Genomic DNA, 57022 nt, shown 5'->3' with positions numbered 1-57022 from the left:
CTCCTTTTTGATGTGAATGATGAATGGCTTGTTTAACATTATAACATCCAGCTTATCCTTTGGAGACACGTTTCGCAATGAAATGTTGGTAAAAGCCGATCGAAACAGCTAGCCATGTTCCACTTCCTAAATAGGCTCCTACAACATCACTAGGGTAATGGACTCCCAAATAGATTCGGCTAATCCCAATGGCTAAAATCATTACAGAAGTACAACTTACCAGTAAAATACGTGAAAATGTGCTTTCAGCATGCTTCCACAGCAAAAAACAAAGGACGCCATAGAGGGTAAATGCAGCCATGGAGTGACCGCTCGGGAAGCTATATCCACTCACATTCTCCACAATTCGATGCAGGGTTGGCCGTTCACGATGAAATATTAACTTTAAAATAACGTTCAAAAGCGATGAACCGATGATGACACCAATGAAAAAAAGCAATTCCCAGTGAAATTTCAAAACAGCATATAAAACGATCCCAATTGCAATGATAATAATGGATAACGGAATTCCTGAACCTATATAAGAAAAAAACAACATGATTTGCGTTAACGCGTCGGATTGTTGACTTTGGACGATGGAAATTATTTTGTTATCGAATCCTGAAATCGCTTGTTTGGCGATTAAGATTGCGATAGATGCAAAACCCGCTGCGCAAATCACGCTTAATACAAATGTTCGTGTAAATAACCATTTCACGTTTATTCAGTACTCCTCGGCAATTTTATTGTAACAACTGTTCCATGATGCTCTCTGCTCGTAAGTGATATAGTTCCGTTATAAGCTTCAACCAGGCGCTTGGCTATCGATAGTCCTAATCCGCTTCCTCCTACTTTGCGGCTTCTTGCTTTATCCACGCGATAGAAACGATCGAATAGCTGGGGAATGTGCTCCTCAGGAATACCGATGCCGTTATCCGTAATTTGTATTTGAATTTCTTTGTCCTTCGTAATGCTCCCTGAAATAACAATATTTTTTTGATCTCCTGAATACTTAATGGCATTATCCATTACAATCATAATGATTTGTTTGAAATGATGTGCAGAAATGTCTAGCGTAACATTGGATAAAGATTGAGTTTTCATTTCAAATAGGAATGCTGGATGAATGACAGAGAAATCATCTACTACCTTAGTTAAAATCAAACAAGGATCGGTTTGATTCTGTCCAGGAAGAGGCTCTGCATGTGAAGAAGCAAGCAAGTCTTGTGTCAACCCTTTCAGGCGAGCCAGCTCTTCTAATGAAGCGTTTAATGATTCGTTTAATATGGATGGATCATCTTTCCCCCATCGTGAGAGCATTTTTAGATGTCCTTCAATAATGGCAATAGGTGTTCTGAGTTCATGTGAAGCATCTTCAACAAATTGGTTTTGTTTCTTGAAGGAGCCTTCCAGCCGATCCATCATCTCATTGAATATTTGGCTAAGCTTGGATAATTCGTCCCGGTTATCAATAAAGTCGACTCTTTGGGATAAACCATTGTATTTAATGTTTCCCATTGTTTCCGTTAATTGTGCAATCGGTTTTACAAATTGTCTGCCAAGCAGAATGCCGCCGAACGTACTGAAAGCAATTCCGCCTAATCCCCCAATAGCCATAATGAGCAAAAGAAAATGGTTTAGCTTTTCGTAATTTTCTAATTCCCTTATGATTTCAATTGTTCCTGTCAATGAACCAATATGAATCGGGCTTCTAACAATAAGCAGATGATCTTGGCTGTGCCAAATACTTGTTAACTCCCTTGTGCTAACGGCTTTCGGCAGTACCCACTGATCCGGTAAACCTTCATTAATCGTTAATAGAGGCTTTCCACTCTCATCTAGCACACGTATTAATTGATTATTCTGATTCACCTTTTCCAGAAAGCTTCTGCTTGCAGACACATCTCTAGCTTCATTGTCTTCGTAGTAACCGATAATTTCATCCATTCTTTTCTTGATCGCATGCTCTTCTTCTAAGAGCATCCACCTGTCAAGTACTACAAATTGCACTAGATTATATAACAGAAAGAAAAAGCACATCCATAAGGAAGTCCATACGGTAATTCTCCATTTGATAGGAAGAGCATTTATTTTCATAATCATTTTTTTCATAATCGCATCACATATCCAACGCCTCTAATGGTCTGAATATAGTTATCTTCCCCTGAATCATTCAATTTATTTCTCAAATATCGGACATATACATCGACTACATTTGTTTCAACTTCCGTATTATAGCCCCACACTTTATCCAATAAACTGTCCCGAGATAATACTAAATTGATATTTTGCATAAACACAGCAAGCAAATCGAACTCTCGCTTAGTAAGGTTCAACATTTCATCTGATTGTTTGACAATTCTTGTGTTGAGATTAAGTACGAGATCGCGGAAAGAAAGAACGGCCAGCGCCTCTTCACTGTTCTCGAATCTTCGGAAAAGCGCGCGCATCCGGGCAAACAACTCCTCAATCGCAAACGGCTTAGGGATATAATCATCCGCGCCACAATCCAAGCCAAGTACCCGATCTGTTAAATTATTTCTTGCTGTGAGCATAATAATTAGTGTTTTTTTGAATTTTCTAATCTCCTGGCACACGTCTATCCCATTTATTCCGGGAAGCATGACATCCAGCAGAATCATATCCCAATCTTGTTCGAGAGCGAGCTGAAGTCCACTCGTTCCATCATAAGCGATCACGACTTCATATGATTCATGAACAAGCTCAAGCTCAAGAAATCTAGCAAAATTAGGCTCGTCCTCGACGATCAGAATTTTTTTCATAGCTTCTCTTTGGGCTCCTTTCCAATAATACAAATCTTATTCATATATTTTTATACTCTAACAGACTTAAATGAAATCATTATGAGAAAAATAACGGAAGAGCTGCATACCTACTTAAGAAGTTTCTGGCAATATCGTTAACAAAATGCTGGACTTTCTCACTTTAATCCTTTTTGGAAATTGTAGTCAAGCTTCTTATAAACTCTAACTGACACATTCTTCTCATCAAAAACTCAGAATCATTTGATAAATTGTAAAGAAAAAAAGGATGAGTGCATATATGAATTATTCATTGTTTCATTTCATTAATTCTCTTGCAGGACAATACGGCTGGATTGACGGTCTTATGGAGATATTCGCACAAGATATTGTATGGATTATGTTAGCTGTAGTCATTTGGCTTTGGTTCACGGGCAAAGAGGACAATCAGAAGTTAGTTTTCTATACATTTCTCTCGTCTTCTGTAGCATTAATATTAGCAAGTATGCTTATATCACCGATGGTAAATCACGCAAGACCGTTCGTCGAGCATCAGGTTCTGCAATTAATTCCACATGCTCCTGATGCTTCCTTTCCGAGCGATCACGCGACGTTAGCTTTCACCATAGCGTTTAGCGTCTTACTCGTAAAGCGGAAGCTCGGATTATGGCTGCTTGTTCTGGCCGTTGTTACAGGGGTTTCCAGAGTATATGTCGGTGTTCATTATCCAGCCGATATTGCAGGCGCTATTGCCTTATCATTACTCATTAGCTTTATTATGTATAGGCTTAGCGGATTGTTGGATTTCATACCTTTATCACTTATTCGTGTATATCGTACGATAACAGGACGAATTTTCCGCACCTATGAAAAGTAAGAGTCAAAAAATAACGTCTGCGAAACTAAAAAAGAAACTGCTGGAATATGTATTCAGGCAGTTTCTTTTTTTATAATTGCTTAACTTTATGTGCTCGATGCCTTGATTTCTCAGCTTTGTTTACGCCCCGTAAATAGCAGCAAAATAAAGGATATCAAAATGATCGAGCCCGTCCAAGCCCAAGCCATTGCTGCATTGCCGGAATCAACCGCCACATAAATAGCTGTAGGAACCGTTTGTGTTCTGCCTGGAATATTACCGGCTATCATTAATGTCGCCCCGAATTCGCCTAGACCGCGAGCAAATCCGAGAATAAAGGCGGCTAGAATGGATCGAAAGGTTAAAGGCAGTGTAATATACCGAAACACTTGCCATTCATTAGCACCGATAGAGCGGCCAGCATCCTCTAAATCACGATCTATGGATGAGAACCCCATCTTCATCGTCTGATAAACAAGCGGGAAAGACACAACAACTGAAGCGACAACTGCTGCCCACCACGAAAAAATAATCGGTGCAGCAAAGAGCCATTCAATGAAATGTCCGATAAAGCTTCTGCGTCCAAGTATAAGTAATAGCAAAAAACCAACAACAGTTGGCGGCAGCACCAACGGCAGCATAAATACCGTTTCAAGCAGCAGCTTTCCTCTAAACGAACGTCGTGACATCCACCAAGCAATGGCTACTCCAGATAGAAGGACAAGTATGCTGGATAAGGAGGAAATTTGAATGGAAAGCTTGATTGGTGACCAATACTCATGCCAGTTCATAATCGACTCAATTAATTCGGAACGGAAAAGCCGTATTTAATGAAAACATCCAATACTTCTTTCGTTTGCAGATAAGAATAGAAATCTTCCGCTTCACTGCTGTACTTTGTCGCTTTAACAATTCCAATCGGATATTCGATTGGAGAATAGGTTGTTGGATCAACAGAGAAAGCGATCTTTACCTTATCTGAGGTTAAAGCGTCTGTCTTGTAGACAAATCCAGCGTCGGCATTGCCTGTCTCTACATATTGCAGCACTTGTCTTACGTCTTTCCCTTGAACCGTTTTGGATTGCAATGCATCCCATATTTTACTATTCGTAAGGGCTTCCTTGGCATAATTCCCTGCTGGAACACTTTCGGGAATGCCTATTGCTACGTTTTTAACTTCTGTTTTTGTTAAATCAGAAATACTTCCAACGGTAACGCCATCTGTTGGAATAACGACAACCAGCTCGTTGTTCAATAAGCTTTTTTGCTTATTTGTATCAATCAATTGTTTGTCAACGAGCGCTTTCATGTTCTTATTAGCTGCGGAAAGAAATAGGTCTGCAGGCGCTCCCTGCTCGATCTGCTGCTGCAAAGCTCCAGACGCACCGAAATTAAACTGTAATGTTATGTTTTTATGTTCGGATTCGTAAGTGGTTTGGATTTCCTTCAGCGCATCTGTCAAACTTGCTGCTGCGGAAATCGTTAATTCCACTTTACTTGCAGGCTTCTCGACATTGGCAGGCGTGTTCTGTTCAGCACCGCAAGCGGCCAACACGATTGTTAAGGCAAACATAATAAACATAACCATACTGCTTTTAATATTTTTGAACATTTCATGCCTCCCATCGTGATAATTAGATATAACTAGATATAAATGATATTTATTATACCTAGCAACTTATTATGTTGTAAACCCTCTCAAAAAACATTACCGATTAATTATGATACAATAGAGTTCAGAAAATATGCGGGATGACGACGATCAAGGAGGCTTCTAATGCCCAGCGAAATATCTTATACGACCGAAGAAATCGCCAAACTGCTTAAAGTTTCCAAACTAACCGTTTATGATTTGATCAAAAAAGGCGAGCTCCCCTCTTATCGTGTTGGCAAGCAAATGCGAGTGGACGAAACCGATTTGGAAGCTTATAAAAAACGAGCTAAAGGAATGATGGTTTCCGACCAACCCGTAAAAACGGAGCCTGCTACACCATCGGTCTCGCCCTCATCCATAAATGGCCTACGTCCGATAGTGATTACAGGCCAGGATTTCAGTCTGGATATTTTGGCGAAGCATATGGAAAAAAGTATTTCCCATATACGGCCGCTGCGTTCTTATGTAGGCAGCCTCGACAGCTTAATTTCGATGTACCGTGGTGAGTCCGATATTGTAAGCACTCATCTTCTGGATGGCGATACGGGTGAATACAACATCCCTTATATTCGTAAGCTTCTTATCGGTTCATCTTATATAGTCGTTAATCTTCTTTCTAGAAATGCCGGGTTATACGTGAAGGCTGGCAATCCTTTTAATCTTAAAGGTTGGTCCGACTTAGACCGCCAAGGCCTACGCTTCGTGAATCGAGAGAAAGGCTCTGGTGCGCGTGTTCTGCTGGATGAACAGCTACGGCTGCTGGGCATCAAGTCCGATCAGCTCTACGGTTATGATCATGAGGAAAGCAACCATCTCGCAGTCGCCTCCAAGGTAGCATTAGGAGAGGCCGATGTAGGTGTTGGTATAGAGAAAGCGACTTCCATTGTGAGTGAAATTGATTTTATACCTTTGATTCAAGAGCGCTATGATCTGGTCATGCTAAAAAAACCTTCCAATCTGACTTGGATTCAATCGCTGCTGGATATCCTTCAATCTGATGAATTCAAAAAAGAACTTCAGACGATACCAGGCTATGATCTATCTAGAACCGGGGAAATTTTATTCGAGTCATAAAGCGAAGAACGGATAAAGCGGCAATCTAGGATCCAATAAAATCCTAGACTGCCGCTTTTTTGAGATATCCTCAGATTTAACATCAAAATATGAAATAATGCATTACGTTATGATGCTTTTAGTGTATGGGTTGCGAGTCATTTTGTATATCAAGCGCTGCTTGAGTTTATGTTTATTAATACCTGTTCACATCAAATTTTTGTTGCTAAATGAGATGCTATAACTATACTTTCTCTGCTACTCTAAACATATGCCCATTAATATCTCGGAAGGTAAATTCCTTCACTCCCCATGGTTTATGCTCTATTTCGTGAACAATTTCTACTGATTTATTTTGATAGCTTGTATATATTTCATCTGCATTCTGCACAAATAAATATGAGTGTGCTCTATATGTTGAAAAAGATTCTCGGACATCAAGATGAAACTCAATTTCACCGCATTGTATAGCTGCATAGCCATTGTCATTCCAAATCCAAGCTACTTTAAATCCTAGGACGTCCCTATAAAATGCAATTGAATCATTCATATTAAGTACTGGTATAATAGGAATTTGACATTGAATGTATCCCATATTAAATACTCTCCTTATCCTTGACTGGTTTAGACTTTCAATTCTTACAACCCAGTAACCAAAAAGCCATAAGCAATAATTACCATCAGGAAACAGCTAACGTTATACTGAAAAAGTGAATCAAAAGATCATCCCCTTATGATATTCATTACGTTTCCTTTTTCAAGCTCTTTAATTCCTCTATTATTACATTCAGTCTTTCTATCATTCGTTCATCGTTTTCAAGCTTTTTCTTAAGCTTAACCTCGATCATGGCGATTCCTAAAATAATGATGATGAAAAATACAGTAAATAGTATGAAAATTTCCATTGTATTGAAAGTCTCTCCCTTCAAGAAACTTTAGTACTAATTACTGCTTATTGTAATGAGTCGATTGTCTGGGTGCCATTCAATTTTGTTATCAAGGGCCTCTATAACAAAACGCAAAGGCACCATGGTCATTGTATTCACAATCATTGGAGGATAAGCTAATGTTACAGCCCTGCCATCGATAAATGCTTCATTCTGTCTTATCGTAAGATTAAGTATATGATTAGCATTTGATATTGTCATTTCCCCCTGCACATATTCTACTTTTGCACCAAGTTCATTGAATGTGCTGCGCAGCGGCACAAATGTAACTCCTTTATATATATACGGGTTAGTGGTCAGTGAAATCGTCTTCCCATTAAGTTCAACCGTAATGGCTTTCTTAACCTGTCGCAGCTTCGACTCCATTTCCTTGGATGGGACGTTCATTTGATTGTAATAGTCTACCACTGATTCATTGCCTGCTATAGATCCGAATGGAACCTTAGTCCATAGCGTTCCATCTGACTTTACAAACATAAATTGGTCTTGATTAAGAGATTGGACCGCAAGCAGCTTTACGTTCGAGATTCCTGAAAGTGGAGCAGGGTCTTGGTATTCACCATAATAACTAACTAATCCAGAAACCGTTCCATCTGAAGACAGAGCTGCACAAGCAAAAGTACCACAGCTAATATCGGTGACCGCATTCAACCGTTTTGTGAGTTTTAAATCTTTCTTTATTTCCCAGACAGTACCATCCTTACAAAGCACAACCGTTTTTTCCCACGTGCCAGCTACTTTTTTTGCAAGAACTCCATCAAGCTTAACTGGGGCCAATAATTTCGGCATATCAGAACCCCAGCCGTAATAATGACCCCATATCCACGTCTCTCCTTGAGAATTAATGGCTGCCGATAAGAAACTTCCAGCATGGACGGACACGATATTTCTAAGTCCAGGCACTTCTTTCGGAACATAGGCTTCACTTATCCTTTTCCGATAATCTTCAGGCTTGTAAGTGTTTAGGTCAATGCGTCCTAATTCGCCAAAATCGCTGCTGCCCCACGTCCATACTTTTCCATCCGATTTCAATGCCAGATGATGTCCTTGATTGGAAGCGATATCAATTACATTTGAAAGGTTATTGACCTGTGTAGGCGAAATGATAGAAATATCTACTTTTTCATTAAAAGTGTCATTCCCACTAATTCCATTCCCATTACTTCCCCAATACCAAACAGTACCGTCCTTACGGAGCGCCATACTGTATCCACTGCCCGCTTGTATTTTTGCTGCGTCCCGGAAAACAGCTACAGCGGCCGATTTAAAGCCAATTGTCCCATCCCCTAGCTCCCCATTAAAGTTGTTTCCCCATGCCCATACGGTTCCATTCTTGTCTAATGCCAAGGCATGTTGATTTCCCAATTCAATCTGCGTAATATCTTTGAGCTCATTAGAACTGCTATCAGAAGCAGCATTTGCGGGAGCGGTTAAAAGCAATATAACTGCTAAAAAAATAGCAAGACCTGCAGCCCCATTATTTATTTTTTTCACACTCATCATCTCCTTCTCCACCTTTTTTGAAACGATCTTTAGTTAAGCTAAGCTTTACTTAAATAGCTTCCTGCTGGCACTTTATAGAGTACATAATTCCGTGTCCACATCGTTCCTGTAATAATGATCTTTTCTTTGTTCCCGAAAAATATTCCCGAACCTTCATAAGCGATATATTCCAGTCCTTGATCTTCCATCCTTCTTATCATTTTGTTTCTGCCGTCCTCTTGGTTCCCTTCAAAGCCTATCCAATAATATCCATTATTCAGAGCCAATTCCACGAGCTCTTCATTACTCCCTTTCAATTTATCAACGATCTCTTTCTTAGTCCCTCCTTCGAAAGGAAGCGTTGGATAATAACCTTTACTGGAATAAATCCACAAGCTCACTGCTCCAAAAACGACAACCAAAGACAAAGAGACAGCCGTAAATACTACAAGCCTATTTTTTTTATGTTGATACCTCTCGAACGGAATTTGATATAACTTTTTCTTCATCATTGCCACCCACTAAGTAATGTCATTTGTGATTTCCTAATATTTACTTATATATGTAGACGAAAATGGTTGTAAAAGGTTTCGTACAGGAATGTTAATCGTTTCGTTATCTTGCTTTTACATTCATAAAAACATACAAACGACCATTTCAGGGGATATAATGTTTACTGAGGTGATTGATATGTCGAATCAAACAAATCGACAATCTGAAATTGAATGCCGTAGTAATGTAGATGGTGAGGAATCACTTACGGAGGAAAAATGGCAAGCCATACTAAACAATGATGCTTCTTATGAAGGCCGTTTTTTTTATGCGGTCAAGACGACAGGCATTTTTTGCAGACCCTCCTGCAAATCCAGACCACCCAAAAAAGAAAATATCGCTATATTTCAAACCGCGGAACACGCACGCTCCGCCCATTTCCGTCCATGTAAGCGATGCAAACCTACCGGCCAACGATTGCCGGATGACGAATGGATCACATTGGTTACCGATTATATAGATATAAACTATATGGAGTCATTAACATTGAATCAATTGGCAGACATCTGTCATGGCAGCTCCTATCATCTGCATCGGACTTTCAGAAAGGTCAAAGGCATGACTCCCGTTGATTATATTCAGCAGACAAGGATTGATCATGCAAAAGCGCTGCTTATTCAATCAAAGAAAGCCATATCAGAGATTGGCGAGTGCGTAGGCTTGTCAAATACCCCTTATTTTATAACGCTCTTCAAGAAAAGAACAGGCTATACGCCTGCAAGCTTTCGTCAAATGAAAATTCACAACATCCAGGAGGATAACAATAATGAGGAATAAAACGAATAATACGATTTATTGGGCAGCATTCGAGCATGGGGATTGCCGTATTCATATCGCCGCTACGGCAGATGGGATTTGTTTTGTAGGGTCCGAGAATCAATCATTTAATGAACTCGTCACTTGGTCTAATTCTCGTTTTCCGGGCAGTGTGCTCGTTCAAGATGATAATCGGCTCTTGCCATATTCAATTGAGCTTTTGGAGTATTTACAAGGAACGCGCAAAAGCTTTACCATTCCTTTCGATTATTATGGAACGCCTTTTCAAATGGATGTGTGGAACGCATTATGCAGCATTCCATATGGACAAACTTATTGTTATTCCGACATTGCGAATCAGATACAGAAACCAGCAGCCGTTCGTGCAGTCGGTACAGCTATTGGTGCCAATCCCCTCTTGATTGTAGTGCCATGCCATCGCGTTATCGGTAAGAACGGCGCTCTAACCGGCTACCGCGGCGGCATAGCAATGAAAAAGAAGCTGCTGCAGCTGGAGCAAGCTGAATAGCTTATGCTGCTGCAGCTTCCATCATCGAAAGGGAGAACTCACAACTATTAAGTCTGCTTTGATGCTAGAAATGCGAGAATGGAATCATTTACAAATATAGGACTCTCTCTTAACATATGAGGCCTGTGGCTGCCACCTGGGACAATAAGATAATCCGACCCGTTTATAAGAAAGCTCAATCTTTTCAGTTTATCCTCCAAAGCGAATGTGTCGTGTTCACCAGCGATAAGTAAAACTGGACAGCTTATACGGCTTAGCTGCTCTTCCGATAGCTGAGGATACATGCGCCAATCTAACGCACTTTGTCGCATGTATTCCTGCCAGTTACCTCTATGGGCTTCCTCATGTCTTTCAATCATCTGATTAATAAAGTCCTGTTGCCCAGTATGAACAAGCCATTCCGGTTCAAATTCCTCTGCTCCAGTAGGATCGCAAAACCCGCTGGTACCTATTGTAGTCAGGCTAGCCACTCGGTCTTGATGGTGTACCGCGATATACAATCCAACATTTGCTCCCAAACTGTAGCCGATTAGATGTGCCTTTGCAACATTCATTTCATCCATATATTTCACAATATCATCAGCTAATTGGGGACTGCTCCATTCTAAGCTCTCACATCTTGTTCGGCCATGGCCTCTGAAATCCGGGAAATAGCACGTATAATATTTTTGGAAATCTAGTATTTGACTTGCAAAAGCTAATATCCCGCGTGAATAGCCGCTATGCAGAAAGATAACGGCTTCTCCAACACCCATTTTCTCATAAAATATTTCTAGGTCCTTAACTTGTATATACGGCATAAGTACCTCCAGACTATATTCCTTAATTAGTCTTCAACAATACCTAGCAAGTCTTTGCGAAGCGGCGTAAATGTATCCAGCAGGATCGCTGGCTCGAGCGCCTTCACGCCATGCTCTGCGTCTCCGGGAATTGTAATCGTTTCTCCTGTCCGAAGGATGGTCATTTGACCATCGATGTAAAATTCCAAGCTGCCCTTCATACAATAGCTCATCTGCTCATGCGGATGCCGATGCAAATATCCTTCGGCTCCCTTTTCGAAATGAACCTCCATCATCATTAAATGCTGCCCTGGAGGGAAGATTTTACGCTTTACTCCAGGCTCCGCATTTTCCCATTCACCGATATTAGCCATATTAAATCCTCCCTTTACATATTCGATTAAATCATTTGTCCGGCTGGCTCTGCATTTAAGTTTTGGACATTAAATAATCGGGCATAACCGCCCTCTTTCCTCATTAGCTCTTCATGTGTTCCTTTTTCAATAATTTCTCCATGCTCAATTAGTACAATTTGATCCGCATGCGTTATCGTTGACAGGCGGTGCGCTACGATTAATGTCGTTCTGTCTTTGGCCAATCGGTCAAGAGATTCTTGTATCAAGTGTTCCGATTCCAAATCGAGAGCAGATGTAGCTTCATCGAGCACTAATATTCTCGGATTTTTTAGAAACACTCTTGCGATAGCAATTCTCTGTTTTTGCCCGCCAGACAGCTTCACACCCCGTTCTCCTATCTCGGTGTCATATCCATTCGGCAGATTAGAAACAAATTCATGTGCGTTCGCTGCTTGTGCGGCTTCTACCAATTGCTCTTCCTCAGCGTGAGGATTTCCGAAAAGGATGTTTTCACGGACGCTGCCGCTAAATAATATATTATCCTGCAGGACCATGCCGATTTGGCTGCGCAAGCTTTTGATCGTGATATCCTTAATATCGGTATCGTCGATACGAATACTGCCTTGCTGAATATCGTAGAACCGCGGAATTAAACTAATTAATGATGATTTACCGCCACCGCTCATTCCTACGAAAGCGATCGTTTCTCCAGGCTGAATACTAAGGTTAAGCTGGTTTAGAACCCAATTGGTAGAAGTCTCATATCGAAAACATACCGCGTCAAAATCAATTTTACCATGTACAGCAGAAATTGCCTTCGCTTGAGGCGAATCCATAATATCATAAGGCTCATTCATAAGTTCAACTACCCGTTCCAAGGAAGCACTGGCTTGAGTCAATTCAGTCGATGAATTTACGAGACGGCGAAGTGGCCCATATAATCTATCCAAATAAGCGAAGAATGCGATAAACGCCCCTAAACTAATTTGGCCATGGATAACTTGATACCCCCCATAAGATAATACTAATAATGGAGCAATGTCGGTTAGCGTATTAATGATTGCGTTAGTCAATGCATTCCATTTGGTCAGTGCAATGGCTCTTTCCAGGAAATTTCGATTTTTTTTCTCGAAATTTTCTTTTTCTACTTCTTCGAGTGTAAAGCTCTTTATAACGGGCATTCCGTTAACTCGCTCATAGAGATAGCTCTGAATGTTGGCTAAAGCTTGTGATCGTGACTTCGAGCGGGATTTTAATTTTTTGTACAGTTTTTTCACTGCGAAAGCATACAAGGGAAAAACAGCAATGGATACTAAAGTTAATTCAACATCCATCTGGAACATGATCGTCATAGCGATGGTCAGAGTGAACATATCCAACCAAATATTCATCATGCCGGTTTCTACGATGCTTTTTGTTTGTTCTGCATCATTGATCATCCTTGAAATGATTTCACCTGTTTTTTTGTTTTGGTAAAATCGTAAAGACAGCTTTTGAATATGCTCATACAATCGATTACGTAAATCGTATAAAATACGGCTTGTTATTAATTGAGCGAAATATTGTCTTAGATACTCGATGGGTGCTCGAATAACAACAAATAGACCAAACGCTCCCAGCATGACATACATTAATTTCTCCACTTTCACATCTGCGGGAAGCGGGCTCAGAATTAAATCATCTACAACGTATTTCATTAGTATCGGTAGTGTTAGCGGAATCCCGAATTTGATCATCCCAATGATTAAAGTGACAACAACAAGCTTCCAATAGGGTTTAACAAAAGTAAAATACGATTTGAAGATAGACATGATGAACTCCTTTTATAATGATTCTAGTAGGTCTTCATTATCTACTATACAGACTCTGCTATGCTTTCTCTACCTTTCTACTCTTCTTTCAAAAATATATGTTGTACATGAAGTGAATTCGGACAGAAGTTGCTTAAAAGCAGGAATGAGCATAAAGGATGCAGAATAGTGTTGAATAGAAGTAGGAATACACACACATGAGGAGACGATAAAGAAATGGCAACCGATATGTTGGTCAAATTATACGATCTTCCTGAGGAAGCTGAACGGTTCGCTGCAGCGTATTCGGGAACTAATATTACAATACGCAGGGCACTGCCTCCAGAGAAGCATATTGTAACAGCTTGGGTTGGTGAAGTATTTAGCCCGCATTGGGTGAGTGAATGTGAAGTTGCTTTCACCAGGCAGCCTGTCTCATGCTGGATCGCAACGGTTACTGATGAAGTCACCGGGAACGTAAAGCCAGTTGGATTCGCCTGCTATGACACCACTGCTAAAGGCTTCTTTGGTCCAACAGGTGTCGATCCAGATCTGCGTGGACAAGGTATCGGCAAAGCACTACTGTATGCTAGCCTTGTTGCCATGAGGAACGAAGGCTATGGCTACGCTGTGATCGGTTCTGCCGGGCCTACTGACTTTTATGCGAGGACGGTCGGCGCTATTCCGATTGCAGATTCAACACCAGGTGTCTATAAAGGTATGCTTAGATAGTTGGATGATCGGAAATATACCCACTCCAAAACAGCCGAACAGGTGTAGAAACCCTGATCGGCTGTTTTAATTAGGTTGCCCTAAAAGTAGGTTTACGTACTTTGTATGACATCCTCTTCTTTAAGTTCTTCATTTAGAGAGCAGTATCATCCACACTATCAAGCCATCTCTCAATGCTGTCGATAACCGATGTGACGCATCCGTCCTCGAATGGCGAAATAAGACCGGCTACTTTCACCAGCTCAGTGAAAGACAAGCTTCCGCCCTGACGGCAAAGATTCAGATAATCCGACCATGCGGCAGGACGGTCTTCGTGCATCCTCTTCCAGAATTGAAACGCGCAAATCTGCGCAAGGGTATAATCAATATAATAGAATGGCGAGCTGAATATATGGCCTTGCTTTTGCCAGTAGCCGCCTTGCTCAAGATAGGTATTATCCCCATAATTACGATGCGGTAAGTACTTGCGCTCGATCTCGCGCCATGCCTTCTTCCGCTCTGTTGGTGTAGCTTCCGGATTCTCATACACAAAATGCTGGAATTCGTCGACCGTCACACCGTATGGTATGAAGATCAACGCCTCAGCCAAATGAGCAAACCTGTATTTATCGGCATCCTCCTCGAAGAAGAGGTCCATCCACGGCCATGTAAAAAATTCCATGCTCATAGAATGAATTTCACATGCTTCATAAGTAGGGAAGCTGTATTCAGGCACCTGAAAGCTTCTACTTTCGAACACCTGGAATGCATGGCCAGCCTCATGCGTCAAGACGTCAATATCTCCCGAAGTGCCGTTGAAATTGGAAAATATAAAGGGTGCGCCATACTCACTTATATAAGTGCAGTAACCGCCGCTCTGTTTCCCCTTCTTGCTGATGAGATCCATCAGTTCATTATCCTGCATGAAGGAGTAAAATTCATTCGTTTCTGGCGACAGCTCTTCGTACATCTTCGCACCGTTCTTCTCAATCCATGCAGGTTCGCCTTTGGGCTTCGCGTTACCTGATTTGAAGCTGAAACTTTCATCGTAATAAAGCAGCTCGTTCACGCCAATCCGTTTCCTCTGACGCTCCTTCAGCTTCGTCGCAACAGGCACTATTTGCTCTAGAACTTGTTTGCGGAAGTTTGCTACCATTTCCGCATTATAGTCGGTGCGACTCATTCGTGCATAGCCGAGCTCGACAAAATTGCTGTAACCCAGCTTTTTCGCAATCTTAGTCCGCAGCTTAACCATATCGTCATATATGCGGTCAAGCTTCTCCTCATGCTCAGTCATGAAGCCTGTTTTGGCTTCTTCCGCCCGTCTTCGTGTATCACGATCGGTTGATTGCGCGAACGGCGTCATTTGTGAAAGCGTCCGTTCTTCACCGTCAAAAACAATTTTGGCTGAAGCAATGAGCTGCGAATATTCGGTCTGAAGCTTATTTTCCTGCTGCAAATCCTCTATGATATCTGTGCTGAACGTCTTAAGTGAGAGCTCAGCAAGCTGGAACAGCTGACTGCCCCATTTCATCTCGAGTTCTGCTCTAAATTTGGATTGAACCAAAGCACGATAATAATCGGTTATGTATTCCTGAACAATAGGCCCAACCTCGTCGAAATAATCCTGTTCTGCCTTATAGAACTCATCCGTCGTATTAATAGAGTGGCGAATACTTGCAATTTGCTGCATCGTATCAAATTCGCTGCGGAGCTTGTTAATGCTTGTCATGAATAAATCCTGATTGTCACAGCTGCTAGCGGAATTGAATGAAGCCAGAAGCTCCTTGAACTGTTGCTCGAATGCGGTTACATTAGGTCTCTCGTAATGATAGTCGCTGAATTTCATTATGCGCACCTGCCCTTTCTGAAATCCTTATTTTGTTCTATCCACTCATTATATCTTAATAAATAATAGAAATAAAACGGCTCTATTCGCATCATTTGCAATAGGGCCATGTTGAATACTTCTTAAAATAAGGTTACTTTACCCAAATTGACCTTGTCCATGCCAACTGCATTCCGGCTCGTTCCATATTATTTTGACTCGTTGAACCGAAGCTTGCTTGAGCGGCTACCAGCGTGCAATCTGCTTTGTGGGCTTCATGCATTCTATGCTGCAGAAGAGCCGTTTGTAAGCCGCGATTTCTATAGTTAGGATGAGTAGCCGCAAGCGTGCAGGAGGCTATATTCCCGCTTATGTGCATGACCGCAACCCCTGCGGGCGTACCATCCAAATAAGCCAAAAAGATTTTCCAACCTTCTCGGTTCAATATACCTTTGTTGTTATTTACAAAATGGTGCTTATCCGCTAATGACATGCCTGAGCCAAGACAGTGAATCTCAGCATAATGATCAAACTCAGATTCATTCTTAACTTCGATAATATGTATATAAGAAGGATGGATCGGGGTCTTATCTGCAGGAAGCCCATATAGCACAGAATGAAATCCATTTTGGTAAAATCCTCTCTCGGCTAGTCGCTTAAAGAGCTTTGGGCTGCAGTGAATAGGATCAACGTCAAACTGAAAGGCTCTGTTTCTTGTTTGGTAATACAGAATGATATCATCTAAAAGATCTGCATCGTCGTCCGATAAGCCTTTTACTGAGTTAAATAAACCCCAAGGCATTGTTCTAATATAAAAGGCAGTGGTCTTGCCGAATCTATGGATCTCCACTCCCTCGGGATTCCCCAAGCGTTCGCCAATTGAACGAATTCTTGACGTTAAATAATCGATTTCTACCTGCTGTATTCGTTCGGCAAGCTCCATGTTTATAACGGGCAGCTCCATTTCATCACATCCTATGATCATATATTTGTCTATTATGGCTTCACAAAAAGGACATTATATTGTCCATATCCTTGTGTATTCAGTTCTTCTATTGGAATAAACCGCATCGATGTGGAATTTATACGGTAGTGCTGCTTCGTTGGCTTTGGACCGTGAAAGAAAAACTAACCTAAATGAGAATGACTCAGTCTACTGCGCACGGCCGTTCGTACTTGACCGTTTCTTAGGTCCGCTTCTTTGCGAATGAAGCCTTCATGAATAGGTTTGGTGAAGCTTGGCCAACCGGAGTGTGAATCGAATTTATCTTTCGAGCTAAAGAGTGGATCACCATTAATGATATCAACATAGATTCCCACCCTGTTGTTATCACAATAATCATTTTGATAGGCGGGCTCTGTACCTTTGTTCTGGGTTACCTCATATTGCAGCTCTGTCAGCTGCTGGCGCAAACGCTTTTTATCTTGCTTGTTATTCCAATATTGCTCAGCAAAATCGTCACGCCCGGAGCCTTTGCGATATAGCTTGTAGTTCATAATATGTGTCTTATAATAATGCTGATGGTAGTCTTCCGCAGGGTAGAAAGGGCAAGCATCTTCAATTTCCGTAACAATAAGTCCTTTGAATCGGCCGCTTTCCTTCAGAATACGCTTAGAAGCTTCAGCTAAATGACGTTGTTCCTCATTATGAACAAATATCGCGGTACGATAGGAATATCCACGATCATGGAATTGGCCCCCTTTGTCCGTGGGATCGATTTGCTGCCAATAAAGCTCAAGCAGTCTTTCATAAGAGAATAAGTCCGGATCATATATAATTTGTACAGCCTCAGCATGCCCCGTTGACTCCGTACATACCTCCTCATAGGTTGGATTGTCCGTATGACCGCCTGTATAACCGGATACAACCGAAATAATGCCTGGCAGCTCGTCAAACGGCTTTACCATACACCAGAAGCAACCTCCGGCAAACGTTGCACGATGTACACTGCTCTCATTTTCTTTCATCTGATCACCTACAGCATATCGACATAAGCTTATATTATCATTATTTACCAGTTTGAGATAGTTCACTTATCTATGGGATTAGCCAAAAAAAGCTGCCCCAAAGGCAGACTTTGGGTGCAGCTCTTTCTTTATATATTATGTTTAATGTGTTGATTGCGCCAGCTTTACAAGCATATGCGATAACATATGCTGTTCCTCCTTGCTGCCTACTTTCCATAGCTCCTGCAGCAGTTTTTCTTCGGTGTTGCGCGGCTCTTCGTGCTTCGCTAAGTAGCCCGCGACCTTCTGCGCTATTACAGCCAGCTGCTCCTCATTTAATCCAAGATTTTCGCCAAGCTCAATTCGTTTGGCAAGATACGTTTTGAATGCTTCGAAATTTCGCAAAACTTCATCCTTTTTATCGGCATTCATTTTACCAAGCACCTCATCCATTCTCCCGGGCTCTAGCTCTCCGTCTTTATCCACGACATGATTATATTCTGACATATGCTTTCTCCTCCTTGAATCTGGATTATCTTTGTTATATGTATACCCTAACCTTTCACTGACAAACCACAGGTTAAGCCTTTGTTTAGATTGAGGACATTCTTGTTTAATTAGAAAGAAAGGAGGGTGAACGCTCATGACTCGTACAGAACACATGACACAGTTTTTTAAATGCTTATATAGTCGTTTTCGCGATGACGATGTACCTGCCTTAGGCGCGCAACTAACTTATTATTTGATCTTATCCTTCTTTCCATTCTTAATATTTATTGTCAGTTTTCTGGGGTTTGTTCAATTATCTGGGGACAGCGCAATTGCTGAATTAATTAGAGTGCTGCCTGCAGACACAGGGGAAATGATTCGCAGTATCCTTACTGAAGTTTCGAGAAATAATAAAGGTGCATTGCTCTCTATAGGAATGATTGCAACGCTTTGGTCCGCTTCAAACGGAATTAATGCCATTATAAAAGGACTTAATAAAGCTTATGATGTCGAAGAGAATCGTCCTTTCTGGAAGGTGAGAGGGATCTCATTGATTGCCACTATTGTCTTCGCGACCGTCATCTTATTGACGATGATGATGCTTATTTTCGGCAAAGTAATAGGTGAATATCTATTTCAATTGCTGCACTATCCCGATGGCTTTGAATCGATTTGGGGAATACTGAAATATGTCATTTCTTTAGCGGCAATGATTGGAGTGTTTATTCTTCTATATTGGATTGTTCCGAACCGTAAGCATAGCATTAAAGAAGTGATTCCTGGTGTTTTGTTTACAACGATCGGCTGGATTGTTACCTCTCTTCTGTTTCAATTCTACATCAATAATTTCGGGAATTATTCCAAAACATACGGCAGCCTTGGAGGAATCATTGTATTGTTAATTTGGCTTTATATCAGTTCCATCATTATTATGCTTGGCGGCGAAATAAACGCTACACTTGCATCCGCGAAAGGTAAAATCCCACGGGACACAAGCGAGCGCCATAGCTTTCGCATTCCGATGAATAGAGCTGTCGATTAAATTGGGTTACGAAACGATAAATTCAACTAAGATTGGCGTTGCAGGATCGAGTGTATCTCCATCCGGAATTGTAATTGCGGTAGTCGTCACGCTTGAAGTATCCTCTGTCTGAATAACTCCATTAATATAGAGGACATAATAGGCAAATGATGCTGGAAATGCGGTAGCAGGTGTGCCTGTGTCATTAAGAAAGCTTGTTGCAAGAATAGCATATGCTGCTCCTACACCAGTTCCTGCTCCGGCAGTTGCACTGAACTTTCTACTTGCTAAGAATGGTTTTGTAATGGCCATATATAATCACCTCCTCTCGAGCATATCTTATTAGTCTTGAATTACAAATCCGATCGTTTCGATTATGATTGGAGTTCCCGCAAAAATCATATCGTTGCCGGTTGTCAATTGTAATGAATCTTGATTTAATGTGTAACAACTGCCAAGCTGCAATATTCCGTTAATAAAGAGATTACTGTAGCCATTAGGAATGGGTATGTTGAATGCAGCAATTGTTCCGCCAGCATCATCAGTAAATTGATTGGCTGGAATCTTGACCGTTTGCGTCAAATCGAGATCAGAAGCTGTACTAAGGATGTATCGATTAACATTAGGTTTGATTGTAATGTCACCAATTATCCCAGGTGGACCTTGCGGCCCTGTCACGCCTTTGGGGCCTTTTATACCTTTTGGACCTTGTACACCCTTTGGACCCGGTACACCCTTTGGTCCCCTTGGTCCCCTCGGCCCTTTAATTCCAATACAAAATCTATTTAGACAACGGATATTTTTTATTTTCTTTTTTCGTCTTTTTTTTCTTAACGTTATACATTTTGCTCTTGATCTGGATGAAGTTTTTATAAATTTTCTTAGATCATTGCGCGCTAATTTACCACCCCCCACACTTAGCCCTCCTCTATTTCGTTTTCTCTATGTATACTATGAAAACTATTAAATAAAAGTATAGATTCATAACTAGAGAAATAGGATTTAGGCAATCTATTCACATAACCCAAAAAACCTCTAACCTTATTGAATAAAGGCTAGAGGTTTTTTAGGTATATATCCGTTTGTCAACCGTCAAAAATGAAATTTTTTTCATTTCTTTTTAATAATTGTTTAATCTACCTACAGCGGCTTGGCTTTCTTTATTCATTGGTAAATAATTGATAGATTTGCTGTGTTATTGTGTTCCTAGGAGATAGCCCAATACAAATTCCAAGGAGGAACACATCATGAACAACACAAGAAAAAATAAAATCACAAAAACTTTAGCCGGAATCGGTATCAGTTTATCTATTGCATTTGGCGGCGTTGCCGTTGCAGCTCCGCAGCCGGTACAAGCTGCATCAAGCACTTCAGTTGCAAATAAAGTTATATCCAAAGGAAAGAGCTACCTGGGTGTTAAATATAAATTCGGAGCAAAATCAGGTATTACTAGCGCCTTTGATTGCTCTTCATTCACACAATATGTTTACAAAAAAAATGGCATTAGCTTGCCTCGTTCATCTGTTCAACAATCGAAATCAGGTACTTACGTTAAAAGAAGCAATTTGAAAGCAGGAGATCTGATATTCTCAGATACGAATCGTGATGGCAAAATCAATCATGTCAGCATCTACATGGGTAACAACAAACTCCTTCACACTTATAGAGTCGGTGTAGGTGTAACGATATCGAAATTTTCTGGCAGCACATGGGATAAAACCTATGTAACAGCTCGCCGTGTCATAAAATAGTAACATAGAATATAGAAAAGGCCGCGAGCATCGCGGCCTTTTGCATTCATTCATCTATCTCACTAACTAATTGCAATCGTAGTATTCTAGTAGTTTTTTAATGCTCTGCCTTTGTCGTCGATGCTGAACTTCGCTTTTCTAACCGTATCTTCTTTGGTCATCTCCAGCACTCGAGCAGAAGGATCTGATTTATCAATCGTCGTGCTCCAGCCCTCCGAATTTACCAGTTTGAATATCTCATCTAACTCCATTGATTTATATCCATAGAAACCGCTTAGTCCAGCCCATTCTTTTAATAGCACCTTCACCCTATGGTCAAGTTTTTCCGCTGGTGTTTCATGTTTGATCTTCGTTTTTGCCATTCTCAAAAATCTCCTCTACGAGTTAACTCCACTCTCAATTTTACATCTGACTATATACACCGGTCAAGTGATTGGCTATTTGAATTTTATTTATCATTTATGTTTTTTGGTTGGCATGTTGAGGGTTATGAGACTTGTAGCGACTCCGCCAGAAGTAATCGTCATCAATGACAGGAAAAAAGTATCTCCCGGAAGAAGTAAATCACCAATGCTAATAATCAAAAGATCTATAATCAATATAATGATTCCCAAGTTAATTGGCATATATTTCGCAATAAAGTGTGCAAGCAAATCGGTGCCGCCTGTTGAGCTATCGTATCTGAGCATGATGCCCATACCTGTTCCAATTATGAATCCTCCGATAACTGCGCGAGTAAACGGCGTCCATTCCACATAATAGATGAAGTAATATTGATAAGGCTCCAGTAAATCAATTACATAGCTCGAGAATAGCAAGCCGCTAATACTGTTATATACAAGGCTGTGGCTCTGAAACCACGCTAAAATAAAGATAGGTATGCTGCATATGATCATGACTAACCCTATTTTGATATTAAATAAATAATTGATAATAAGTGCAATACCAATGATTCCACCATCCAATACGCCTAAAGGAACGAGAAAGAAATTGATGCCTATCGCTATAAATAAACTTCCGATAATGATGGCAAATATTTTGTTAACTGAAAGCATACCAATCAGTCCCCCAGATCGAGCTTGTCTGATTTATATGCTTAAATCACTTATAGCATGTTGATATTATTTGTTCAGCGCAATATGGACTGCATGATAAAAAAAAGAAGCAGCGGATTCCACTGCTCCTTTGTTATTTAGTATTCCATTATGGAACATACTGCTGTACGATACGAATGATCTCTCCATCTTTAATCGTTACGTGATAAGGAAAACCTTTTGGATCCAGATCATCTTCCGTATTCATAAGCTCCGCGAATTTCGACACCGTAATGGGCTCATTCCATACAATATCTGCCTCGGCTGCATTTCCAGTCCGATTATAAATTTGCATGAGAACTTCTGCATCTTTGGCAATAGGGAACTCACTGATCGTGCTGTCATCATTAATGATGTAGTAACCATCAGGCGGACCATCCAGCTCAGCGTCTCCTTCACGTTCTAGAAACTTTTGAGTGGCTTCATCACCTTCGTACCAGTTAATTTGGTCCATAGAAACGATGAATTTATGATCCTTCTCCACCACCTTCTCAATATATCCCGTTTCAACATTTGGTGCTTTGACAACTGGAACATATTCACGGCCTCCCGCCGGCGCAAAGCTAAAGGCCGTAAGACAAGCTAGGATAACTACTGCTGGCATTGCATATTTTTTCATAGCGCTGACGCTCCTTCTGTGTGGTGTATTGTGGTGTATATTCTTATTCTTCTTACTTATAGAATATAACGTAACCCAGGGTAAATAAGTTACAAAAAAGCTACAACAGTTAAAAATTAATTTTAACGCTTACCTGCATCCTCACTACCTTACTTATTCTATACCCAACGCAAGGAGTATTGACTACCTTATTTGCTATTTTCTTTTGTTTTTTTTGTAAAATATGCAAACTCTATTAGATCACTGCATCTCATAGGATCACGGTCATTACACTTTCACCCAGCGCTCTCTTTCATTGCTCTTTAATATCGCATCCGTAATGCACATCGCTCTATGGCCATCTTCAAAAGTTGCAAATTCAGTTTTATCTGTAAGCGGGTCTTTTCCTTCCTTAATAAACGTATAGAAATGAAGCATCATATTTTTCAAAGAATCCGGCCAGCCCTCCTGATGTCCCCCAGGATGATGGATGGATGACTGAGCCTCCTTGAGAAATAAAGATGGATCTGCCATTAGAACTTCATTTGAGCGATCGCGATGACCAATCCATAATTTAGCTGGCTCTTCCTGCTTCCAATAGGCGGATTGCAGAGATCCGTTCAATTCAAAGCTAAGCGCGTTTTTTCGCCCTGCGCTAACCTGGGATACGGTGAATACGCCTTTACTTCCATCCTCGAAACGAATGAGAACGGAAGCATAATCCTCCGTATCTACCGAAACCTCTTCGTATGGGATATCATCTTCGCCAGCAATCCCGTCGAATGTTTCTTGTGCAGTTATAGGTTTTTTTCGTACGGGAAACACAGTCCACAAATCGGAGAATACTTCTACAATTTTTTTGCCTGTAATATATTGAACAGTATCACACCAATGTGATCCGATATCCGCAATTGCTCTCGACTTGCCGCCCATCTTACTGTCTAAACGCCAGTTGTAATCTGTATCATACATGAGCCAATCCTGCAGATAGCTTCCGTGTACCAGATTGATCTGGCCTAATTCACCTTGCTTGACCATTTCAGACAGCTGTTTCATCATTGGAAATTGGCGATAATTAAAATTAATGCCGTTAACGATTTTTTTCTCTTTCGCAAGCGTTACTAGCTCTGCCGTTTGGTCACATGTCAGGGCTAGCGGCTTTTCCGACAATATATGCTTTCCGGCTTCTATGATTTCTTTGTTGATTGGATAATGCAAATAATTCGGTGTGCAGTTGTGCACCACATCAATTTCTGAGTTGTTTAATAAATCCTTATAATTCCCATAAGCAAGTGGAATTCCTAATTGCTCCGCTTTGTGCTTTGCTTTCTTCTCATCACTTTGAGCAAGCGCAATAACTTCAACAAATTCTAATCGCCTAACTGCTTCAATATGCGCAGAACCGATAAAGCCAGCTCCAATTATTCCTACTTTTATTTTCTTATCCATAGTTCATCCTCCATACGACGATCAGAATGGTGTATTGCTTCCCACGTTAGGAACGCAACTTCCTATGCCAATGCCTATGCTGAGCTATGGCCATAACAAAGCCTTTCGTGAAAGCATGCAGATCGTACGTATCAGCTGCAGATATAATACCGCGGTCTGCCGCCGATGAAGCATCAAGCTTAATTCCTGCAGCAGCAAGAAGCTCATTGCCTTCTCCAACGGCAGCAATTGTTTTATAATGCTGGAATGCTTCCTTCACGAAATCGATGGATTTCGGATCTGCAAGAAGCTGATCAACACTAGTGCGTCCTCTAGCTATATAAACAGCGTCATAAAGCAGTGAGTCGCTCGTTAAGAGAGCATAGTCAGGTTCCAGCACAGCGCCGTTCTCACTTGCTATAGGCCCTAATTTGGTGCTGATTATGTCGGCTGTCACTCCTGCTTTGGCCAGCGCCTGTAGGACTTGCTTGATCTCGTTATCATAAAACCCATTGTCTACCAAAATAGCCACTTTTCTTGTTCTAGCCGTTTTGATGCTGTTCTCCTGGCTCAAAGCTGGCGATGAGGCGGTGACGCCGGTTGCTTTACCCTCTGTGGCCTTTGCTCCAATTCCACTTGCGATTTGCTCAGCAAGATCCTCGGCTACATGGCTGAATACATCCACAACATTTTGCCGAATTTCCTTTGATTTCACTTTTCCCAGCTCGAATCGGAACGCATTAACGATATGTTCTTTCTCAACGGCACTCATACTGTTCCAGAATAAAGTCGCTTGACTAAAGTGATCCTTGAAGCTGTCGCTTCGCGCTTGAATCTTATGTCCCTCTACCTTCTCTGCATAGTGAGCATAACCGCCTTTCTTCTCGGGAGCAGGTTCCGGCGAATTGCCCGCAAGGGAGTTTTTATGATAGCTGACAGGGCCTTGATTAATTGTCATGCGATGCATGCCATCGCGTTGGTTATTGTGCACAGGCGCAATCGGGCGATTAATCGGAATTTCCGCGAAATTCGGTCCGCCTAACCGCGAAATTTGGGTATCCGTATAAGAGAATAACCTTCCTTGTAGCAGAGGATCATTAGAGAAATCAATCCCCGGCACCAGATGTCCAGGATGGAATGCAACCTGCTCGGTTTCGGCAAAGAAATTATCCGTATTACGGTTTAGCGTCATTTTGCCAATGATTTGCACAGGGATCATTTCTTCCGGCCATAGCTTAGTTGCATCGAGAATATCGAAATCGAACTTGAATTCATCCTCTTCCTTCAGCAACTGCACGCCAAATTCGAACTCTGGGTAATTACCGCTTTCAATGGCATCCCATAGATCACGTCTGTTGAAATCAGGGTCCTTGCCCGCGATCTTCTGCGTTTCATCCCAAACGAGCGAATGAGTTCCAAGCACGGGCTTCCAGTGGAATTTAACGAAGTGCGACTTTCCTTCCTCATTCACAAACCGGAAAGTATGTACACCAAAGCCTTCCATCATCCTGAAGCTTCTTGGAAGTGATCGATCGGACATCGCCCACATGATCATATGCGCTGATTCGGTGTTATTCGCAACAAAATCCCAGAATGTATCATGAGCCGAAGCAGCCTGCGGAATTTCATTATGCGGCTCTGGCTTAACAGCGTGAATGAAATCAGGAAATTTCATCGCATCTTGAATGAAAAATACCGGCATATTATTGCCAACAAGATCATAATTTCCTTCATCTGTATAAAATTTTGTCGAGAAGCCGCGTACATCCCTTACAGTATCACTTGAGCCGCGTGAGCCGGCTACTGTCGAGAACCTTACAAATACGGGCGTTTTAAGGGAGGTGTCATTTAGAAATTTAGCTTTCGTTATTCCCGTTAAAGGCTCATAAAGCTCGAAATAGCCATGAGCTCCAAAACCACGCGCATGTACAATTCTTTCTGGAATACGTTCATGGTCGAAATGCGTCATTTTCTCGCGGAAATGAAAATCCTCCATTAATGTCGGTCCGCGAACGCCCGCTTTCAGCGAATGCTCGTCTTCACTTACTCGCAGACCTTGATTAGTCGTCATACTCTGACCGTTATTATTAACACGATACTCATTCAGCTGCATGTTTTTACTGTTTTTGATCACTTCATTCTTCTTATTATTTTGTGTCATGTTGTTCCTCCTTGGAGTAGAAAATAGCAATTCATGTCGTTAATTATTAAATAAACTGAAGCAATAACTGACAAACATCTCAGCTTTTATCTGCTAATATGGTTATCATGTTGTCCCAACATAGAATAGGAGCGCTGATTATGAATACAATATCAAACGAACACTTTTCCAATGAAACAATCGCTTTCGACGGTTTTAGCTTTATTGGCTGTACGTTTACCAATTGTGTTATTATCATTACGACTTTGGATTTTAATTTTGCCGGCTGTACTTTCTATGAATCTGCCCTTCATGTCAATCCGGAACTATCTATTTTTGAAATCTCTCATAAGCTCTCGCAATCTACTTATGATTCGGAAACGAATTGTTTTCGAGATGACTATAAATACCCGCATTCGATCGTAGAATTGCCAACTGTATCGATTAGCTAAACATGGCCTTGTTCAAACATCCCACCTTTTTCGTTATTTTGAAGTTTGAATTTGTCTATTATTATTAACCACATAATGGTGAGTTGAACCCAGTCCAAAATAGTAAAGCAAGCTGTTAATGATCGATAATTAACTATGTTAATAAAAAGGCCCGCCTCTACAAGAGAGACGGGCCTGTTCAATATGTAAGCTTCAACTTAAAATACGACTTGCCAATCTTTCTATACGGAGTACGAGCTCCTGCATATGGAATGGCTTTACAACATAATCGTCTGCACCTATTTGCAAGGCGTGCACAATATCATTCGTATTATTGCGGGCAGTCAGCATGACGATTAATATATTTTGTTCCGGATAATGTTCACGGATTCTGCGAAGCACTTCCAGACCGTCAAGAGTAGGCATGGAGCCGTCAAGCATAATAATATACTTTTCGTCCTCTTTGTACCAATCCGATGAAATGAAGTCCATCCCATCCGAATATTCATAAGCTTGCACTTTCGTGTTATTAAGCGGTTTCCAATGAGAGAAGCGATTAATTACGATTTCTCTAATTAACGGATCATCATCGACAATAATGACATTAAGGAAAGAATCATAACGAATTTCAGATAATTCTTTCGTATATACAATCGTTTGATTTCTGCCAGAACGTTTGCCGCTGTAGAGCGCCTGATCGGCCTCCTCGACAAGCTTCTCTGTATCGCTATTGTTAGTGCTTATTTGAGTTACGCCAGCTGAGAAGGTCACATGGAAGTGTTCTTCCCCCGCTTGAAATCGAATCGCGTTAAACCGTTCTCTAATTTGGTCTAATAATAAAGCAGCTTCTGTTGAATCCTTATTCGGAAGCAGCAAAGCGAATTCTTCTCCGCCATACCTGCATAGAATATCTTCATCTTGATTGATGAGTGAATGGATGGCAGCTACAAAAGCTTGGAGCACCTCATCGCCTTTGAGATGCCCGTAGTTATCATTTACATGCTTGAAATAATCCAGGTCCATCATAACGAGAGAAAATACTTTGTTCGATCGATTATAGTTGGCGATGAACTGCTGCATCATTCCGTTATAATGTTTACGGTTGTATGCACCAGTAAGCTCATCTATAACGATGGATCTTTCCCACTCACGCTTCATAGCAAACCGATTATCAATAAGTGCCAATAACAGATCAACATCAAACGGTTTGGCCAGAAAGTCCATTGCACCAGAACGATAAGCATGTATTTGATTCTCAATCGAAACATTGGCGCTTATCATAATAATCGGAATATGCCCCTGCTTTGCTTTTTCAACCATTTGGTTAAGCACATACATACCGCTCTTGTCCGGTAAAACAATATCTAGAAGGATAAGACCAGGCTTCCAATCATAAAACAGCTTCAAGCCACGTTCTGCATTGAGGGCAATAGTTACTGGATACGATTGCTTTTCAAGAAATTCCTTCACATAAGCAACAAAATCAACATCATCATCAATGACTAATACTCGGTTTCGATTATTGTCCAAATCCTCGATATCATTTGGCACCGCTTCAGGCAAACCGATAGGTTCTATTTCCACGGGAATTAGGGCGATCAAAGGTTTTAAATGCTGCTCCCATTCTTCCTTAACGCATTGCTTATGACTATCGGCAGAGAAAAGCAATTCCTTCTGATCCGAGTATTTCTCAACCTCCGTCAGTCCGATTGTGCCGCAAGTACCCTTAAGATTATGGAAAAACCGATGAATATCTTGCTCTTCTACTGCCGGTTGACTGGACCAGGTATCCATTGTTTGTAAAATTCGTTGTTTAATAAGTCTTTTATATTTATCGGTTTTCATAGCACTCCCTCAATTAACGCACCATGCGTTGAATCGCTTCACTTAATTTACCAGGTAAATAAGGTTTCACAAGAAACTCATGAATCCCCCATTGCGCTGCTTTTTCTTTCTCTTCAAAAGCGCTGGATATAATAATCGGTATGTTTATTAAGGAAGCTGATTTTTTGATTTTACTAATAATATCCCAGCCTGAAATTTCTGCTTCCAGCATAAGATCGATCACAACTATATCTGGATTCAACAGTTCGATTTCTTCTATTGCTTTCTTGCCTTCCGTATAAAGCTGTACGTTAAAGCCTTTTGATTGCAATTCATCTCGCAGCAGGATAGATAAATTATGATCATTCTCAATCAACATGACATTAATTGATGTTTCCGATTTGATCATAATTTGCTGCTCCTCCAACAAGGAACGATTCATTGACTCGTCAATAGGCAAGGACACAATGAACGTACTGCCATGGCCGAACTCGGATTCTACCTCAATACTGCCCTTATGTCTTGTAATGATCTCATGCACAATCGCCAGGCCTAGACCTGTTCCGCCAATTTCTCGCCTGTCCGAATTATCGACTCTATAAAATTTATTAAACAGGTTTGGAATAGCTTCCTTTGGGATACCAAGCCCTTCATCTTCTATACGAATCATAATTTGATTATTGTGGATACTGCTGCTTACTTTAATTTCCCCGCCGTTAGGCGAATATTTGATTGCATTGCTAATTAAATTGATAAACGACTGCTGCATTTTCTCGCGATCCGCAACAACCAGCATCTGCGAAGCTTGGTTATGCCACGTAATTCGATGGGAAGGTGCGGTCATTTGTTGTGTTTCAATTACTTCATTAATTAATGTCGTTAATGATAAGGGATGCATATCATAGGTTTGTTTCCCAGATTCCATCCGCTGCAAATCGAGAAAATCATTAATTAATGTCGTTAACCTTCTTGCTTCCTGATGAATCGTAGTTACATATTTCCGCTGACGCTCTGGTTTAAGCTCGCGATGCAGCAGCAGCTCTGCAAAACCCAATACACTAGCAAGCGGAGTGCGAAGCTCATGGCTGACTGTACTCACAAATTCTGATTTCATTCGATCTACTTCGTATTCCTTCGTAATATCCCGATGAACGAGCAGTAAGCCGAATTTCTCTCCGTTACGATATAGCGGCTCGCAATAGATTTGAATGAAGCGTCGATCTGGTTCTTTAATCTCATAATTCATGCTAAGAAGATGATTAAGTACATCGTTGTTCGCTAAGTTTCTAATAAACTTAATAAGAGGCTCCGGTTCAACAACAGTAGCTTCAATGAGTGCTAGAAAGGAATCCAGCTCCAGCTCGATCTTTTCAATGTCGCTCTGAAAGAAACCAAATATCTCAGACATTTTGCGGTTAATCTGGAGAGTGGTTCCTTTAAGATCCATGAACTGAATGCCTTCTTGTATAGTGTTCAGCATATCTCCCGTCATCTGGCGCTGCTTCTCGGATTGCTCATACAGCTTCAGCTTATCGAAAGCTAACGATACTTGAGTCATCATCCCGACTATTTCAGCTTCTTCTTGCTTTGCAACAGCCTTATTCACCTTGGTGAGAATTAAGCATGCTGCCATCTCATTCTCGGAATTCAATATCGGCAGAATTAGATCCGTTGCCCGCATCGGTTGGGAATGATAACCTTGCTCCGCCGGGTGGCAATCTCGTACGATGGTATAGGATTTCTTAGTCTGAGAAGCTCGAACTACAATTCCTTCATTAATCGTAAGAATGAATTGCTTCGCTGCATCGTTAGAAACGCCAATAGCTGCATAATCATGCTGATCATTCATCATTACAATTAGACCTTTGTCTGATTCCGTAATACTGACCATATTGCTTACGATACTTTGCAATAGTTCATTTTGGTCGAGCGTATTAGTTAAAGATTGTATTAATAAATTGCGTTTCATCAAATATTGTTCATTTTTCTCCATTTGACCAAGCGCTTCTTGCAGCTCCTCCTGCTGAGCTTGCAATTCATCCTGCTGAGCTTGCAGCTCTTCGTTCTGAGAGAGCAATTCTTCTTCCTTGTTTTGAATTTTCCCCATCATTTTCTGCAGCGAACGCGAAAGCTCGCCAATTTCATCTAGTCTCGTTAAATTTTCCAACTGGAATAGCTCACCATCTGCGAAACGTCGTGCCTGCACAGTTAACTGCTTGAGCGGAGCACCAATATCTGTTGCAATCCTTCTGGTAATAAAAGAAGACAAGAAAAGAATTATTAACGTATACAGGATGAAGAATATCGCTTGCATAGATAATTTTTGGATTAGCTTGTCATTTTTTTGCTCGGCGAAATGCTGAACCTTATCTTTGAACTCACGAGAATACTTGATCAAAGCATTCACAGGATTATTTTCGCCCGCTTTAACTAAAGTGCGAAGAGATTCGTAATCCTGCTTCTGAGCTAAGGCAATAGCCTCTGGCAATATATCATCGAAGTAATCGGTAAAAAAGGATTCAATGTTTTGCATAACCTCTTGTTCATCTTCTGTGAGGCTTAATTTCTTAATTTCAATAAGAGAATCCTTTAGCCCCTTCTTCTCCACAAAAATTTGATTGTACTCATAGTCGTTTAAATAAACATAATAGCCGCGTGCTCTGAGAATGATTTCATTGGAATGATCTGCAATTTGAGAAACAAGCTCTTGTTTATGACGTATTTCATCTGTCTCGTTTTTGTATTGCGTCAAAATCGAAATCGTGCTCCAAAGCATAAATACAGCGCCTATTAATATGAGAGTTAAAGCTAAAATCATCATGGACACGAATCGTCGTGTAATTCGACCATTATAGAAAAGTCGGAGCTTACCCACAAAGCATCTCCTCTACCTTAACAATCAACTCAAGCGGACTGAATGGCTTGGACATAAACTCATCTGCTCCTGCGAAAAGAACTTTATCTTGTTCGGCTTGTTGATTCTTCGCCGATAGCATTAAAATTTTGGAATCCTTGCGGGTTTCTAATTGACGGGTTTGCTCTATAACTTCGATACCGGTCAGATGAGGCATCATATAGTCAAGAATAATTAAATCGAAATCATTTGCTTTAATTTTCTCAAGCGCCTCCATGCCATCAGCAGCTTCATCAAGGTCGTACCCCTCATCTTCAAGCGTGTCCATGATCAGCATGCGTAGAACAGGCTCATCCTCTGCAATTAATACTTTCTTCATGAAATGATATTCCTCCAAATAAACATATTTTCCTATTTTATCGACAAGTTTTGTCATCAAACAACATATAACAGTTCGACATTCGACAAAAAACTCCTTCATTAAAAAGATGAAAAGAAGAAATAATTTGCATTTATTCTAAAATCAAAACGAGCAGACTGCCCAATGGCTGCCTGCTCGTTTTTTCCTTCTATGAATCGTCCTCATCCGCTAACGTGCCTTGACGATTATTTTGCGTATGCTTTCACCGGATAGATGGTATTTACGCTCCAAATCAGCAACCGTCCAACCATTTGTATAGTAATTGGATATTTCTTTATTCCGTTCTGCGAGCAGCTTCCGAGTGCCGCTTACCTCACCCCAGTGCGCGCGCTGCTCAGCAGCTTTAGGCACATAAATCAAATCACCTTGAATATACTTTTGAAGCTCCATTAATAAGCTAGGGGGAAGCACGTCTCTCCCATTTTTGTAGTTCATTATAAATATCCTCCTCGAATAAGCTAAGCTTTGTGCGATTAAAAGAAACAGTAGTTGATATTACCATTTTTTTCTTCCTCCCTTCGATTTTTGGCAAAGCATTGGGTAGCAATAAACATGAGAACTTTCTCCTCCATAAGAATGGATTCGTAAAGATACTATTTCAGTATAGTGAAAGCCTTTTCAGTTTACAAGAAAATTTTGAAAAAAAACCCATCTTCATTTTTATTTTAGCGAAAAGAAAGAAGGAGGCCCTGCGGCCTCCCTCATCAATCATAATCTCCGATTAAACGGAGATCACCTCATAATTTTGAATCAAATCGATCAACTCCTTTCCTATTCATTCGTCGGCCCGACTTCATCAGTATACGTCCATTTTCTGGGTGAGTGGTAGTGAAAGAACATTTATAAAAGAACTTTACCAGCCAAGCTGACGGATCATCATGTATGTGAGGAATCTACATGTTACGCAGCGCTGCACATGAACATACTTGGACCGTATTCCTGACACGGTCGAATAGGCTGCTGCTGAGTTCTTGTCTGCATCCACCTCGTTTGAGCTAATCCCAGCATCACAGCCATATCAGCAGCATCTCTTTGTGCAAGGTGAACGAGGAGAGTCATATCTCCTTTCTCATTGGCCAACATGAAAGCACTAAGGAATTGAGCTATATCTTCTTCTATCGATGCAGGAAGAGCAGCTGCTTCAAGCTCCTGCTGTACTCCTGACAGTGCTGCGCGAGCTCTGTGAAGCGCAGCCTTGGCGGCTCCCTCGGTCATGCCAAGCATTTCTGCTGTTTCCGTTGTGGAGTAAGCAAATACGTCCCTCAGCAAAAAAACCGTTCGCTGCAGAGGGGATAAATGCTTCATTAAAGCATTCAAAGCATCTTCGATCTCAAGACTGCTTCGTTCTATAATCATTTCGTTTGGTCTCATCTGTTTCAAAATGCTGGTATAGTGACTTTTTCGTCGTGTTTGATCAATCCACGTATTTTTGGCAATGCGAAGAAGTAACGCTTCCAGGTTATTATGTGATGTTCCTTGAACAACACCCCATCCTTTCAACCATGTATCCTGTGCTAAATCCTCTGCATCCCACCTTGATTTAGTTAGAGATAAGCAGTACCGATGAACGACTGTTTGCAATTGTTCTATATATTTATCTGTTGATCTTGTTTCTCTATTATCCGTAATTACCATTAATCATCCTCCTCATCGGCTCCCGGTTTTCGCAGCTGAAAGAGAGCTTTCCTTAATAAAGTAAACGATTGAGCCTCTAGAAAGGATACGCAAATTTAATCTTTTTTGAACCGTATCTTTTATGTCCAATTATTCGTTTTCTGGTGGAAAGCAAAAAACAAAATCAGGAGGAAAACAAATGAGTTCATACATCCCTTATGTAGTAGAGCAATCGAGTCGCGGCGAGAGATCTTATGATATTTACTCCAGATTGCTTCGAGATCGCATTATATTTCTAGGATCCGCAATTGACGATAATGTCGCTAACAGTATTACTGCTCAGCTTTTGTATCTAACAGCGGAGGATTCGGACAAAGAAATCTTCATGTATATCAACAGTCCCGGCGGCTCGACTTCTGCGGGGTTCGCCATATTTGATACCATGCAGTACGTTAAGCCACCGATTCATACGATTTGTACGGGATTAGCAGCCTCCTTTGCTGCCATTCTACTCCTAGCCGGTTCCAAGGGTCATCGCTTCGCACTTCCTAATAGCGAAATTATGATTCATCAGCCGCATGGAGGTGCGCAAGGCCAAGCGAGCGACATCGCGATAAGCGCGAATCGCATCCTTAATATTCGTGCCAAATTGAATGGAATCGCCTCTAAGAGAACCGGCCAGCCGCTTGAAAGGATTGAGAAGGATATGGATCGCGATTACTTTATGTCCTCTGAGGAAGCACTGCAATATGGGATAATCGACAAGGTTATAACTTCATTATAGTCTTATGAATTTGAAAAGAAATGAGGAAGTTTCAGAAGCAGTTATCATCAAATAATTTCAAATTCTGATATTAAATTTTATAAGGCTGGCAGCAGGCAGCAATAGACCAAAGAAGCAAACAGCCGAACAGGTATAATTACCCTGTTCGGCTGTTTTGCTGTCCTATCTATGTTTCAATAGCTTCTATTAGGCTTTTATGAATCCAGATAGCAGCTTGGCTGCCATCTCCCATAGCTATTGCAGCCATCTCTGAGTGGGCTGTCACATCTCCCGCAGCCCATACATGCTGGACGCTGGTTTTCTTGGTTCGTGCATCTACAAGAATATGTTTATTATCCGATAGTTGGACATTGAGCTGCTCTGCGATATCGGAACGGACGATATTACCGCCAAGAGCAACAAAGCAGCGCTCAGCTTCCAAGACGGTACCATCACTCAATTCAACGCCTTTAAAGCTGGATTGCTGAGTAATTACAGAATGGATTGATTTCTTAATATAAGAAATACGATGCTGCTCAAGCTGATGGAAAAGCTGCTCATCTAAAGCCGCAAGCTCATGATTAACGTAAATGAGTTCCGTTGTCCAATGCATGAGTGTAAGTGCCATATTCGCACCAGGATTGCCAGAACCAATTACGATCGTACGTCTATCTGCTACCTCGTATCCATCGCAGTCTGGACAAATATAGACGCTAATCCCCATGCAGGGCAGCAGCTCTGGAAAAGGAGGCAAGCGATCTTTAACGCCAGTAGCAAGAAGCAATCTCTTGCCGTGAAATGTCTCACCTGTGTTGGTATGGATGACAAATCCTCCGGATTCCTCTCGAACAGTATCTGCTGTCGCTCGTATGAATTGAACATGCAGACGTTCCGCCTGCTCTCTGCCTGCTGCCAGCAATTGTGCTCCGCTAACTCCATCCTGCCACCCGAGCAGGTTATGATAGCTTCTGCATAAGCGGGATCGTCCATCCGCTGCGTCGATAACAGCTACTTTATGACGATATCTTCCTAGCTGTACAGCAGCTTGCAAGCCAGCGATACCGCCGCCCACAATGATACAATCAAATCGCATTTAACAGCCTCCCGCTTAGCTGGATGTTCATACGATTGTTATTATTTTTGAAATGAACTCCTGCTATGCAACGAGGTTGATTTCAATGGATACTTTATTGCTGAAGACTGAGGCTTCTTCTTTTCTTCAGCAGCTCTGGCAATGCTATTCCAATGAGAACAACGATAACGCCTGCCCACTGCAGCGTACTGACATACTCATTTAGAACAAAGGAGGAAAGCAGGACGGCTACTGGCAGCTCCGATGCTCCAAGAATGCCTGCCATGCCTTCTCCGATATGCGGAACTCCGACAGCAAACAATACAGGCGGGATAAACGCACCGAACAAGCCAAGCATAAACCCGTACAGTATAAGATCACTGAGAATTTGCCCATTAAACAAAAATGTTGGCGGGAAAAGAATGAATACAAGCACTAAGCCCCCTGTTATCATCCATGCGCTTCGGTAGGCAGGATGCACGGATGGAACGGCCTTTCCGCTGAATAGAATAAACAAGGAATAACTTACTGCGGACAGCAGACCTAATACAAGACCCATAATATTGAAACTTCCTGTGCCCTGCTCCATAATTCCTGCTGCAAGCAGCGTACCTCCAAACAAGATGGCAATGGTGATAACCATAATTCCAGTAGGACGTTTACGCTGACTAACCGCCTGAATAACGACGCCGATCCAAGTAAATTGGAATAATAAAATAATAGCTAATGAAGCTGGAATATAACGAAGTGATTGATAATACAGCAAGCCTGTAATAGCGGTTGGCGTACCGGCCGCCATCAGCATAAGCCGATGCTTCCACGTTAATTTAACAGCATTCTGTGATGCATTTGAATTTGAATTATTGCTTGAGCCTGCCTTTTGTTTCTCGCGCCATTTCATAAAGAAAGAAAGACCCCAAGCGAGTATAAAGCCTGTTAATAATTGAGTGCCGACCACTTCTCCTAATACGTAGCCTTGCCCGTATGCAAGAACGACGATGGTGGATAATATGCCGTAGCTGGCTGCACCAAGAAAAACCGATAGCATGTATTTCATCTGTATTACTGCCCCTTTCTGATGTTGCAAGCCTACTCTTAAACAAAAAAAATCCTAACCGCGAATATAGAATCATTTGGAATGATCTTATATTCGTAGTTAGGAAGTTAAGGCTTCCCGTAGAAACCCTCACCCTGTATTTATGTCCTTCTGTGAGGTTATACGAATTTATTTGGTTATGAGTTGGTTCTTGACCTGTAAATCTTACATGACAAGTAATCCACTGTCAATAGTCAAATACCTGGTAATCCTTATCGTTCATTGCGGCTTAAGCTGCTATATCATTCATATGATGTTATAAGTTTTCGCAAACTCATCTTCATTGATGCTATCTTAATTCTTCCACAACATTGGAAGGCATTTGCCCTTTCACGCCATCAACTAAATTATACGCGGCCAGCATGGCCATTTCAAAGCGTGTCTGTTCCGTTGCTGAACCAATATGCGGCAGTGTCAGAACATTCGGCATGGACAGAAACGGATGTTTTGCGTCAATGGGCTCCTTCTCAAATACATCCAGACCTGCAGCAGCAATCGTTCCCTCCTGCAGAGCTTCAATCAAAGCCGCCTCATCAATCGTTTGGCCGCGTGAAATATTGATGAAAATAGCTGTGGACTTCATTAATTGAAATTCATTTCTGCCCAGCAGCTTTGTTGTTTCAGGTGTTAATGGTGCAAGCAGCACAACGAAATCGGAAACAGAAAGTAATTCGTTCAACTCCGCATAGCGTACACCAAGCTTCGCCTCTGCCTCGGGTTTGCGGCTTCGGTTGTGATAAACGACATCCATTTCAAATCCAAATTTAGCGCGGCGCGCTACAGCCTCACCTATTCGTCCCATGCCAATAATGCCCAGCTTGGCATGATGTACGTCCGTTCCGAACAGGGAACGGCCATCCCCTTGCTTCCACCTTCCGTCTTTCACATAACGATCAAGCTCAGCAACGCGCCTTGCAGCACCCAGCATGAGCGCTAAGGCTAAGTCTGCAACAGTATCGCTTAGTACATGCGGCGTATTCGTGCCAAGCACGCCTCGCTGCTTCATTGCAATGAGATCGAAATGGTTGTACCCAACGCTAATACTGCTAACAATCTTTAAATTTGGAGCAGCCTCCAGCAGCTCAGCATCAATTCTCAAGCCGGCAGTAAGCAAGCCGTCAACATGGGTAAGCATAGGATACAAGCCCTCTGAAGTAATTGGCTCAGCACTCTCCCACTTAACAATATTGCAATGCTCAGCAATATATGCCTCTACCTCTGCTGGAATGGGACGGTCAATAAATACAGAAGGTCTCATCTTCATTCTCCTCTCGATATCGCGGTTTCGATAAATGAGTCATACACCCATTATAAAACGAATAGTCGAATAACAAAATGGACCAAGCTGCAATCGTATTTGTTATGGCTGCTTAATCATGCATAGCGGCTTGCTGCTTGTATAAATCTTCTATTACAATACATGCCATTGCTTCTACTACAGGAATAATTCGCGGACAAATACAAGGATCATGTCTGCCAATCGTCTCAATTGCCTTTTCTTCTCCATGAATATCGATTGTTTGCTGCTGAACGGATATCGAGGACGTCGGCTTTACAACGATTCTGAATACAATTTCTTCACCTGTACTAATGCCCCCGATGATTCCGCCTGCATGATTGGTCAGAAAGCCATTTCTGTCCATTTGGTCGTTATGCTCACTTCCCAGCATGTCCGCCGCGGCAAATCCGGAACCGAATTCAATCCCCTTTACAGCGCCAATCGACAGCATAGCCTTCGCAAGCTCAGCATCCAGCTTATCAAATACGGGTTGGCCAATGCCAGCTCGGACGCCTCTTATTCTACATTCCACAATTCCGCCGCAGCTGTCGCCAATTGAAGCCAAATGTTCAATTTTTTCAATCATCTTAACTGCAGCGTTAGAATCACAAGCCCTAACCGCATTTTTCTCGATTTCGTCCTCAACATAGGTTTCGCATTTGATTCCGCCTATTTCCTTCGTATAGGCAACGACGCTGACTCCCCTGTTTTCTAGAAGCTTGCGTGCGACGGCGCCGCCTGCTACCCGTCCTGCCGTCTCTCTCCCAGATGCTCTCCCGCTTCCACGGTGATCGCGAATGCCATACTTTTTCAAATACGTATAATCAGCATGTCCGGGACGGAAAGAATACTGTATATCGCTATAGGCGTCCGGCCTCATGTCCTTGTTATGCAGCATAATAAACAGTGGTGTACCTGTTGTCTTTCCTTCGAAGGTGCCTGACAGAATGTTGATAATATCATATTCCTTGCGAGGCGAAGTGACGGAAGATTGTCCAGGCTTCCTGCGGTCCATTTGAATCTGGATATAAGCCTCATCTATTTCAACGCCAGGACTTACGCCATCTACGATTACACCGACTGCTTCTCCATGAGATTCTCCGAAAGTCGTTATTTTAAATTGATTGCCAAATGAATTTCCAGCCATATGAATTACCCCCGAATGTTTGTTTTGACGATGTTCTTCTATTTCTATTATAATTTTGATTATGTAATAAATGAAATTCAAATTTAACGGTCTTGCCATAGAAGGAGTTAATATCACTATGAATATAAACTTGGAATGGTATCGTATTTTTTTATATACTGCCCAATCAGGAAATTTAACTAGAGCTGCAGAAGAGCTTCATATCACGCAGCCATCTGTTAGCTATGCCATAAAGCAGCTCGAAGCAGCGCTCGGCGTGAAGCTGTTCGATCGTTTGTCCAAAGGTGTCAGGCTGACAGCAGAAGGCGCCTCCTTATTCGTATTTGTAGAGAAATCGATTGCTTTTCTGGAGGCTGGAGAACAAAAGCTTCGTTCGCTCAAAGACCTGACCGCCGGTGAGCTTCGAATTGGCGCCAGCGGGCCGATTATTAAGCATGTATTACTACCTCAGCTGGATTTATTTCATGCGGAGCATCCAGACGTCCGAATACGCCTTGCCCAAGGAAAAACTTCTGAAATACGAAACCGACTTAAGGAAGGCCAGATTGATTTGGGACTGGTTCATTTACCGCTGTATGATGAAGCTCTGGACGTAAGTCCACTGCTTGCAATACAGGATTGCTTTGTGGTCGGGCCTGCTTTCAAAAAATATTCAGAGCAAGTGATCACCTCAGAGCAGTTCATACAAATACCGCTTCTTCTTCTTACCCCTGGCAGCAGTACCAGAGGTTTTGTAGACCAATGGTTGATATCTCAAGGATTAGAAGCAGAAGCGGATATTGAGCTGAGCAGTATGGATATGTTGATTGAACTCGCAGAGCGAGGCTACGGGGCAGCGTTCGTAACGGAGTCATTCGTCAAACAAGAGCTGGAGCAGGGTAAATTGTTTCGATTGAATAGCGATAAGCCCATTCCTACCCGTACAATAGGAATAGCAACGAGACGAAATACCTCCTTGTCTCTTATCGCGCAGCGATTTATTGAGCTGTTAAATAAGAATCAAGCTTAAAGGTCAATATTATCCCTAATTTTCAATTAGTGGCGTATATCCTGTTTTCTCAACTAAATACTGACCCTGCTCTGATTTGATCCACTCGATAAAGGGAACACCGTTCGGATTAAATGTGTTAACGGTTGAAAATAAGTATGGAGTCAACTATAATATAATATGGTTTTAATTGTTTACTGGAAAGGAATTATACGATGAGCGATAACAACAATTTTCGAGTATTATTGTATTATAAATTTGTAGCTATCCCTGATGCAGAGCTGTTTACAGCTGAACATCTTGCCTATTGTAAAGAGTTAAACGTTAAAGGCCGTATCCTTATTGCCGATGAAGGCATTAACGGTACCCTTTCAGGCACTTTCGAGCAAACGGAGCAATATATGCGTGATATGCATGCAAACCCGCTGTTCTCTGATCTAGTATTTAAGATTGATGAAACAGATAAGCATGCTTTCAAAAAAATATTTGTTCGTTACAAGAAAGAACTTGTAACACTTCGTTACGAGAAACCGCTTGACCCCAATACATTAACCGGGACCCATCTCTCGCCCAAAGAGTTCCATGATTATTTGCAAAGAGATGATGTTATTATTCTTGATGGCAGAAGCGATTATGAATATGATCTCGGTCACTTCCGCAACGCTATCCGACCTGATCTGGAGACGTTCAAGGAGTTTCCTGAATGGCTGCGCGAGAATATGGCTGAATTCAAAGACAAGCCAATTCTAACTTATTGTACAGGTGGAATTCGCTGTGAGAAGCTCACGGGCGTTATGCTTAGCGAAGGATTCAAGGACGTCTATCAGTTAGACGGAGGAATTGTTACCTACGGCAAGGACGAAGAGGTTCAAGGCCGGCTTTTCGATGGCAAATGTTATGTATTTGATGAGAGAACTTCCGTTGACATTAATCGGACGGATGAAGCGTTTGTTGTCGGCAAGTGCCACCATTGCCAGCAGCCTGCCGATACGTATATCAACTGTGCAGACGATTCCTGCCACTTGCAGCATATCGTATGCAAACAATGTGAAGAAACCAAGAATGGCTTCTGCTCATCGGAATGTGAAGAGCATGTGACCAGCCTTAATGCATAAATACCGAAAAAGGTTGATCTTCTTCGCTTTTGCGAGAGATCAACCTTTTTTGTACGCATATTTTGCAATACTCTTACTAAGCACTCAGAAGCCTGTAGGATGACCCGATCTCAATAACGCATCATCCAAATAAGCCCGATATAGCGGCTCATCCGGTGATTCCAAGAGAAGTGCGCGATAATAAGTGACGACCTTTGGGAAGTAATACGGATTAACATCCACTGCCTGCACTAAGCCCGCTCGCTGCCACCGATAGGTTTCCACGCGATAAGCTTCCTGGGAGTCATGATTCCATAGCGCTATTTCGCATAGTCCATCCCTTCCATACATGCCTGGCATATCCTCGATTTCAATGCGATTATACATCATACCATCAGGAATTAGTCGGTTAAATCCGTACGGCGTCCAATGATATATATCGAGCTCTGAAACATTCCAATCCGCCTGCCAGCCAATAATTAAGTTTAGTTGGTTAGATCTTGCGATAGGTGCTGCCCACAAATCATTAACGCCCTTGCCTCTTCCTTTTGTTTCAAAAATACGATACCAGTTAGTTCCGTTTCTCTTCAAGATCATCATATAAGGCTCATTATCAAGCTCATATACAGCTGTTATTTCCTGCTCCTGATCGCCATCAATATCTGCAATTAGTATGGCTGGCTGATTGCCGTATTGCTGCAAACAACTAATTTCCGCATTCGGCGGCAGAAAGCTCCGAATCATTCGGTCATATATCCCATATTGACTCATCGTTATCCCTCCCTCTCCGTAGTCTTCAGAAGAGAGTATGCCGATTTCACTCATAAAAGCACTCTAAAAGAGATTCATTTATCAGTTCGATTAAAACCATCCATTTGGGACAACCTACAGATGATGTCTCAATGAAATAACAAGCAAATGGAGGTTTCTATAATGGCTAGAAATAAAAACAAATCGATACCTAGTAAAAATCAAGCATTCGAAGCAAATTCCAAAGAAGCAGAAAATAATGTGGCCGCTTCTACTTCAATGAATCGCAATCAGAAGGGAGATTTGCCTAACAGCCCTTCAACTGGTTAATGTCTAACGCTATTTGGAAAGAGGCTGTCGCGATTTTCCGCATCGACAGCTTCTCTTCTCTTGTCTCATTCACGTCTTAATGTTGAATAATACTTTCCCAGCGGTGCTTGTATTGCAATAGCCGAGGATGAAGAGGCTCAGGCTCTGTTAATAAGAGAAGGCGGACTTTGACAATCCATTCCTCAAAGGATGAGAAGGATGCGAACTTATTAGCCATCTCTCCGGTCAAAAGCAAAAATAGCGGTGGCGAATAGGTTTCGGTTAAATGCCTGAGGGCAGTATCGATAGGTGTATACTTTTTGCGTTTTATTTCCAAGCGTTCAACGGTAATGTCCATGTCTTCCTTATCCCGCTTCCATTCATGAAGCCTATCCTCTCGCTTGTAAAATGCGCTAACCGTTTCATTGGAAATTCGTTTCATACTTTGTTCATGCAGGGGATAGAGAACGAGTTTTTTGAATGAACGCTCCTTTAGTAAATAAGCTGCCAAATCCAATTCCCGATCCGATATGTTCTGGAATGAATCATAGAAGATAATTGTTCCCTTCCGTACATCTTTGGGCGGCTCATAGCCGAAAGGTACTTTCTGAACAGTTTCGCTCATCAATGGTTGCCTCCTTGTGTCATGATGTGCTCCTATTATTACCTGAAGCCTGAAAATAACACATTTTCAAAGGAATTACCATGCTAGAGCTTTTTATAATCGCTCTTCATAATATTTTTAACCATGCTGGACCATTTCGAGTTGGCAGGACAATATTTTTTTGCAACCCGTTCCACCGTTTTCAGTCCCTTTCCAACATAATTTTTGGAGAGAAGCTGTCCAAATTTCCGTACGCTGTCCCCCTTCGTCTTAAAGCTGAATGCTTTATTGTATTTGTCTCCATCAATTGCATTCAATCCAAATAAGTTGTTTTTCTTCTGAGCAAGCTTACTTTTTCCATTGCCGCTTTCAAGCTTCATGACCGCAATCGTGAAATAGGCATTAATACCGTATTCTTTTTCAATCTCAAGAATCGCCTGCTCTAGCCCCTCGCCTGCCAGTGCTGTTCCTTCAAATATTTTCTCAATATGGGCTTCCGTCAAGCCGGATTCCGATGCCACAATGGATGTAGGCTCATTGATCTGAGTTTCATCAATATCTGGCGCAGCTTCTGAATCCTCCTTCTCTGACTGCTCTTGAACAGGTTCAGAACTTTCTTCTCCTATAGCGGAAGAAACAATTCCCTGTGAACCAGCATCCGCGGCTGTCGTTTGGCTCTCAATTAAACGAGCATAACTGCCTTTCATATAGCCTCCGTCCTTCAATTCCAGCCAACCATTATCCGTCACTGCTATAACTTCGAAGACGGAGCCTTGCTTAACGACCTTAACAATACTTGCTGTCGCATTCGGACTCGTACGCACATTTAAGTAAAAGGCGGTAACCTCATATGTATAAGTCGGTGTTTCATCAACAGATTTAGCGGATGGCAGCTCCTCTATGGCAGTTGATGGAGCATCTTCAGCCGCTTCGCTCACGTTAATTAGATGCGACACATAGGATGGAACAGATTGAGATTGGAACGTTTCACTGGCATAAGGAGCGTGCCCGGGTAATGAATCCTCCTTTTGCTCTGGAGAGATTGCTTCTGCTGTTACAAGGGGTTCATTCGCTAATGGCTTATGATTTAAGGGTTGAATCGTCATTCCTAATGTGATTAATAAAGAGATCAATAACATATACACAAAAGTGCGCTGAATTAACTTTTTTCTCATGACTATACCTCTTCCTATTGTTTAATGGAGGATACTTGTTACGAGCTAAGTTAGGTCGCTTCACAAAGCTGAACGAGGACAATCAAACAGTCTGTGGAAATTATATGTTGATACATCAGACATAAGACGAGTTTTTATCCTTTTTGTAAAATCAAGCATGCACAAAAAAGCTCTTATTCCTGATGGAATAAGAGCTTTTTTGCTAAAAATTATTTTTTGAAGCCTGCCGAATGAGCCGCAATAATCTCGTCCATTTGTTCATTCCAGACGTTATCTTCGGTACAAATGTCAGGATGAGCCTCGAACCAAGCGACCGTTTGCTTGATTCCTTCTGCGAAGGATATGGTTGCTTTGAATTCGGGTACTAATTGTTTAATTTTTGAATTATCAAATACGCTGGTTACCGATTTGTCGCCGAGCAATCCCCCTTCTAGCTGCGGATCATGGGAAATTAGAAATTCACTCGAAATATGAACCAGATTAGGCACCGCACCGGCGGCATCTCCAATGGCTTCATAGATTTGATTCCAGGTCAGCACCTCATCGGAAGTAATATGATAAGCTTCCCCTATTGCTTCATCGCGGCCCAGCAGACCCACAAAGGCTTTTGCGAAATCAGTGTTATGCGTCATCGTCCATAAGGATGAGCCATCGCCGTGTACAATGACTGGCAGACCTTTGCGTATGCGGGACACTAGCGACCAAGGATGCTGCCAGCTGTTCAAAGCAGCCGGAATCATAGTATCACCATACGTGTAGGATGGCCGCACGATTGTAATAGGGAAGCCCGAAGCTTCTTGCTCTTCTCTTAGCAGCTGTTCACAAGCGATTTTATCACGTGAATAAGACCAGTAACGGTTTTCTAGCGGAGTTGCTTCCTCAGTAATGATATAATGTTTCGGCGGTTTCTGATAGGCAGAGGCCGAGCTAATAAATATAAACTGCTTGGTACGTCCGCGGAAGAGCTCAATATCCGTTTGAATATGCTCCGGCGTAAATGCAATCCAATCGACGACGACATCGAAGTTCATTCCTTCCAATGCGGCGGAAGCAGAATTCATATCTCGTATGTCACCATTAATAACGCGGGCTCCTTTAGGTACAAATTCATCTCTTTTACCGCGATTGAATAAATAAAGCTCAATCCCTCTTTCAACTGCAAGTCTAGAGACCGCTTGGCTAATTAAACCAGTTCCGCCGATAAACAATACCTTCATGACCAAATCTCTCCTCACGTTTGGTAGAATGCGCTGCAATAAAAGGTTGCTAGAAGACACCTCTGCTCCAATTATAAAGCGGTCTGGGCAATAGCACCATATGCGATAATCTTTTCCTTGAAATATAATGATATAATCGTTTTAACAAGCAAGAAAGGAGCATCAGCAATTGAAAAAGTTAGCTATTACTACGGCCTACTCGATCGTTCTTTCAGCTTTGCTGCTAAGCGCATGCGGAAGCGGGCAGTCTCCAAGCAGTCATGCCGGGCATTCGAACGAGACGAGCGGAATAACGGAATCCGATGAAAGCCATCAAGCACATACACATGTTAGCTCCGGTGATCTTCAGGAGACAACAGCCTCTCTAGAGATTCTTCCGACCTTTCTAGATGGAAGCTCCAAAACGATACGAACCGCCTATCAAACAGCTGCCACCATTACGGATGTGCTGCCTTATATCCCCTGCTACTGCGGCTGCGGAGAAAGTGCCAATCACAAAAGTAATTTGAACTGCTTTATAGCTGAAATCAAGTCGGATGGTTCAGTCGTATGGGATGACCACGGCACTCGCTGCAATGTATGTATCGAAATAGCTGTCACTTCTGCAGCAATGAAGTCAAGTGGCATTGAACTCGAAAGAATCCGTCAAATGATAGATGAAACATATCAGGAAGGCTATGCAAAGCCAACGCTTACTCAGCTCCCGCCTGTATCCTGATTAGAGTTCTACGACAATCTTGCCGCGCACATGTCTCTCGGACAAACGGGTTAATGCAGCAGGCACTTGATCAAGCGTTATTGTTTCGCTTACCAGCGATACAATATGGCCTTCAACCATGAGCTGCATAAACTCTTTTGCCATAATCGCTAGGTCCAGCTCGGCCTCGCGATTGCCAGAGCCATGTGCTCCTCCGAGCATAAGCTTGTGAACAGAAAACGTTTTGAATGAAGGCTGAAAGTCAGCGACAACTTCAGGTGCACCGGCAATGCATGCCAGCTGTCCGCCGAAGGAGAGCGCTGATAAATCAGCTTGAGCTGTTTTTCTATTAATGGTATTCAGGATGAGATCGACACCTCTCCCTTCCGTGAGATCCATTATCCGCTCATGAACATCTTCTGAGTTGTAATCGATGACCTCATCTGCTCCAAGCGATTTCAAATAATCGCTATTTTGGGCGGATGCACTGGTCAAGATAAGGGCTGCACCCTTATTTTTTGCAATTTGAATGGCATAGCCTCCCACTCCGCCGGCCCCGCCATGTATAAATATGGTTTGCCCCGCTTTCAAATTCATCTTCCTAATCAAAGCTTGATAAGCAGTTAAGCCTGCACATGGGAAAGCTGCCGCATCCGTAAAAGAGAGGCTGACAGGTATTTCTGCCGCCGTATGTGCCGTCGTCACCGCATATTGTGCGAAAACACCCTGCTTAGCTAAATCCCCATGAAAAACGACGCGATCGCCAGCTTTCCATTGCTCTACGCCCGCTCCAACTGCATCTACATAGCCAGCCGCATCAATTCCCGGAATATGCGGATAATGCCATGCTGGATTGCCGTTTAACATGAGCTTATAATCTACAGGATTTAATCCAGCTGCTTGTACCCGAACCGAAATTTCGCCAGGACCAGGCTCCGGCTTCGCTATATCAGCCATTACTAATGAATCCGGCTTGCCCGGATTGTGAGTGACAATTGCTTTCATTGTATATCCTCCCTTTTATATCCTAATCTCGTTTCTATTATAGTCTATATACGGTTTGCAAAAAAACAAACAAAATCATAACTTTACGGCATCGCCACATCAGGGTCAATCTTACTAAGATTAAGCTATAAAACAGCTGCGATAATTCAATTGCTGCGAATGTGGAGGTGATATATGATCCTGCAAAATAAGGTTGTTTTCCTAACAGATGCCGATAATGAAACCGGCCGTGCTATCGTTAGAAAAATGATAGAAGCTGGCGCGCACATGATCTTAAACAGCCCCTCGGGAGGCCGGAGCCTCTCAAATGAATTATCACGAATGAGTGAAGCGGGTTTGCAAGCCATCGTCGTTCAAATTGATCTTTGTAAGAGCGCTGTTGTAGCCGAAATGCTTCAACTTGCAGAACAAAAGATAGGAGCCGTTGACGTCTTCATCCACAATAGCAAATTTATTCATCGCGCATCTATTGAAGCCTGCGAGGAAGATGATTTTATGAGCAGCTTGTCTGACAATGCCAAATCCGCCTTCATTTGCACGCAAGCGGTTGGCAAGCAAATGATGCAGAAGCAGACTGGCAAAATCATTTATGTCTCTTCTATACATGCGGAGAAGCCGACCGGTTCTGCTTTTGCCTTCAGCGCGTCCAAGGGTGCAGTCAAAATGCTGTCAAAGGAAGCTGCACTCGTACTCGGACGCTTCGGTATCAGCGTAAATACAATAGAGTTCGGCCCTGTTGAAGGAGATAATGAGTTATTTCAGAGCAGTCTATCTACCCTTTATAACGATTATGAATATAAAGTTCCAAATGCGATACTCGGTACCCACGAGGATTTAGCCGAACTCATCCTCTTCCTTTCCTCTGATGATGCACGTTACATAAATGGCGCGGACATTCGGCTCGACGGCGGCTTCCTGCTGCATTATATGAATTTCAAAATGAAACGACCTTAACGCCGTTATGGAGGTGTACGATGAGTATAAAAGGCAAAATAGCACTCGTTACGGGTGCGGGAACCGGGATTGGCAAAGGAGTCGCCATTGAGCTTGCCAGACGCGGCGTTAAGGTCGCCATTCATTACAATCAGAGCGATGCCGGTGCGCTTCATACGAAGCAGCAAATCGATGAATTCGGCGGAGAAGCGATGATCGTTCAAGCCAATGTGTCGAATAAGCCGGAGATTGAGCGCATGGTAAGTGAAGTAAACGAGTTCTTTGGCGGCATTGATATCCTTGTTAACAATGCGGCATTGCAATTGAATTATGGCTTCTTCGAGCATGATGAGCATTCTTTCGATCGCATGATGAGCATTAATCTTAAGGGCTACTGGCAATGCATGCAGGCCGCCCTGCCTTATATGAAACAAAAGCAATCTGGCCGAATCATTAATATGTCATCCGTCCACAGCAAGCGACCAACTGATTTCGACGTTGTGTACGCGATGACGAAAGGCGGTATAAGAATGCTTGGAAGAGAAGCTGCTATCGAGCTTGCTCCATTCGGTATTACGGTCAATACAATCGAGCCCGGACATATCGATGTTGGGAAACAAAGCGCTAGGGAATCCAAGCCCATTATGTCACCCGAAGATTTGGAAAAAAGCAAAAAATCAAAAAGCTCCATTCACGAAAAATTCCCGCTCGGGCGTGTTGGAACTCCGTTTGATGTCGCTCAGCTTGTCTGCTTTATCGCTTCCGATGAGAATGAATTCATGACTGGCACTTCTATTCGACTTGATGGTGCGAGCATGCTTCTTTAATAGAAAACATCCTACTAAGACCACTATGATCAAGGAGTGATATGCTATGACCAATAACCAATCTTACGAAGAAACACTGGCTCATGTCAGCACCTTCTCTAAACCATCAGAGCTGCGCATTACCGACATTCGTTTTACTGACATTATGGGTGGCCCTTTCCATAGCAGTCTAATCAAGGTATTCACAAATCAAGGCTTGGTCGGATTTGGCGAGGTTCGTGATGGAGCGGATAAGCTATATGCTCAAATGCTGAAAGGCCGTCTTCTAGGAGAAAATCCATGCAATATTGATAAGCTGTTTCGTCGAATTAAACAATTTGGTGGTCATGCCCGTCAAGGCGGCGGAGTAAGCGGACTGGAAATCGCCCTATGGGACTTGGCTGGGAAAGCATACGGCATACCGATCTATCAAATGCTAGGTGGTAAATTCCGCGATAAAATTCGTATGTATTGTGATACCGAAGTGGTTGGCAAGGATACGGGAACAGCAATGGGGCTTGCACTCAAGAAGCGTATGGAAGAAGGCTTCTCGTTCTTGAAGATGGATCTTGGTATCGGTCAAATCATTAATGAACCAGGCACGCTCAGCGCACCGCTAGGATTTCTCGAGGAAATGCGGGATGTGTCCAAAAACCGTTATAACCCGAATAATGACAGCCTGACGGATGAGGAACGTCGTGATATTCGAAACAAGCATTATGATATTCACAATATCCCCCACCCTTTCACTGCGATCCATGTAACGGAGAAAGGCCTCGATATGCTGGAGCAGTATGTAGCTGATGTTAGAGCCGTAATCGGCTATGAGGTTCCATTAGCTGTTGATCACTTTGGTCATATTGGTCTGGAGGATTGTATTAAGCTTGGCCGGCGCGTCGATAAGTTTAACCTCGCTTGGATGGAGGATATGCTTCCTTGGCAGTATACAGAGCAATATGCCAAGCTGGCGAGGGCGGTTGCTACACCGATCTGTACGGGTGAGGATATTTATTTAAAAGAAAACTTCCGACCGCTGCTTCAAGCAGGCGGCGTCTCCGTCATTCATCCCGATGTACTGACGACAGGCGGCATATTGGAAACGAAAAAAATCGGTGATATGGCTCAGGAATACGGCGTGGCAATGGCCATTCATATGGCGGAAAGTCCAATTGCTTGCCTTGCTGCCGCGCATGTCGCTGCTGCTACCGAGAATTTTATGGCACTGGAATATCACTCCTGTGAGGTTCCTTGGTGGGATGATATCATCATTAGCAGCAAGCTTCCGAAGAAGCTCGTGCAGAACGGCTTCATTCAGATGACAGATGCGCCTGGGCTTGGTATTGATGACCTTAATGATGAAGTGCTCGCTCAGCATCTGCATCCTTTCATTCCAGGACTTTGGGAACCGACAGACAACTGGAACCATTACCACTCCAACGATAGACTATGGAGCTAAAGCTATTATAAGAAGAGGGTGCCTCTAAAGCCTATGGCCTTTGGGACACCCTCTTCTTCTTACGCTTGTCTTCGAGTATATTTTTCTTTATCTTAATTACTCTACTTACAGGAGGTAAGCGGAAAATTCAACACCATCCTATTTTCATTGACGATTTATGAGATGGTTATAGTCTCATATAGAATCATTGATCGAGTAGTTACGGACATGAGATACGTTATTTGAGTGAATTAGCTGTAAAAGCAAAGCTTACGGACATGAGAGCCGTTATTTTCATTGAGTCGGGTCATATGTGGGGCTTTTCGAGCCAATAAGGGCTCTGAGGTCCGTTAGCAGTTCGAAAAGTCGTTTTTTCAGCAAATAAAGGCTCCTGTGTCCGTTACCTTTTGCAGACCAAATAAATAGAGAGGGTGTCCCAAAAAGCCATAGGCTTTTGGGACACCCTCTTCTTTTTAAAATTTTACGAGCCAATCAAATTGATTTCTGGAGAAGGCTTCTTCTCCATCTCACCGGCTGCCGCTGCTTCCATTAGGCCTCGTATATAGCCGATTCCGAATAAACGGCCCAGCAGCTCATAACCTGGATTGCTGTTGTCCTCGCCTTCCATCGTAGGCACATGATCGGGTCTGGCTGGTCCGTTGTAGCCCACCTCATAGTAGGTTTGCATAGCTTGAAACATATTTGTTTTTCCATCGTCATGAAATGTTTCTTTGAAATTTTCAGGCGTTCCCACGACATCTCGGAAATGTACAAAAAACATTTTGTCTTGTTTCGCGAATTGGCGGATCACAGATGGAATATCATCTCCGGCAGTAGCAAGCGTGCCTTGGCAGAGCGTAATACCGCTATAAGCGCTGGGTACTAAATCAATCGCACGCTGCAGCGCTGCTGCATTCCGCAATATGCGGGAAACACCTCTTATTGGCGATATCGGCGGATCATCCGGATGAAGCGCTAGTCGTACTTGAGCTGCTTCTGCAACTGGCACAATCCGCTCCAAAAAGTACTGAAGATTTTCCCACAGCTGTTCCTCAGTAACGATGCCGGCTTCCGTTAACGGCGTATCCTTCATCAAGCTATGATCGTAACTGGATACTAACGCCCCGCCGCGTGTCCTTGTTGTCGTCGAGGTGCGGAACCAGTTGAACTGCGCCATGAAGTTGTAGCAAAGAACGGGAATGCCAGCTGCTCCCATGTTTTGAATAAATAATTGAAACTGTTCAATCTCTTGATCGCGGCCTGCTGTACCCAGCTTAATTTCATTGCTTGGCGGCATGGATTCAATAACTTGCAAATCAAAGCCATAATCTGCAAATCTCTGCTTCATTCGAATAAGCGGCATTAAATCCCAAGCCTTCTCTGTCTTCTCCTGCCAAGGGAGCCAAGCAACCGCATGATTCACACCGAGCTGCTTCGCTAAATGCCATAGCCGATCGGGATAAGCCGAGAACGCTTCTGCTAATTGCATAAGTAAACCACCTCTCTATCTCCTTATTTGCTTCCAGCTTTCGCAGCCAATTCTTTGCCCATTTTATCTATTTTGTTATACGCAGCCTCAATCGATTGCTGTCCGAACGTAACTGCCTCCATCTCCTTCTTATACATGTCCACCCACTCTGAGAAACCTGCTGCAGGAGAATAGAACGGCAGCGCTTTATCAACCGATAGATCATACAGTTCTTTGCCAAGCTTATCCTTCGCTTCAAGATTTGGTTCAAGCTCCTTGTATATGTCCGGATTAATTGGAATTCCTCGAGTAAGTCCTAACGCCTTGCCTGCTTCCTTATCCGTAATAAACCACTTCACGAATCTTTTTGCTTCGTCTTTATTTTTGGAATTTGCACTTACGCTAAGGAAAATCGTTGATTGTGCCCAGCCGCCGCCTGCTGGTCCTACAGGCATATTAACGACACCGACTTTACCAGGCATCAGCTGCTCCAGCGCGCTTACGGAGCCGGTTGTTGCTCCCCTCGTCATTACAACGCCTGAAGCCATCGGATCGGCCTGAGGGTCGTTCTCAAGAAAGGCAGCCGCTTTCTCCGCTGGAGGAACGATTTTGTCCTTGCGGAATTGTTCATAGGTTTGGTAGAAGGTCATGAACAAATCTTTATCCAGTGTAAAGGTTTTTCCTCCGTCAGACATTATAGGCGATTTGCCCATTGAAGTTTGATAGTAGTTGAAGCTGTCCCAAGTCGTCGTATCTCCAATTGGATATTTGCCATCCGGAAGCTTAGCTCTGGCGTCTCTTGCCCATTGGAAAAATTCATCATAGGTCCAGTCCTTATGAGGGTGTGGAATGCCATATTGATCAAGCTCTGTTTTATTAAATGCAATGCCTTGCGCGTTCTGACTAAGCGGGATTCCGTACAGTTTTCCGTCAATTTGCAAATTATCAATGACATTTGGATCTACAATGCCATTTAGATCAAGATCTGATAAATCCTCCAACTGTCCTCTAGATACATATTCATGAATATAAGCGGCATCCATTTGCAGCACATCCGTTATGGATTTCGAGGCAGCTAATGTTGGGAGCTTCTGCCAGAAGGCATCCCATGCCATAAATTCAGGCTTAAACGTAATATTGCTATTTTGCTGGGTGTAGATGTCGAGTGCTTTCTTCGTCGCTTCATGGCGGGCGTCCGGGCCCCACCACATAATACTCAGTGTTTTCGCTCCTCCGGAATCCTTATTGCCTTTATTGTCCGTATTTTTTTCTTTATTGCCGCCGTTACCTCCCCCGCTGCATGCTGACAATACAAGCATGATAGCCAGCATTAACAATCCCAAGCTCCTTGACCAACGTTTGTTCATGAATAAACATCCCCTTATCCTTTTTTAATGTAATGCCATTACCCCTTTAAGCCTGTAGTTGCTATTCCTTCGACAAAGTGCTTTTGAGCGATGAAGAAAATAAGAACCGAAGGAAAGATGGACAGCAAGGACATCGCTAGCAATTGCCCCCACTGAATATCAAATTGATCAATGAACATGCGCAGCGCTAGACCGACTGTGAATTTATCAACAGAGCTTAAATAAAGCACCTGTGCGAAGAAATCATCCCAGCTCCATATGAACGTAAAGATCGCTACCGTTACAAGTGCAGGCTTAAGCAGCGGCAGAATAACACGCCCAAATATACCGTATACGCTCGCACCGTCAATCGTAGCAGCTTCATCCAAATCACGCGGGATCCCGCGTATAAACTGAACGAGCAAGAAGATGAAAAAAGCTCCTCCACCGAAGAAATGCGGCAGCACTAATGGAACATAGCTATCTACAAACCCTAATTTGTTAAACAAAATGTATTGCGGGACAACCGTTACTTGTCCTGGAAGCATCATCGTCAACAATAGAATAGAAAACCAAAAGCCGCGCAGCTTGAAATGCAATCTGCCGAAGCCGTAAGCTACAATTGCCGCCGTAGCAACTCCGCCAAGCACATTGCCAAGCTCCATAAGAAGCGTATTGCCGAAGAAATGAGCGAATGTATATTCGGAGGAGAAATGCCAGCCATTCCAATAGTTTTCCCACATTGGTGTATGAGGCCATATGGTCGGCATACTCAGCTCCTCTGTTTTTTTCAAGGATGCGCCCGCCCACCAAATAACCGGATATAACATAATGAAAGAGAATACCGTCAGAAATAAATGACTCGTTAATTTGGACCGCAGCGAGTTCATTTCGGTTTCCCCCCATCCGATTCATAAAACACCCAATAGCGCGAGGCTGCAAAATTAATGATGGTAAGCAATGCAACGATGGTTAGCAATATCCAGGCGAGTGCAGATGCGTAGCCCATCTGATAATGCTTGAATGCTTTCTCATACAAGAACATCGCATACATATACGTGGAATTGATCGGTCCGCCCTTGGTGATGATGAACGCTGATGTGAAGGTCTGAAACGATCCGATAATGCCAAGCACGAGATTGAAAAACATGACAGGCGACAGCATAGGAAGCGTAATGCTTATAAACTTTCTGACTTTGCCTGCTCCATCCACAGAAGCAGACTCATACAGCTCTTGAGGAACTTGCTTTAAACCAGCAAGGAATATAACCATAGTGGAGCCGAATTGCCATGTGTTAAGCAGTATTAATGTGCCTAATGAGGTATCCGGATTCGATATCCATCCAATCCCTTCGATTCCAAACCAAGCGAGAACCTGATTAATATAGCCGTCAATCCCGAACATATTACGCCAAAGAGCAGCAACCGCAATGCTTCCCCCGATTAAAGATGGGAAATAGATTGCTGTCCGATAAAGGTTCATTCCCCGAACATTTTTGTTGAGCGCCAATGCTACCATAAGCGAGAAAAACAGCTTTAGCGGAACAGAGAATAGTACAAACATAAACGTGACAGAGAGCGATTTCGTAAACGTCGTATCGTTAGTGAAAATTTTGGTATAGTTGTCTGTTCCTGTCCAGACGGGATCCTCCAGCAAGGAATATTCCGTAAAGGATAAATAAAATGATTGCGCGATTGGCCATAAGGTAAGCAGTAAGAAGCCGATCAGCCAAGGCGATATAAATACATAACCTGCTATGTGATGAGCACCTTTCTTCTTCCGATTTCCCCCCGACTTCTTCTTTTCAATTTCATTTCCAGATGCCGTATTTGCAGTAGCTGCCACAGCTTTCCTCCCCCCTCAATTTCCTATTTGATTCATTAATGATGTTCTCTTACTTTATACGAAAGCGGTTTCAACGATAAAGGAGAATAAATTATGAAATGGTTTGATTTTATATAGGGTGAATAATTCATAGATTTGGTTCAAAAAGCCTTAAGAAAGTCGCATCGACAAAAACGGTGATGTCCCTAACAATAGAGTTAAGAAACAAACAAGAAATGGGAATACCACATTGATGCGAAAGAGGTGCTTGAGATGAAATTTGATAATCCAGAGGATATTATACAGCTTACACCGCTGTGGGAAGGTGAACGTTTCCCTAACGGCCGGCCCAAAGTATCAGAGGATGTATTGCGGCGCATGCGGAAAATAACATTAGAGGAAGCATGGGGCCCTCTTTGGAATAGAGGCTACGCCTTTCAATTCGAAGGTGATTTCAAAATCATCCATCCCAATAAAACAATGGTGGGACGCGCAGTTACGGCTGTGATGGTTCCGAAGCGGCCTGATTTACATGAAACATTATTAAATTACGGACATGAGCAGGAAGAGCGTAAAGGCTTTTTCAATCAATGGGTAATCGATACTTTGGTTGAGGATGACGTCGTAGTCGTTGACATGTTCGATAAGGTCCATATGGGCACTTATGTTGGCGGTAATCTATCGACAGCGATTTCTACCCGTACGAAGCAAGGCGGAGCTGTTATATGGGGCGGCATTCGCGACAATCAGCAGGTTGTAGAAATCGACAATATTAATGTGTTCTACCGAGGCAGCGATCCGACCGCTATTGCAGATGTGACCATGGTCGGAATGAATGTGCCAACAAGGATTGGCAAAGCCATCTGTTTACCAGGTGATGTGGTGCTTGGAACGCCGGCAGGTGTTATCTTCATCCCACCTCATCTGGCAGAGTTGACTGTCGTGCAAGCAGAGAAATCCCAAGTTCGAGATGTGTTCGGATTTGTTCGGCTGCGTGACAGCGTCTACACGACTGCTCAAATCGATGCTGGTTGGGATTTAGCTCTTTGGGAGGATTTCATCGGCTGGTTCGAGAATGATGATGCTGCGTCTGAATACCGTCATTTATCTTGGGATTCTGAGCTTGAAGGAGCACGCAATACACAACGTAATGGATCGCAAAGTGACGTACGTCTCTAATAAATATAACGAAAAAAGGACTCTAATGGCGGCAGCAATCATGCCCATAGAGTCCTTCATTTTGTTTGTTGTAATCTCCCTCATTTCACAATAGATTCTCGATATTCACTTGGTGATAGACCAACCTTCTTCTTGAATATTTGGCTGAAATAACGAGGGTCCTGATACCCGACCTTCTCGGCTACCTCATAATTTTTGAAATGCGTGCTTCTGAGCATGTCCTTCGCCTTATCGATCCGAATATCTGTTAAATGCTCTATGAATGTTTTGCCAGTGTTCAGCTTGAACAGCAGGCTTAAATAAGTGGGCGTCATATACACCTTCTGAGCAACGCTTTGCAAAGATGCAAACTGACATTCCTGCTCCATATGATGAATGGTTTTTTTAATAATGCTCCGGTGGCTCTCCTTCTGGTTATGGGACAGCACTTCCTTAAGTCCAATGAGAAATTGGGTAACGTACTGCTTAATATCCTGCAGCGTTTCTAGCTGTACAATTGTTATGACATCAAATCGCTGATAGGGTCCGACATGATCTGCTTCTGCATGTACCCGCTTCTCCATTCCAACGAGCAGCCGCACGGTTATATCATATACACTTTTAATGTCAATGGGACCGTTCTCGAGCAGTGATTCGTAAAACAGCTGTACGGATTGCTCGATCTCATCAGAGCTCTCTGCTGCTTTGAACAAAGCGAATTGCTCCTTCTCTTTATCTGAAGGGTATTGCTGCAGCGCTTCATAACGTCCAAGCTCGCTGAAGAAAATAATTTGTCCTGTTCCGCGATAAAACTTAAATTGCAAAGCTCTTGTAGCTTGGCGATACGAATGAACAACATCTGATAGATGGCTGCAAGGCTTGCCCACTCCGATATTGACTGGCTGCTGGAAACGTTCTTTCAGCATGAATTGTATTTTCTCCAGCAATTCCTTCGATACCCACGAGAACAAAACGCCGATCCTGCCCTCTTCATCCACGAATACGATAATGCCGTCTGTTAATTGATCCTGTATGTAATCCCGCATATCCTCTAAGTAGATAACCCTCTCATGCTCTTCATGAAATTGAGCCGTCGGCTCAAGCAAAGCGATAGCTGGAAACGTGTAATACGGGTTCAATTGGAGACGCGACAAGCTCTCCTTCAGATCTGCTCTCTCACTGCTTATGTCCGATACAAGGTTTCTAAGA

Annotated in this window: 58 protein-coding genes, 1 pseudogene and 1 riboswitch (1 of these 60 cut by a window edge); of the genes and pseudogenes, 17 read left to right on the top strand and 42 right to left on the bottom strand. The window is 42.5% G+C overall.

The annotated features are described in order from the left end of the window. Positions 1-52: 52 nt before the first annotated feature. The 3 genes from CEF13_RS14140 to CEF13_RS14130 are packed head-to-tail and all read right to left on the bottom strand — an operon-like array spanning position 53 to position 2762. Positions 53-697, bottom strand: coding sequence for a phosphatase PAP2 family protein (locus CEF13_RS14140; RefSeq protein ID WP_244917078.1), 645 nt, complete (start codon positions 695-697; stop codon positions 53-55). Between the two features lie 2 nt (positions 698-699). Further along, positions 700-2091, bottom strand: coding sequence for a sensor histidine kinase (locus tag CEF13_RS14135; RefSeq protein ID WP_102711288.1), 1392 nt, complete (start codon positions 2089-2091; stop codon positions 700-702). Next, positions 2088-2762, bottom strand: coding sequence for a response regulator transcription factor (locus CEF13_RS14130; protein ID WP_102711287.1), 675 nt, complete (start codon positions 2760-2762; stop codon positions 2088-2090). Before CEF13_RS14130 ends, CEF13_RS14135 begins: the two co-directional genes overlap by 4 nt. A gap of 280 nt (positions 2763-3042) precedes the next feature. Between CEF13_RS14130 and CEF13_RS14125 the strand changes: the two genes are divergently transcribed. Further along, the gene (locus CEF13_RS14125; protein ID WP_166742789.1) at positions 3043-3618 is read left to right on the top strand and encodes an undecaprenyl-diphosphatase; all 576 of its coding nucleotides are present in this window, start codon (positions 3043-3045) and stop codon (positions 3616-3618) included. Between the two features lie 110 nt (positions 3619-3728). On the opposite strand, the gene modB is transcribed toward CEF13_RS14125, so the two are convergent. Further along, on the bottom strand, positions 3729-4388 hold the full coding sequence (gene modB, locus CEF13_RS14120) for a molybdate ABC transporter permease subunit (RefSeq protein WP_102711285.1): 660 nt from the start codon (positions 4386-4388) through the stop codon (positions 3729-3731). A gap of 11 nt (positions 4389-4399) precedes the next feature. Then, complete coding sequence (gene modA / locus CEF13_RS14115; RefSeq protein ID WP_102711284.1) at positions 4400-5209, bottom strand: molybdate ABC transporter substrate-binding protein; 810 nt, start codon at positions 5207-5209, stop codon at positions 4400-4402. A 165-nt stretch (positions 5210-5374) separates the two neighbouring features. Between modA and CEF13_RS14110 the strand changes: the two genes are divergently transcribed. After that, positions 5375-6325, top strand: coding sequence for a helix-turn-helix transcriptional regulator (locus CEF13_RS14110; protein WP_102711283.1), 951 nt, complete (start codon positions 5375-5377; stop codon positions 6323-6325). A gap of 223 nt (positions 6326-6548) precedes the next feature. Here the strand turns inward: CEF13_RS14110 and CEF13_RS14105 are convergent, their stop codons facing one another. The 4 genes from CEF13_RS14105 to CEF13_RS14095 form a co-directional block, all read right to left on the bottom strand. Next, complete coding sequence (locus CEF13_RS14105; RefSeq protein ID WP_102711282.1) at positions 6549-6899, bottom strand: glyoxalase superfamily protein; 351 nt, start codon at positions 6897-6899, stop codon at positions 6549-6551. A 148-nt stretch (positions 6900-7047) separates the two neighbouring features. After that, positions 7048-7209 (bottom strand): hypothetical protein, encoded by a 162-nt coding sequence (locus CEF13_RS28805; protein ID WP_166742788.1) that lies wholly within the window; start codon positions 7207-7209, stop codon positions 7048-7050. A gap of 36 nt (positions 7210-7245) precedes the next feature. Then, complete coding sequence (locus CEF13_RS14100) at positions 7246-8745, bottom strand: RCC1 domain-containing protein (RefSeq protein WP_166742787.1); 1500 nt, start codon at positions 8743-8745, stop codon at positions 7246-7248. Between the two features lie 47 nt (positions 8746-8792). After that, positions 8793-9242 (bottom strand): hypothetical protein, encoded by a 450-nt coding sequence (locus CEF13_RS14095; protein WP_102711280.1) that lies wholly within the window; start codon positions 9240-9242, stop codon positions 8793-8795. Positions 9243-9414: 172 nt separating this feature from the next. Between CEF13_RS14095 and CEF13_RS14090 the strand changes: the two genes are divergently transcribed. Next, positions 9415-10062: a bifunctional transcriptional activator/DNA repair enzyme AdaA gene (locus tag CEF13_RS14090; protein WP_424991960.1), complete on the top strand. Its 648-nt coding sequence runs from the start codon at positions 9415-9417 to the stop codon at positions 10060-10062. Beyond that, entirely contained in the window at positions 10052-10570 is a 519-nt protein-coding gene (locus CEF13_RS14085; protein WP_102711279.1) for a methylated-DNA--[protein]-cysteine S-methyltransferase, read from the top strand. Before CEF13_RS14090 ends, CEF13_RS14085 begins: the two co-directional genes overlap by 11 nt. Before the next feature lie 47 nt (positions 10571-10617). Here the strand turns inward: CEF13_RS14085 and CEF13_RS14080 are convergent, their stop codons facing one another. Genes CEF13_RS14080 through CEF13_RS14070 form a run of 3 tightly spaced genes read right to left on the bottom strand, consistent with a single transcriptional unit; the run spans position 10618 to position 13516 of the window. Continuing rightward, on the bottom strand, positions 10618-11370 hold the full coding sequence (locus CEF13_RS14080; protein WP_102711278.1) for an alpha/beta fold hydrolase: 753 nt from the start codon (positions 11368-11370) through the stop codon (positions 10618-10620). Positions 11371-11396: 26 nt separating this feature from the next. Then, a complete protein-coding gene (locus CEF13_RS14075) occupies positions 11397-11723 on the bottom strand; it encodes a cupin domain-containing protein (protein WP_102711277.1) in 327 nt (108 codons plus the stop codon). A 26-nt stretch (positions 11724-11749) separates the two neighbouring features. Next, a complete protein-coding gene (locus CEF13_RS14070; RefSeq protein WP_102711276.1) occupies positions 11750-13516 on the bottom strand; it encodes an ABC transporter ATP-binding protein in 1767 nt (588 codons plus the stop codon). 216 nt (positions 13517-13732) lie between these two features. Between CEF13_RS14070 and CEF13_RS14065 the strand changes: the two genes are divergently transcribed. Then, the gene (locus CEF13_RS14065) at positions 13733-14227 is read left to right on the top strand and encodes a GNAT family N-acetyltransferase (RefSeq protein WP_102711275.1); all 495 of its coding nucleotides are present in this window, start codon (positions 13733-13735) and stop codon (positions 14225-14227) included. Between the two features lie 133 nt (positions 14228-14360). On the opposite strand, the gene CEF13_RS14060 is transcribed toward CEF13_RS14065, so the two are convergent. From CEF13_RS14060 to CEF13_RS14045, 4 genes and pseudogenes are all read right to left on the bottom strand, one after another. Then, entirely contained in the window at positions 14361-16055 is a 1695-nt protein-coding gene (locus CEF13_RS14060) for a M3 family oligoendopeptidase (protein ID WP_102711274.1), read from the bottom strand. A 133-nt stretch (positions 16056-16188) separates the two neighbouring features. Then, positions 16189-16998, bottom strand: coding sequence for a GNAT family N-acetyltransferase (locus CEF13_RS14055; RefSeq protein WP_102711273.1), 810 nt, complete (start codon positions 16996-16998; stop codon positions 16189-16191). A 32-nt stretch (positions 16999-17030) separates the two neighbouring features. Then, a pseudogene (gene msrA / locus CEF13_RS14050) lies at positions 17031-18002 on the bottom strand (peptide-methionine (S)-S-oxide reductase MsrA). A 141-nt stretch (positions 18003-18143) separates the two neighbouring features. After that, the gene (locus tag CEF13_RS14045; protein ID WP_102711272.1) at positions 18144-18488 is read right to left on the bottom strand and encodes a DUF3243 domain-containing protein; all 345 of its coding nucleotides are present in this window, start codon (positions 18486-18488) and stop codon (positions 18144-18146) included. A gap of 136 nt (positions 18489-18624) precedes the next feature. Between CEF13_RS14045 and CEF13_RS14040 the strand changes: the two genes are divergently transcribed. Next, positions 18625-19512: a YihY/virulence factor BrkB family protein gene (locus CEF13_RS14040; RefSeq protein WP_102711271.1), complete on the top strand. Its 888-nt coding sequence runs from the start codon at positions 18625-18627 to the stop codon at positions 19510-19512. A gap of 6 nt (positions 19513-19518) precedes the next feature. Here the strand turns inward: CEF13_RS14040 and CEF13_RS14035 are convergent, their stop codons facing one another. Both CEF13_RS14035 and CEF13_RS29480 read right to left on the bottom strand, forming a co-directional pair. After that, positions 19519-19803 carry a DUF4183 domain-containing protein gene (locus CEF13_RS14035; protein ID WP_102711270.1) on the bottom strand — a complete coding sequence of 95 codons (285 nt, stop codon included), beginning with the start codon at positions 19801-19803 and terminating at the stop codon, positions 19519-19521. Between the two features lie 30 nt (positions 19804-19833). After that, the gene (locus CEF13_RS29480; protein ID WP_102711269.1) at positions 19834-20406 is read right to left on the bottom strand and encodes a DUF4183 domain-containing protein; all 573 of its coding nucleotides are present in this window, start codon (positions 20404-20406) and stop codon (positions 19834-19836) included. A gap of 332 nt (positions 20407-20738) precedes the next feature. Here CEF13_RS29480 and CEF13_RS14025 point away from each other — a divergent pair, with 332 nt between their 5' ends. After that, positions 20739-21242, top strand: coding sequence for a C40 family peptidase (locus tag CEF13_RS14025; RefSeq protein ID WP_102711268.1), 504 nt, complete (start codon positions 20739-20741; stop codon positions 21240-21242). Between the two features lie 86 nt (positions 21243-21328). On the opposite strand, the gene CEF13_RS14020 is transcribed toward CEF13_RS14025, so the two are convergent. The 5 genes from CEF13_RS14020 to CEF13_RS14000 form a co-directional block, all read right to left on the bottom strand. Further along, on the bottom strand, positions 21329-21604 hold the full coding sequence (locus CEF13_RS14020) for a hypothetical protein (RefSeq protein ID WP_102711267.1): 276 nt from the start codon (positions 21602-21604) through the stop codon (positions 21329-21331). 93 nt (positions 21605-21697) lie between these two features. Next, entirely contained in the window at positions 21698-22297 is a 600-nt protein-coding gene (locus CEF13_RS14015) for a YitT family protein (RefSeq protein ID WP_102711266.1), read from the bottom strand. Positions 22298-22445: 148 nt separating this feature from the next. Then, positions 22446-22955 carry a hypothetical protein gene (locus CEF13_RS14010; RefSeq protein WP_208414467.1) on the bottom strand — a complete coding sequence of 170 codons (510 nt, stop codon included), beginning with the start codon at positions 22953-22955 and terminating at the stop codon, positions 22446-22448. Between the two features lie 267 nt (positions 22956-23222). Continuing rightward, positions 23223-24383: a Gfo/Idh/MocA family protein gene (locus CEF13_RS14005; RefSeq protein WP_102711265.1), complete on the bottom strand. Its 1161-nt coding sequence runs from the start codon at positions 24381-24383 to the stop codon at positions 23223-23225. A 46-nt stretch (positions 24384-24429) separates the two neighbouring features. Next, on the bottom strand, positions 24430-26523 hold the full coding sequence (locus tag CEF13_RS14000) for a catalase (protein WP_102711264.1): 2094 nt from the start codon (positions 26521-26523) through the stop codon (positions 24430-24432). A gap of 140 nt (positions 26524-26663) precedes the next feature. On the opposite strand from CEF13_RS14000, the gene CEF13_RS13995 reads away from it, so the two are divergent. Continuing rightward, the gene (locus tag CEF13_RS13995) at positions 26664-26954 is read left to right on the top strand and encodes a hypothetical protein (protein ID WP_102711263.1); all 291 of its coding nucleotides are present in this window, start codon (positions 26664-26666) and stop codon (positions 26952-26954) included. A gap of 192 nt (positions 26955-27146) precedes the next feature. Here the strand turns inward: CEF13_RS13995 and CEF13_RS13985 are convergent, their stop codons facing one another. The 5 genes from CEF13_RS13985 to CEF13_RS13960 all read right to left on the bottom strand — a co-directional run bounded on the left by CEF13_RS13985 (position 27147) and on the right by CEF13_RS13960 (position 33667). Beyond that, positions 27147-28778: a GGDEF domain-containing response regulator gene (locus tag CEF13_RS13985; RefSeq protein WP_102711261.1), complete on the bottom strand. Its 1632-nt coding sequence runs from the start codon at positions 28776-28778 to the stop codon at positions 27147-27149. A gap of 13 nt (positions 28779-28791) precedes the next feature. Next, entirely contained in the window at positions 28792-31632 is a 2841-nt protein-coding gene (locus tag CEF13_RS13980; protein WP_102711260.1) for an ATP-binding protein, read from the bottom strand. Next, entirely contained in the window at positions 31625-31990 is a 366-nt protein-coding gene (locus CEF13_RS13975; protein ID WP_102711259.1) for a response regulator transcription factor, read from the bottom strand. Before CEF13_RS13975 ends, CEF13_RS13980 begins: the two co-directional genes overlap by 8 nt. A gap of 210 nt (positions 31991-32200) precedes the next feature. Further along, the gene (locus CEF13_RS13970; RefSeq protein ID WP_102711258.1) at positions 32201-32467 is read right to left on the bottom strand and encodes a CD3324 family protein; all 267 of its coding nucleotides are present in this window, start codon (positions 32465-32467) and stop codon (positions 32201-32203) included. A 465-nt stretch (positions 32468-32932) separates the two neighbouring features. Beyond that, positions 32933-33667 (bottom strand): RNA polymerase sigma factor, encoded by a 735-nt coding sequence (locus CEF13_RS13960; protein ID WP_102711256.1) that lies wholly within the window; start codon positions 33665-33667, stop codon positions 32933-32935. A 178-nt stretch (positions 33668-33845) separates the two neighbouring features. Between CEF13_RS13960 and CEF13_RS13955 the strand changes: the two genes are divergently transcribed. Next, on the top strand, positions 33846-34430 hold the full coding sequence (locus CEF13_RS13955; protein WP_102711255.1) for an ATP-dependent Clp protease proteolytic subunit: 585 nt from the start codon (positions 33846-33848) through the stop codon (positions 34428-34430). A 166-nt stretch (positions 34431-34596) separates the two neighbouring features. Here CEF13_RS13955 and CEF13_RS13950 read toward each other — a convergent pair whose 3' ends face one another. From CEF13_RS13950 to aroC, 4 genes are all read right to left on the bottom strand, one after another. Beyond that, positions 34597-35502, bottom strand: coding sequence for an NAD(P)/FAD-dependent oxidoreductase (locus CEF13_RS13950; RefSeq protein WP_102711254.1), 906 nt, complete (start codon positions 35500-35502; stop codon positions 34597-34599). A 94-nt stretch (positions 35503-35596) separates the two neighbouring features. Next, entirely contained in the window at positions 35597-36538 is a 942-nt protein-coding gene (locus tag CEF13_RS13945; protein ID WP_102711253.1) for an EamA family transporter, read from the bottom strand. A 76-nt stretch (positions 36539-36614) separates the two neighbouring features. After that, positions 36615-36724: riboswitch (purine riboswitch) on the bottom strand. A gap of 142 nt (positions 36725-36866) precedes the next feature. Beyond that, complete coding sequence (locus CEF13_RS13940; protein WP_102711252.1) at positions 36867-37835, bottom strand: 2-hydroxyacid dehydrogenase; 969 nt, start codon at positions 37833-37835, stop codon at positions 36867-36869. Between the two features lie 112 nt (positions 37836-37947). Then, on the bottom strand, positions 37948-39003 hold the full coding sequence (gene aroC, locus CEF13_RS13935) for a chorismate synthase (protein WP_102711251.1): 1056 nt from the start codon (positions 39001-39003) through the stop codon (positions 37948-37950). 118 nt (positions 39004-39121) lie between these two features. Here aroC and CEF13_RS13930 point away from each other — a divergent pair, with 118 nt between their 5' ends. Together CEF13_RS13930 and trhO are read left to right on the top strand one after the other, a co-directional pair. Then, positions 39122-40012, top strand: coding sequence for a LysR family transcriptional regulator (locus tag CEF13_RS13930; RefSeq protein WP_102711250.1), 891 nt, complete (start codon positions 39122-39124; stop codon positions 40010-40012). 194 nt (positions 40013-40206) lie between these two features. Further along, positions 40207-41106 carry an oxygen-dependent tRNA uridine(34) hydroxylase TrhO gene (gene trhO / locus CEF13_RS13925; RefSeq protein ID WP_102711249.1) on the top strand — a complete coding sequence of 300 codons (900 nt, stop codon included), beginning with the start codon at positions 40207-40209 and terminating at the stop codon, positions 41104-41106. 84 nt (positions 41107-41190) lie between these two features. Here trhO and CEF13_RS13920 read toward each other — a convergent pair whose 3' ends face one another. Next, complete coding sequence (locus tag CEF13_RS13920; RefSeq protein WP_102711248.1) at positions 41191-41856, bottom strand: hypothetical protein; 666 nt, start codon at positions 41854-41856, stop codon at positions 41191-41193. A gap of 162 nt (positions 41857-42018) precedes the next feature. On the opposite strand from CEF13_RS13920, the gene CEF13_RS28800 reads away from it, so the two are divergent. After that, positions 42019-42165 (top strand): hypothetical protein, encoded by a 147-nt coding sequence (locus CEF13_RS28800; protein WP_166742785.1) that lies wholly within the window; start codon positions 42019-42021, stop codon positions 42163-42165. Positions 42166-42241: 76 nt separating this feature from the next. Here the strand turns inward: CEF13_RS28800 and CEF13_RS13915 are convergent, their stop codons facing one another. From CEF13_RS13915 to CEF13_RS13905, 3 genes are all read right to left on the bottom strand, one after another. Next, on the bottom strand, positions 42242-42769 hold the full coding sequence (locus CEF13_RS13915) for a hypothetical protein (RefSeq protein ID WP_102711247.1): 528 nt from the start codon (positions 42767-42769) through the stop codon (positions 42242-42244). A gap of 83 nt (positions 42770-42852) precedes the next feature. Next, the gene (locus CEF13_RS13910; protein WP_102711246.1) at positions 42853-43923 is read right to left on the bottom strand and encodes a glucosaminidase domain-containing protein; all 1071 of its coding nucleotides are present in this window, start codon (positions 43921-43923) and stop codon (positions 42853-42855) included. Between the two features lie 209 nt (positions 43924-44132). Then, entirely contained in the window at positions 44133-45140 is a 1008-nt protein-coding gene (locus CEF13_RS13905) for an SDR family oxidoreductase (protein ID WP_102711245.1), read from the bottom strand. 169 nt (positions 45141-45309) lie between these two features. Between CEF13_RS13905 and CEF13_RS13900 the strand changes: the two genes are divergently transcribed. Continuing rightward, positions 45310-45858 carry a PCYCGC motif-containing (lipo)protein gene (locus CEF13_RS13900; RefSeq protein ID WP_208414466.1) on the top strand — a complete coding sequence of 183 codons (549 nt, stop codon included), beginning with the start codon at positions 45310-45312 and terminating at the stop codon, positions 45856-45858. Here CEF13_RS13900 and CEF13_RS13895 read toward each other — a convergent pair whose 3' ends face one another. After that, positions 45859-46842, bottom strand: coding sequence for a zinc-binding dehydrogenase (locus CEF13_RS13895; protein ID WP_102711244.1), 984 nt, complete (start codon positions 46840-46842; stop codon positions 45859-45861). Positions 46843-47016: 174 nt separating this feature from the next. Here CEF13_RS13895 and CEF13_RS13890 point away from each other — a divergent pair, with 174 nt between their 5' ends. From CEF13_RS13890 to CEF13_RS13880, 3 genes are read left to right on the top strand one after another with little or no spacing between them, the layout of a single operon-like run. After that, positions 47017-47796: an SDR family NAD(P)-dependent oxidoreductase gene (locus tag CEF13_RS13890; protein ID WP_102711243.1), complete on the top strand. Its 780-nt coding sequence runs from the start codon at positions 47017-47019 to the stop codon at positions 47794-47796. Positions 47797-47816: 20 nt separating this feature from the next. Beyond that, positions 47817-48602, top strand: coding sequence for an SDR family NAD(P)-dependent oxidoreductase (locus CEF13_RS13885; RefSeq protein ID WP_102711242.1), 786 nt, complete (start codon positions 47817-47819; stop codon positions 48600-48602). Positions 48603-48648: 46 nt separating this feature from the next. Next, positions 48649-50037: a mandelate racemase/muconate lactonizing enzyme family protein gene (locus tag CEF13_RS13880; protein ID WP_102711241.1), complete on the top strand. Its 1389-nt coding sequence runs from the start codon at positions 48649-48651 to the stop codon at positions 50035-50037. A 460-nt stretch (positions 50038-50497) separates the two neighbouring features. Here CEF13_RS13880 and CEF13_RS13875 read toward each other — a convergent pair whose 3' ends face one another. The 4 genes from CEF13_RS13875 to CEF13_RS13860 are packed head-to-tail and all read right to left on the bottom strand — an operon-like array spanning position 50498 to position 54640. Next, the gene (locus CEF13_RS13875) at positions 50498-51505 is read right to left on the bottom strand and encodes a mannonate dehydratase (RefSeq protein WP_102711240.1); all 1008 of its coding nucleotides are present in this window, start codon (positions 51503-51505) and stop codon (positions 50498-50500) included. 23 nt (positions 51506-51528) lie between these two features. Next, positions 51529-52851, bottom strand: coding sequence for an ABC transporter substrate-binding protein (locus CEF13_RS13870; protein WP_102711239.1), 1323 nt, complete (start codon positions 52849-52851; stop codon positions 51529-51531). A 38-nt stretch (positions 52852-52889) separates the two neighbouring features. Continuing rightward, a complete protein-coding gene (locus CEF13_RS13865; protein WP_102711238.1) occupies positions 52890-53720 on the bottom strand; it encodes a carbohydrate ABC transporter permease in 831 nt (276 codons plus the stop codon). Beyond that, positions 53717-54640: a carbohydrate ABC transporter permease gene (locus CEF13_RS13860; protein WP_244917155.1), complete on the bottom strand. Its 924-nt coding sequence runs from the start codon at positions 54638-54640 to the stop codon at positions 53717-53719. The genes CEF13_RS13865 and CEF13_RS13860 overlap by 4 nt, the downstream gene beginning before the upstream one ends. A gap of 288 nt (positions 54641-54928) precedes the next feature. Here CEF13_RS13860 and CEF13_RS13855 point away from each other — a divergent pair, with 288 nt between their 5' ends. Beyond that, positions 54929-55834, top strand: coding sequence for an RraA family protein (locus CEF13_RS13855; RefSeq protein ID WP_102711236.1), 906 nt, complete (start codon positions 54929-54931; stop codon positions 55832-55834). Positions 55835-55914: 80 nt separating this feature from the next. Here CEF13_RS13855 and CEF13_RS13850 read toward each other — a convergent pair whose 3' ends face one another. Then, positions 55915-57022, bottom strand: partial view of a helix-turn-helix domain-containing protein gene (locus tag CEF13_RS13850; protein WP_102711235.1) — the 3' portion only. 62 nt of this gene lie beyond the right edge of the window; the window shows 1108 of its 1170 coding nt (coding positions 63-1170); its start codon lies off the right edge, out of view; the stop codon is at positions 55915-55917.

The sequence above is a fragment of the Paenibacillus castaneae genome (genome assembly GCF_002884445.1).
In the GTDB taxonomy this organism is placed as follows: Bacteria; Bacillota; Bacilli; order Paenibacillales; family Paenibacillaceae; genus Pristimantibacillus; species Pristimantibacillus castaneae.
This window is presented reverse-complemented; position numbering and strand designations above follow the sequence as displayed.

What these genes read in the sequence shown, in the direction of transcription:
- CEF13_RS14135 (WP_102711288.1), bottom strand. Translation starts at nt 2,091, where the DNA reads ATGAAAAAAATGATTATGAAAATAAATGCTCTTCCTATCAAATGGAGA.
- CEF13_RS14130 (WP_102711287.1), bottom strand. Translation starts at nt 2,762, where the DNA reads ATGAAAAAAATTCTGATCGTCGAGGACGAGCCTAATTTTGCTAGATTT.
- CEF13_RS14125 (WP_166742789.1), top strand. Translation starts at nt 3,043, where the DNA reads ATGAATTATTCATTGTTTCATTTCATTAATTCTCTTGCAGGACAATAC.
- modB (WP_102711285.1), bottom strand. Translation starts at nt 4,388, where the DNA reads ATGAACTGGCATGAGTATTGGTCACCAATCAAGCTTTCCATTCAAATT.
- modA (WP_102711284.1), bottom strand. Translation starts at nt 5,209, where the DNA reads ATGTTCAAAAATATTAAAAGCAGTATGGTTATGTTTATTATGTTTGCC.
- CEF13_RS14110 (WP_102711283.1), top strand. Translation starts at nt 5,375, where the DNA reads ATGCCCAGCGAAATATCTTATACGACCGAAGAAATCGCCAAACTGCTT.
- CEF13_RS14105 (WP_102711282.1), bottom strand. Translation starts at nt 6,899, where the DNA reads ATGGGATACATTCAATGTCAAATTCCTATTATACCAGTACTTAATATG.
- CEF13_RS28805 (WP_166742788.1), bottom strand. Translation starts at nt 7,209, where the DNA reads ATGGAAATTTTCATACTATTTACTGTATTTTTCATCATCATTATTTTA.
- CEF13_RS14095 (WP_102711280.1), bottom strand. Translation starts at nt 9,242, where the DNA reads ATGAAGAAAAAGTTATATCAAATTCCGTTCGAGAGGTATCAACATAAA.
- CEF13_RS14085 (WP_102711279.1), top strand. Translation starts at nt 10,052, where the DNA reads ATGAGGAATAAAACGAATAATACGATTTATTGGGCAGCATTCGAGCAT.
- CEF13_RS14080 (WP_102711278.1), bottom strand. Translation starts at nt 11,370, where the DNA reads ATGCCGTATATACAAGTTAAGGACCTAGAAATATTTTATGAGAAAATG.
- CEF13_RS14075 (WP_102711277.1), bottom strand. Translation starts at nt 11,723, where the DNA reads ATGGCTAATATCGGTGAATGGGAAAATGCGGAGCCTGGAGTAAAGCGT.
- CEF13_RS14070 (WP_102711276.1), bottom strand. Translation starts at nt 13,516, where the DNA reads ATGTCTATCTTCAAATCGTATTTTACTTTTGTTAAACCCTATTGGAAG.
- CEF13_RS14065 (WP_102711275.1), top strand. Translation starts at nt 13,733, where the DNA reads ATGGCAACCGATATGTTGGTCAAATTATACGATCTTCCTGAGGAAGCT.
- CEF13_RS14060 (WP_102711274.1), bottom strand. Translation starts at nt 16,055, where the DNA reads ATGAAATTCAGCGACTATCATTACGAGAGACCTAATGTAACCGCATTC.
- CEF13_RS14055 (WP_102711273.1), bottom strand. Translation starts at nt 16,998, where the DNA reads ATGGAGCTGCCCGTTATAAACATGGAGCTTGCCGAACGAATACAGCAG.
- CEF13_RS14045 (WP_102711272.1), bottom strand. Translation starts at nt 18,488, where the DNA reads ATGTCAGAATATAATCATGTCGTGGATAAAGACGGAGAGCTAGAGCCC.
- CEF13_RS14040 (WP_102711271.1), top strand. Translation starts at nt 18,625, where the DNA reads ATGACTCGTACAGAACACATGACACAGTTTTTTAAATGCTTATATAGT.
- CEF13_RS14035 (WP_102711270.1), bottom strand. Translation starts at nt 19,803, where the DNA reads ATGGCCATTACAAAACCATTCTTAGCAAGTAGAAAGTTCAGTGCAACT.
- CEF13_RS14025 (WP_102711268.1), top strand. Translation starts at nt 20,739, where the DNA reads ATGAACAACACAAGAAAAAATAAAATCACAAAAACTTTAGCCGGAATC.
- CEF13_RS14020 (WP_102711267.1), bottom strand. Translation starts at nt 21,604, where the DNA reads ATGGCAAAAACGAAGATCAAACATGAAACACCAGCGGAAAAACTTGAC.
- CEF13_RS14015 (WP_102711266.1), bottom strand. Translation starts at nt 22,297, where the DNA reads ATGCTTTCAGTTAACAAAATATTTGCCATCATTATCGGAAGTTTATTT.
- CEF13_RS14010 (WP_208414467.1), bottom strand. Translation starts at nt 22,955, where the DNA reads ATGAAAAAATATGCAATGCCAGCAGTAGTTATCCTAGCTTGTCTTACG.
- CEF13_RS14005 (WP_102711265.1), bottom strand. Translation starts at nt 24,383, where the DNA reads ATGGATAAGAAAATAAAAGTAGGAATAATTGGAGCTGGCTTTATCGGT.
- CEF13_RS14000 (WP_102711264.1), bottom strand. Translation starts at nt 26,523, where the DNA reads ATGACACAAAATAATAAGAAGAATGAAGTGATCAAAAACAGTAAAAAC.
- CEF13_RS13995 (WP_102711263.1), top strand. Translation starts at nt 26,664, where the DNA reads ATGAATACAATATCAAACGAACACTTTTCCAATGAAACAATCGCTTTC.
- CEF13_RS13985 (WP_102711261.1), bottom strand. Translation starts at nt 28,778, where the DNA reads ATGAAAACCGATAAATATAAAAGACTTATTAAACAACGAATTTTACAA.
- CEF13_RS13975 (WP_102711259.1), bottom strand. Translation starts at nt 31,990, where the DNA reads ATGAAGAAAGTATTAATTGCAGAGGATGAGCCTGTTCTACGCATGCTG.
- CEF13_RS13970 (WP_102711258.1), bottom strand. Translation starts at nt 32,467, where the DNA reads ATGAACTACAAAAATGGGAGAGACGTGCTTCCCCCTAGCTTATTAATG.
- CEF13_RS13960 (WP_102711256.1), bottom strand. Translation starts at nt 33,667, where the DNA reads ATGGTAATTACGGATAATAGAGAAACAAGATCAACAGATAAATATATA.
- CEF13_RS13955 (WP_102711255.1), top strand. Translation starts at nt 33,846, where the DNA reads ATGAGTTCATACATCCCTTATGTAGTAGAGCAATCGAGTCGCGGCGAG.
- CEF13_RS13950 (WP_102711254.1), bottom strand. Translation starts at nt 35,502, where the DNA reads ATGCGATTTGATTGTATCATTGTGGGCGGCGGTATCGCTGGCTTGCAA.
- CEF13_RS13945 (WP_102711253.1), bottom strand. Translation starts at nt 36,538, where the DNA reads ATGAAATACATGCTATCGGTTTTTCTTGGTGCAGCCAGCTACGGCATA.
- CEF13_RS13940 (WP_102711252.1), bottom strand. Translation starts at nt 37,835, where the DNA reads ATGAGACCTTCTGTATTTATTGACCGTCCCATTCCAGCAGAGGTAGAG.
- aroC (WP_102711251.1), bottom strand. Translation starts at nt 39,003, where the DNA reads ATGGCTGGAAATTCATTTGGCAATCAATTTAAAATAACGACTTTCGGA.
- CEF13_RS13930 (WP_102711250.1), top strand. Translation starts at nt 39,122, where the DNA reads ATGAATATAAACTTGGAATGGTATCGTATTTTTTTATATACTGCCCAA.
- trhO (WP_102711249.1), top strand. Translation starts at nt 40,207, where the DNA reads ATGAGCGATAACAACAATTTTCGAGTATTATTGTATTATAAATTTGTA.
- CEF13_RS13920 (WP_102711248.1), bottom strand. Translation starts at nt 41,856, where the DNA reads ATGAGTCAATATGGGATATATGACCGAATGATTCGGAGCTTTCTGCCG.
- CEF13_RS28800 (WP_166742785.1), top strand. Translation starts at nt 42,019, where the DNA reads ATGGCTAGAAATAAAAACAAATCGATACCTAGTAAAAATCAAGCATTC.
- CEF13_RS13915 (WP_102711247.1), bottom strand. Translation starts at nt 42,769, where the DNA reads ATGAGCGAAACTGTTCAGAAAGTACCTTTCGGCTATGAGCCGCCCAAA.
- CEF13_RS13910 (WP_102711246.1), bottom strand. Translation starts at nt 43,923, where the DNA reads ATGAGAAAAAAGTTAATTCAGCGCACTTTTGTGTATATGTTATTGATC.
- CEF13_RS13905 (WP_102711245.1), bottom strand. Translation starts at nt 45,140, where the DNA reads ATGAAGGTATTGTTTATCGGCGGAACTGGTTTAATTAGCCAAGCGGTC.
- CEF13_RS13895 (WP_102711244.1), bottom strand. Translation starts at nt 46,842, where the DNA reads ATGAAAGCAATTGTCACTCACAATCCGGGCAAGCCGGATTCATTAGTA.
- CEF13_RS13890 (WP_102711243.1), top strand. Translation starts at nt 47,017, where the DNA reads ATGATCCTGCAAAATAAGGTTGTTTTCCTAACAGATGCCGATAATGAA.
- CEF13_RS13885 (WP_102711242.1), top strand. Translation starts at nt 47,817, where the DNA reads ATGAGTATAAAAGGCAAAATAGCACTCGTTACGGGTGCGGGAACCGGG.
- CEF13_RS13880 (WP_102711241.1), top strand. Translation starts at nt 48,649, where the DNA reads ATGACCAATAACCAATCTTACGAAGAAACACTGGCTCATGTCAGCACC.
- CEF13_RS13875 (WP_102711240.1), bottom strand. Translation starts at nt 51,505, where the DNA reads ATGCAATTAGCAGAAGCGTTCTCGGCTTATCCCGATCGGCTATGGCAT.
- CEF13_RS13870 (WP_102711239.1), bottom strand. Translation starts at nt 52,851, where the DNA reads ATGAACAAACGTTGGTCAAGGAGCTTGGGATTGTTAATGCTGGCTATC.
- CEF13_RS13865 (WP_102711238.1), bottom strand. Translation starts at nt 53,720, where the DNA reads ATGAACTCGCTGCGGTCCAAATTAACGAGTCATTTATTTCTGACGGTA.
- CEF13_RS13855 (WP_102711236.1), top strand. Translation starts at nt 54,929, where the DNA reads ATGAAATTTGATAATCCAGAGGATATTATACAGCTTACACCGCTGTGG.